This is a genomic window from Brevundimonas sp. (assembly GCF_032017145.1).
Taxonomy (GTDB): domain Bacteria; phylum Pseudomonadota; class Alphaproteobacteria; order Caulobacterales; family Caulobacteraceae; genus Brevundimonas.
In genome coordinates, this window is the sequence record NZ_DALZQC010000013.1 from 1 (window position 1) to 46,985 (window position 46,985).

General features: G+C 66.9%; 52 protein-coding genes and 1 other RNA gene. 35 read left to right on the forward strand and 18 right to left on the reverse strand.

Annotated features, from left to right (window positions below):
• Both RTU05_RS03825 and RTU05_RS03830 read left to right on the forward strand, forming a co-directional pair.
• A partial coding sequence (locus RTU05_RS03825; RefSeq protein WP_312595862.1) for a uracil-DNA glycosylase occupies positions 1-618 on the forward strand: 618 nt, incomplete at its 5' end.
• Between the two features lie 94 nt (positions 619-712).
• Positions 713-2,401, forward strand: a complete 1,689-nt coding sequence (locus RTU05_RS03830; RefSeq protein WP_312595864.1) for a lytic transglycosylase domain-containing protein — start codon at positions 713-715, stop codon at positions 2,399-2,401.
• A gap of 4 nt (positions 2,402-2,405) precedes the next feature.
• Here the strand turns inward: RTU05_RS03830 and RTU05_RS03835 are convergent, their stop codons facing one another.
• Both RTU05_RS03835 and RTU05_RS03840 read right to left on the reverse strand, forming a co-directional pair.
• On the reverse strand, positions 2,406-2,549 hold the full coding sequence (locus RTU05_RS03835; RefSeq protein ID WP_312595866.1) for a hypothetical protein: 144 nt from the start codon (positions 2,547-2,549) through the stop codon (positions 2,406-2,408).
• Between the two features lie 120 nt (positions 2,550-2,669).
• Positions 2,670-2,990, reverse strand: a complete 321-nt coding sequence (locus tag RTU05_RS03840; RefSeq protein WP_312595868.1) for a multidrug efflux SMR transporter — start codon at positions 2,988-2,990, stop codon at positions 2,670-2,672.
• Between the two features lie 163 nt (positions 2,991-3,153).
• On the opposite strand from RTU05_RS03840, the gene purB reads away from it, so the two are divergent.
• The 4 genes from purB (at position 3,154) to RTU05_RS03860 (ending at position 6,555) form a co-directional block, all read left to right on the forward strand.
• On the forward strand, positions 3,154-4,452 hold the full coding sequence (gene purB, locus RTU05_RS03845; protein ID WP_312595870.1) for an adenylosuccinate lyase: 1,299 nt from the start codon (positions 3,154-3,156) through the stop codon (positions 4,450-4,452).
• Positions 4,453-4,965, forward strand: a complete 513-nt coding sequence (locus RTU05_RS03850) for a DNA-deoxyinosine glycosylase (RefSeq protein WP_312595872.1) — start codon at positions 4,453-4,455, stop codon at positions 4,963-4,965.
• Positions 4,965-5,816: a formyltetrahydrofolate deformylase gene (gene purU / locus RTU05_RS03855; RefSeq protein WP_312595874.1), complete on the forward strand. Its 852-nt coding sequence runs from the start codon at positions 4,965-4,967 to the stop codon at positions 5,814-5,816. Before RTU05_RS03850 ends, purU begins: the two co-directional genes overlap by 1 nt.
• A gap of 106 nt (positions 5,817-5,922) precedes the next feature.
• Positions 5,923-6,555, forward strand: a complete 633-nt coding sequence (locus RTU05_RS03860; RefSeq protein WP_312595876.1) for a fasciclin domain-containing protein — start codon at positions 5,923-5,925, stop codon at positions 6,553-6,555.
• Between the two features lie 183 nt (positions 6,556-6,738).
• On the opposite strand, the gene RTU05_RS03865 is transcribed toward RTU05_RS03860, so the two are convergent.
• The gene (locus RTU05_RS03865; protein ID WP_248120365.1) at positions 6,739-7,062 is read right to left on the reverse strand and encodes a DUF1476 domain-containing protein; all 324 of its coding nucleotides are present in this window, start codon (positions 7,060-7,062) and stop codon (positions 6,739-6,741) included.
• A 314-nt stretch (positions 7,063-7,376) separates the two neighbouring features.
• Here RTU05_RS03865 and purC point away from each other — a divergent pair, with 314 nt between their 5' ends.
• Genes purC through RTU05_RS03905 form a run of 8 tightly spaced genes read left to right on the forward strand, consistent with a single transcriptional unit; the run spans position 7,377 to position 12,416 of the window.
• The gene (gene purC / locus RTU05_RS03870) at positions 7,377-8,135 is read left to right on the forward strand and encodes a phosphoribosylaminoimidazolesuccinocarboxamide synthase (protein ID WP_039244425.1); all 759 of its coding nucleotides are present in this window, start codon (positions 7,377-7,379) and stop codon (positions 8,133-8,135) included.
• Entirely contained in the window at positions 8,135-8,386 is a 252-nt protein-coding gene (gene purS, locus RTU05_RS03875; RefSeq protein ID WP_312595879.1) for a phosphoribosylformylglycinamidine synthase subunit PurS, read from the forward strand. The genes purC and purS overlap by 1 nt, the downstream gene beginning before the upstream one ends.
• A gap of 40 nt (positions 8,387-8,426) precedes the next feature.
• Positions 8,427-8,687, forward strand: a complete 261-nt coding sequence (locus tag RTU05_RS03880; protein WP_312595881.1) for an AbrB/MazE/SpoVT family DNA-binding domain-containing protein — start codon at positions 8,427-8,429, stop codon at positions 8,685-8,687.
• On the forward strand, positions 8,684-9,088 hold the full coding sequence (locus tag RTU05_RS03885; protein WP_312595883.1) for a type II toxin-antitoxin system VapC family toxin: 405 nt from the start codon (positions 8,684-8,686) through the stop codon (positions 9,086-9,088). The genes RTU05_RS03880 and RTU05_RS03885 overlap by 4 nt, the downstream gene beginning before the upstream one ends.
• A gap of 29 nt (positions 9,089-9,117) precedes the next feature.
• Positions 9,118-9,597, forward strand: coding sequence for a YbhB/YbcL family Raf kinase inhibitor-like protein (locus RTU05_RS03890; RefSeq protein ID WP_312595885.1), 480 nt, complete (start codon positions 9,118-9,120; stop codon positions 9,595-9,597).
• A 52-nt stretch (positions 9,598-9,649) separates the two neighbouring features.
• A complete protein-coding gene (locus RTU05_RS03895) occupies positions 9,650-10,852 on the forward strand; it encodes an MFS transporter (protein ID WP_312595887.1) in 1,203 nt (400 codons plus the stop codon).
• Between the two features lie 33 nt (positions 10,853-10,885).
• Positions 10,886-11,548 carry a phosphoribosylformylglycinamidine synthase subunit PurQ gene (gene purQ, locus RTU05_RS03900; RefSeq protein WP_248120374.1) on the forward strand — a complete coding sequence of 221 codons (663 nt, stop codon included), beginning with the start codon at positions 10,886-10,888 and terminating at the stop codon, positions 11,546-11,548.
• A 31-nt stretch (positions 11,549-11,579) separates the two neighbouring features.
• Positions 11,580-12,416, forward strand: a complete 837-nt coding sequence (locus RTU05_RS03905) for a hypothetical protein (RefSeq protein ID WP_312595890.1) — start codon at positions 11,580-11,582, stop codon at positions 12,414-12,416.
• A gap of 6 nt (positions 12,417-12,422) precedes the next feature.
• Here RTU05_RS03905 and RTU05_RS03910 read toward each other — a convergent pair whose 3' ends face one another.
• Both RTU05_RS03910 and RTU05_RS03915 read right to left on the reverse strand, forming a co-directional pair.
• Positions 12,423-12,620 (reverse strand): hypothetical protein, encoded by a 198-nt coding sequence (locus RTU05_RS03910; protein ID WP_312595892.1) that lies wholly within the window; start codon positions 12,618-12,620, stop codon positions 12,423-12,425.
• A gap of 56 nt (positions 12,621-12,676) precedes the next feature.
• Positions 12,677-13,051, reverse strand: a complete 375-nt coding sequence (locus RTU05_RS03915; protein WP_312595894.1) for a hypothetical protein — start codon at positions 13,049-13,051, stop codon at positions 12,677-12,679.
• A gap of 140 nt (positions 13,052-13,191) precedes the next feature.
• On the opposite strand from RTU05_RS03915, the gene RTU05_RS03920 reads away from it, so the two are divergent.
• A complete protein-coding gene (locus tag RTU05_RS03920; protein ID WP_312595896.1) occupies positions 13,192-13,989 on the forward strand; it encodes a hypothetical protein in 798 nt (265 codons plus the stop codon).
• Positions 13,990-14,054: 65 nt separating this feature from the next.
• Here the strand turns inward: RTU05_RS03920 and RTU05_RS03925 are convergent, their stop codons facing one another.
• Both RTU05_RS03925 and RTU05_RS03930 read right to left on the reverse strand, forming a co-directional pair.
• The gene (locus RTU05_RS03925; RefSeq protein WP_312595898.1) at positions 14,055-14,297 is read right to left on the reverse strand and encodes a Tat pathway signal protein; all 243 of its coding nucleotides are present in this window, start codon (positions 14,295-14,297) and stop codon (positions 14,055-14,057) included.
• Positions 14,294-14,437, reverse strand: a complete 144-nt coding sequence (locus RTU05_RS03930) for a hypothetical protein (RefSeq protein ID WP_312595900.1) — start codon at positions 14,435-14,437, stop codon at positions 14,294-14,296. Before RTU05_RS03930 ends, RTU05_RS03925 begins: the two co-directional genes overlap by 4 nt.
• A gap of 112 nt (positions 14,438-14,549) precedes the next feature.
• On the opposite strand from RTU05_RS03930, the gene purL reads away from it, so the two are divergent.
• The 5 genes from purL to RTU05_RS03955 all read left to right on the forward strand — a co-directional run bounded on the left by purL (position 14,550) and on the right by RTU05_RS03955 (position 20,394).
• Entirely contained in the window at positions 14,550-16,778 is a 2,229-nt protein-coding gene (gene purL / locus RTU05_RS03935; protein ID WP_312595902.1) for a phosphoribosylformylglycinamidine synthase subunit PurL, read from the forward strand.
• A 61-nt stretch (positions 16,779-16,839) separates the two neighbouring features.
• Entirely contained in the window at positions 16,840-17,187 is a 348-nt protein-coding gene (locus tag RTU05_RS03940; protein WP_312595904.1) for a DUF305 domain-containing protein, read from the forward strand.
• A 65-nt stretch (positions 17,188-17,252) separates the two neighbouring features.
• Complete coding sequence (locus RTU05_RS03945) at positions 17,253-17,510, forward strand: addiction module antitoxin (protein ID WP_312595906.1); 258 nt, start codon at positions 17,253-17,255, stop codon at positions 17,508-17,510.
• 347 nt (positions 17,511-17,857) lie between these two features.
• A complete protein-coding gene (locus RTU05_RS03950; protein ID WP_312595908.1) occupies positions 17,858-19,246 on the forward strand; it encodes a cytochrome P450 in 1,389 nt (462 codons plus the stop codon).
• A gap of 71 nt (positions 19,247-19,317) precedes the next feature.
• Entirely contained in the window at positions 19,318-20,394 is a 1,077-nt protein-coding gene (locus tag RTU05_RS03955) for a glycosyltransferase family 4 protein (protein ID WP_312595910.1), read from the forward strand.
• Between the two features lie 4 nt (positions 20,395-20,398).
• Here RTU05_RS03955 and RTU05_RS03960 read toward each other — a convergent pair whose 3' ends face one another.
• Genes RTU05_RS03960 through RTU05_RS03975 form a run of 4 tightly spaced genes read right to left on the reverse strand, consistent with a single transcriptional unit; the run spans position 20,399 to position 22,657 of the window.
• The gene (locus RTU05_RS03960; protein WP_312595912.1) at positions 20,399-21,220 is read right to left on the reverse strand and encodes a TIGR00282 family metallophosphoesterase; all 822 of its coding nucleotides are present in this window, start codon (positions 21,218-21,220) and stop codon (positions 20,399-20,401) included.
• On the reverse strand, positions 21,217-21,762 hold the full coding sequence (locus RTU05_RS03965) for a 5-formyltetrahydrofolate cyclo-ligase (protein WP_312595914.1): 546 nt from the start codon (positions 21,760-21,762) through the stop codon (positions 21,217-21,219). Before RTU05_RS03965 ends, RTU05_RS03960 begins: the two co-directional genes overlap by 4 nt.
• On the reverse strand, positions 21,759-22,238 hold the full coding sequence (locus RTU05_RS03970) for an RES family NAD+ phosphorylase (RefSeq protein ID WP_312595916.1): 480 nt from the start codon (positions 22,236-22,238) through the stop codon (positions 21,759-21,761). The genes RTU05_RS03965 and RTU05_RS03970 overlap by 4 nt, the downstream gene beginning before the upstream one ends.
• Positions 22,235-22,657: an antitoxin Xre/MbcA/ParS toxin-binding domain-containing protein gene (locus tag RTU05_RS03975; RefSeq protein ID WP_312595918.1), complete on the reverse strand. Its 423-nt coding sequence runs from the start codon at positions 22,655-22,657 to the stop codon at positions 22,235-22,237. Before RTU05_RS03975 ends, RTU05_RS03970 begins: the two co-directional genes overlap by 4 nt.
• On the opposite strand from RTU05_RS03975, the gene RTU05_RS03980 reads away from it, so the two are divergent.
• Complete coding sequence (locus tag RTU05_RS03980; RefSeq protein WP_312595920.1) at positions 22,656-22,787, forward strand: hypothetical protein; 132 nt, start codon at positions 22,656-22,658, stop codon at positions 22,785-22,787. The two genes, RTU05_RS03975 and RTU05_RS03980, sit on opposite strands and share 2 nt — an antisense overlap.
• 20 nt (positions 22,788-22,807) lie before the next feature.
• Here the strand turns inward: RTU05_RS03980 and ssrS are convergent.
• The 3 genes from ssrS to RTU05_RS03995 all read right to left on the reverse strand — a co-directional run bounded on the left by ssrS (position 22,808) and on the right by RTU05_RS03995 (position 23,604).
• Positions 22,808-22,968, reverse strand: a non-coding RNA gene (ssrS, locus tag RTU05_RS03985) — 6S RNA.
• Positions 22,969-23,020: 52 nt separating this feature from the next.
• A complete protein-coding gene (locus RTU05_RS03990; protein ID WP_312595922.1) occupies positions 23,021-23,338 on the reverse strand; it encodes a cell division protein ZapA in 318 nt (105 codons plus the stop codon).
• On the reverse strand, positions 23,338-23,604 hold the full coding sequence (locus RTU05_RS03995; protein ID WP_312595924.1) for a hypothetical protein: 267 nt from the start codon (positions 23,602-23,604) through the stop codon (positions 23,338-23,340). The genes RTU05_RS03990 and RTU05_RS03995 overlap by 1 nt, the downstream gene beginning before the upstream one ends.
• Positions 23,605-23,700: 96 nt before the next feature.
• Between RTU05_RS03995 and tkt the strand changes: the two genes are divergently transcribed.
• The 4 genes from tkt (at position 23,701) to RTU05_RS04015 (ending at position 29,605) form a co-directional block, all read left to right on the forward strand.
• A complete protein-coding gene (gene tkt, locus RTU05_RS04000) occupies positions 23,701-25,692 on the forward strand; it encodes a transketolase (RefSeq protein ID WP_312595926.1) in 1,992 nt (663 codons plus the stop codon).
• 152 nt (positions 25,693-25,844) lie between these two features.
• Positions 25,845-27,044, forward strand: coding sequence for a formate-dependent phosphoribosylglycinamide formyltransferase (purT, locus tag RTU05_RS04005; RefSeq protein ID WP_312595956.1), 1,200 nt, complete (start codon positions 25,845-25,847; stop codon positions 27,042-27,044).
• Positions 27,045-27,291: 247 nt separating this feature from the next.
• Positions 27,292-29,379 carry a carbon starvation CstA family protein gene (locus RTU05_RS04010; protein WP_312595928.1) on the forward strand — a complete coding sequence of 696 codons (2,088 nt, stop codon included), beginning with the start codon at positions 27,292-27,294 and terminating at the stop codon, positions 29,377-29,379.
• On the forward strand, positions 29,372-29,605 hold the full coding sequence (locus RTU05_RS04015; protein ID WP_312595930.1) for a YbdD/YjiX family protein: 234 nt from the start codon (positions 29,372-29,374) through the stop codon (positions 29,603-29,605). The genes RTU05_RS04010 and RTU05_RS04015 overlap by 8 nt, the downstream gene beginning before the upstream one ends.
• A gap of 158 nt (positions 29,606-29,763) precedes the next feature.
• Here RTU05_RS04015 and RTU05_RS04020 read toward each other — a convergent pair whose 3' ends face one another.
• Entirely contained in the window at positions 29,764-31,032 is a 1,269-nt protein-coding gene (locus RTU05_RS04020) for a S41 family peptidase (protein WP_312595932.1), read from the reverse strand.
• A 129-nt stretch (positions 31,033-31,161) separates the two neighbouring features.
• On the opposite strand from RTU05_RS04020, the gene RTU05_RS04025 reads away from it, so the two are divergent.
• Positions 31,162-31,860 carry an HAD family hydrolase gene (locus tag RTU05_RS04025; protein ID WP_312595934.1) on the forward strand — a complete coding sequence of 233 codons (699 nt, stop codon included), beginning with the start codon at positions 31,162-31,164 and terminating at the stop codon, positions 31,858-31,860.
• 53 nt (positions 31,861-31,913) lie between these two features.
• On the opposite strand, the gene RTU05_RS04030 is transcribed toward RTU05_RS04025, so the two are convergent.
• A complete protein-coding gene (locus RTU05_RS04030) occupies positions 31,914-34,826 on the reverse strand; it encodes a TonB-dependent receptor domain-containing protein (protein WP_312595936.1) in 2,913 nt (970 codons plus the stop codon).
• Positions 34,827-35,198: 372 nt separating this feature from the next.
• On the opposite strand from RTU05_RS04030, the gene RTU05_RS04035 reads away from it, so the two are divergent.
• Positions 35,199-35,561 (forward strand): ribonuclease E inhibitor RraB, encoded by a 363-nt coding sequence (locus tag RTU05_RS04035; protein ID WP_312595938.1) that lies wholly within the window; start codon positions 35,199-35,201, stop codon positions 35,559-35,561.
• A 25-nt stretch (positions 35,562-35,586) separates the two neighbouring features.
• Entirely contained in the window at positions 35,587-38,883 is a 3,297-nt protein-coding gene (gene carB / locus RTU05_RS04040; protein ID WP_312595940.1) for a carbamoyl-phosphate synthase large subunit, read from the forward strand.
• Positions 38,884-38,939: 56 nt separating this feature from the next.
• Here the strand turns inward: carB and RTU05_RS04045 are convergent, their stop codons facing one another.
• A complete protein-coding gene (locus RTU05_RS04045; RefSeq protein ID WP_312595942.1) occupies positions 38,940-40,853 on the reverse strand; it encodes a HAMP domain-containing methyl-accepting chemotaxis protein in 1,914 nt (637 codons plus the stop codon).
• 193 nt (positions 40,854-41,046) lie between these two features.
• Positions 41,047-42,351 carry a cation:dicarboxylate symporter family transporter gene (locus RTU05_RS04050; protein ID WP_312595944.1) on the reverse strand — a complete coding sequence of 435 codons (1,305 nt, stop codon included), beginning with the start codon at positions 42,349-42,351 and terminating at the stop codon, positions 41,047-41,049.
• A 128-nt stretch (positions 42,352-42,479) separates the two neighbouring features.
• Here RTU05_RS04050 and RTU05_RS04055 point away from each other — a divergent pair, with 128 nt between their 5' ends.
• The 7 genes from RTU05_RS04055 (at position 42,480) to trxB (ending at position 46,788) form a co-directional block, all read left to right on the forward strand.
• Entirely contained in the window at positions 42,480-42,704 is a 225-nt protein-coding gene (locus RTU05_RS04055) for a cysteine protease (protein ID WP_312595946.1), read from the forward strand.
• Positions 42,705-42,762: 58 nt separating this feature from the next.
• Complete coding sequence (locus RTU05_RS04060; RefSeq protein ID WP_312595948.1) at positions 42,763-43,428, forward strand: glutathione S-transferase; 666 nt, start codon at positions 42,763-42,765, stop codon at positions 43,426-43,428.
• Positions 43,429-43,482: 54 nt separating this feature from the next.
• Entirely contained in the window at positions 43,483-43,683 is a 201-nt protein-coding gene (locus RTU05_RS04065; RefSeq protein WP_312595949.1) for a hypothetical protein, read from the forward strand.
• Between the two features lie 144 nt (positions 43,684-43,827).
• Positions 43,828-44,301, forward strand: coding sequence for a transcription elongation factor GreA (gene greA / locus RTU05_RS04070; RefSeq protein WP_248120429.1), 474 nt, complete (start codon positions 43,828-43,830; stop codon positions 44,299-44,301).
• Positions 44,302-44,305: 4 nt separating this feature from the next.
• Positions 44,306-44,728 (forward strand): VOC family protein, encoded by a 423-nt coding sequence (locus RTU05_RS04075; protein WP_312595950.1) that lies wholly within the window; start codon positions 44,306-44,308, stop codon positions 44,726-44,728.
• Positions 44,725-45,711 carry a mitochondrial fission ELM1 family protein gene (locus RTU05_RS04080; protein ID WP_312595952.1) on the forward strand — a complete coding sequence of 329 codons (987 nt, stop codon included), beginning with the start codon at positions 44,725-44,727 and terminating at the stop codon, positions 45,709-45,711. Before RTU05_RS04075 ends, RTU05_RS04080 begins: the two co-directional genes overlap by 4 nt.
• Before the next feature lie 69 nt (positions 45,712-45,780).
• On the forward strand, positions 45,781-46,788 hold the full coding sequence (gene trxB / locus RTU05_RS04085) for a thioredoxin-disulfide reductase (RefSeq protein WP_312595954.1): 1,008 nt from the start codon (positions 45,781-45,783) through the stop codon (positions 46,786-46,788).
• The last annotated feature ends 197 nt before the right edge of the window (positions 46,789-46,985 follow it).

The following is a 46,985-nucleotide window of genomic DNA, read 5'->3' on the forward strand; positions in this document are numbered from 1 at the left end:
GCATCCGAGGCCCGGCGACTGGCCGCCGGCGCCGCGACCTTGCAGGATCTCGCCGCCGCCGTCGCCGCCTTCGAGGGCTGTCCGCTGCGCGGCATGGGCGCGACCCAGTCGGTGTTCGCACGCGGCAATCCGAACGCCCCGGTTCTGATCGTCGGCGAAGGCCCCGGCGCGGACGAGGACCGGATCGGCCAGCCCTTCGTGGGCAAGGCGGGTCAGTTGCTGGACCGGATGCTGGCGGCGGCGGGCCTGACCGACCGGGTGTTCATCACCAACACCGTCTTCTGGCGCCCGCCCGGTAATCGCACGCCCACGCCCCAGGAGCAGGCGGTCTGCGCCCCCTTCGTTGAGCGGGCCTTCGCCCTGTTGAAGCCGCGCGCGGTGCTGCTGCTGGGCGCGGCTTCTGCGCGAGGGGTGCTTCAGGCCGAGGAAGGGATCATGAAGCTGCGCGGCCGCTGGAAGGAATGGCGGCTGGCGGAGGGCGGCGTTTCCGCCCCTGTCATGCCGACGCTGCACCCCGCGTTCCTGCTGCGTCAGCCCCAGGCCAAACGCCAGGTCTGGGCCGATCTGCTTTCGCTGGCGGTTCGCCTTGAAACGGACTCGGTTGAAGAACAAGGCTAACGGCGGCATTGTGACATGCTGACGACCATCGCCATACACGCGCCGCCTTTGTCCTGTTGACAGGCGGCCGTCGCCAACGAGGGGGCCGCCGCTTATGCACCTGTTCCGCCGCGCGTTTCTCGCGCCGACGCTGGCTGTCGCCGTCTGCGCCGTATCGTGCGCGGCCTGGGCCGAGACGCCCTATGGCGGTTCAACGGCGGATTCGAACGCCGGTTCCGGCCGCCCCGTGGCCCTGAGTTCCGCCGACCGAATTTCCTACACCACCGCCTTCGACGCCCTGAGGCGCGGCGACATCCAGACGGCGCGGGCCTCGGCGCGCCAGGCCCAGGACCGGGTGCTGCTGGGCCAGGTCGAGTTCGAAAGCCTGTTCCACCCCGACCATGTCGCCACCTACGAAGAACTGACGGCGTGGCTTGAGACCTATTCCGACCTGCCCTGCGCCGACCGCGTCTATACGCTGGCCCTGCGTCGCCGCCCGGACGGCGCGCCCGAGCCGACGCGCCCCGGCGGCGTGATCGGCCGGACCTGGAACAGTCTGGTGACGGCCGTGTCCGGCGGCGGGGTCGACGATCCGGCCAAGGCGGCGCGCGTCGCCTATAACAACGACGACCTGACCGGCGCCTCGGCCATCGGGCGCCAGATCGGCGACTGGTGGACGGTCGGCCTGGCGGAATGGCGACTGGGCCAGTTCCACGACGCCTTCGCCGCCTTCGAGCGTGTGGCCAACGACCCGACCGAAGACCCCTGGGTGCGCGCGGGCGCCGCTTATTGGACCGCGCGGGCGGCCTCGCAGTCCGGCCGCCAGGACCGGGTGAACGACTATCTGCATCTGGCCGGACAGTGGCCCGCCACCTTCTATGGCCAGATCGCCCTGCGTCAGCTGGGCGAGGAGCCGACGATAGAGAACATGGGGCCGCGCCCCTATGAGGCCGAGGCCCGCCTGCGTCGCGCGACCTATGTGCCCCAGAGCGCCAGCGTGGAGCCGACCGCGCTGGAAGCCTTCGTTCAGAGCGACACGCGCGCCAAGCGCACCGTCGCCTTCTACGAGGTCGGACGCCGGGCCGACGCCGAGACCGAGCTGCGATCCAATCTGCGCACCGCCGTCGGCGACGCCGCCAAGATGTGGACCGCCCTGGCCCGCGCCATCCTGCCGGTGAACACCGCCGCCGAGGCCAGCCGCATCGACGCGACCCGCTACCCCATGCCGGACCTGACGCCCGAGGGCGGATTCGTCATCGAAAAGGCCCTGGTCTATGCGCTGGCGCGCAAGGAGACCGATTTCAACGCCACGGCCCGTTCCAGCGTCGGCGCCTATGGGCTGATGCAGGTGATGCCGACGACGGCCGCGGAGTTGAGCGGGGACCGAGGCTTCGTCAGCAATCCCACCCGCCTGTTCGATCCGGCGGTGAACCTGCGGCTGGGCCAGGCCTATATCAGTCGGATGCTGGCCCTGCCCGCCTTCCAGGGCGACCTGCTGCGGGCGGTGGCCTCCTACAACGCCGGGCCGGGGCCGATGCTGGCGGCGGTCAGGAAGCTGGGGCCGGACGCCGATCCCCTGCTGCTGATCGAGACCATCGACGTGCCCCAGGCCCGCGACTACGTCGAAAAGGTCGTGGCCAGCTACTGGATCTACCAGCGGATGTTCGGCGGGCCGTTGAAGACGCTGGACGCCCTGGCCTCGGGCGCCCGGTCCGCGCCGATCGCCCTGGATTACGTCGCCCCGCCGCCTCAGGCCGAGCCCGTCCTGATCGCCCAGGCCAGCGCGGTCGGCGGCGAGCGATAGCCGCCTAGAAGATCGCCACCAGCAGGCTGGCCCAGAAGGCGGTTCCGATCAGGGCCGCCAGACCATAGCCCACGACCGGATGCATGGCGCGCGGGGCGACGGCCGCGTCCGTTTGGGGCTGGATGGTCGGCATGGCCGTGCGGGTCATCTGACAGGTCCGAACAAGGGAAACGCCGTCCCTTCAGGTAACGACGTCGGCTTAACGCGGCGTCTGCCGAAATGGTTCGCGGGCGATTAGGATTTCGCCCGCCCCAACCCTGCAAGACCGTCAATGGCTGGACGCCAGTTTCAGCACGATCAGGCCGAACGCCACCAGGGTCACGCCGGCGATTCTGAGCGGGGTCAGCGGCTCGCCCAGAAAGACCGCCCCGACCATGAAGGCGCCGACCGCCCCGATGCCGGTCCAGATGGCGTAGGCCGTGCCCAGCGGCAGGGTTCTCATCGCCATCGACAACAGGCCGAACGACCCGATCATGAAGACGATCATCCCCGCGGTCGGCCACGGCCGTGTGAAACCGACAGACGCCTTCATCAGAAAAGCCCAGACCACTTCGAGCAGGCCGGCGAGAAGAAGGAATACCCAGGCCATGACATATCTCCCTGCATGGCGCCGGGTCGTCCCGGCGTTGATCCCATGTGGGGGAGGTCGTCCTCCTGAAAGCGCGCCTAATCTGGGACAGGGCCGCGCAAAGTCAAGACCGGCGTCCGGCAAACCTTGACTCCGAGGCCCGTCAGACCGACACGGACCGCCCATGATCACGCGCTATTCCCGCCCCGTCGCCGCCGCCATCTGGTCTCAGGAAACCAAGTATAAGATCTGGTTCGAGATCGAGGCTCACGCCGCCACCAAGATGGCGGAACTGGGCGTGTTTCCCAAGGAATCGGCCGAGGCCATCTGGGCCAAGGGCAAGGACGCGACCTTCGACGCCGACCGCATCGACGAGATCGAACGCACCACCAAGCACGACGTCATCGCCTTCCTGACGCACGTCGCCGAGATCGTCGGCGAGGAAGCCCGCTTCCTGCACCAGGGCATGACGTCGTCTGACGTGCTGGACACCTGTTTCGCGGTGCAGTTGGCCCGTTCGTCGGACCTGCTGATCGAGGGCGTCGACCGGGTTCTGGCGGCGCTGGAGACGCGCGCCAAGGAGCATAAATACACCCCGACCGTGGGCCGTTCGCACGGCATCCATGCCGAGCCCGTCACCTTCGGCCTGAAGCTGGCCGGCTATCACGCCGAGTTCCAGCGCGCCAAGCGCCGCCTGATCACCGCCAAGGAAGAGATCGCCACCTGCGCCATCTCGGGCGCCGTCGGCACCTTCGCCAATGTCGATCCGGCGGTCGAACAGTATGTGGCCGACCAGATGGGCCTTCAGGTCGAGCCGGTCTCGACCCAAATCATCCCTCGCGACCGCCACGCCGCCTTCTTCGCCGCGCTTGGCGTCGTCGCGTCGTCGGTCGAACGCCTGGCCGTCGAGATCCGCCACCTGCAGCGCACGGAAGTGCTGGAGGCCGAGGAGTTCTTCGACAAGGGTCAGAAGGGTTCGTCGGCCATGCCGCACAAGCGCAACCCGATCCTGACCGAGAACCTGACCGGCCTGGCCCGTCTGGTCCGTTCGGCCGTGACGCCCGCGATGGAGAACGTCGCCCTGTGGCATGAGCGCGACATCAGCCATTCGTCGGTCGAGCGCGGCATCGGCCCGGACGCCACCATCCACCTGGACTTCGCCCTGCACCGCCTGGCGAACGTGGTCGAGCGGCTGAACGTCTATCCTGAGAACATGCAGAAGAACATCGACCGTCTGGGCGGTCTGGTTCATTCGCAACGGGTCATGCTGGCCCTGACCCAGGCGGGCATTTCGCGCGAAGACGCCTATGCCGCCGTTCAGGAAAACGCCATGAAGGTCTGGCGCGGCGAAGGCGCCTTCATCGACTTCCTGAAGGCCGACGACCGCGTCACCCTGCCCCACGACCAGCTCGAAGCCCTGTTCGACCTGGGCTACCACACCAAGAACGTGGACGTGGTGTTCAAGCGGGTGTTCGGAGACTGAGTGTCTGACCGGCGCCGCATCGGCTTTGGCCCCATTGTCGATGCGGACACACGCCTGCTGATCCTGGGCAGCTTGCCGGGGGACGCATCGCTCAAGGCGGCCCAGTATTACGCCCATCCGCGCAACGGCTTTTGGCCCCTGATTGGCGGGGTGCTGGGCGAGGCCCTGCCCGATCTGCCCTACGAAGAACGCCTCGAACGGTTGACGGCGCGCGGGGTGGGGCTTTGGGACGTGATCGCCTCGGCGGAACGGTCCGGCAGTCTGGACGCGGCCATCCGCTCGCCCGAGGCCGCCGATCTGCGCGGATTGGTCGAAAGCCTGCCGACGCTGCGGGCCGTCGCCTTCAACGGGGGGCTGGCGGCCAGGGTGGGGCGACGGATTCTGGGCGGCGTGGACGGGATCGAATTGGTCGATCTGCCGTCATCCAGCCCCGCCCATGCAATATCCTTGTCGGCAAAAGCGCAAACCTGGGCCATACTGGAGAAGTTTCTCCCGGATACGCCTGCCGACTGATGATCCTGACCCTTTCCTGCCCTGACCGCCACGGCATCGTCGCGGCGGTTTCCTCGTTTCTGCTGGCGCGCGACGCCAACATCTCCGACGCCCAGCAGTTCGGCGACGCCTCCAGCGCGACCTTCTTCATGCGGGTGGTGTTCGAACCCGCCCAGGGCGACGCCGAGGCCGTGATCCGCGACGCCTTCGCCCCTCTGGCCGCGCGGTTCGAGATGGACTGGACCCTGCGTGGAGCCGAACCGCGCAAGGTGATGATCCTGACGTCCAGGTTCGATCATTGCCTGGCGGACCTGCTGTACCGCTGGCGCATCGACGAACTGCCGATGCAGGTGACGGCCGTGGTGTCGAACCATCCGCGAGAGTTGATCGGCCATGTCGATCTGGGCGACCTGCCCTTCCACCACCTGCCGCTGAAGGCGGGCGACGCCGCCGCCAAGGCCGAACAAGAGGAAACCCTGCTGCGCCTGATCGAGGAGACCGGAACGGAGTTGGTGGTGCTGGCGCGCTACATGCAGATCCTGTCGGACGACCTCAGCCGCGCGCTGGCGGGGCGATGCATCAACATCCACCACTCGTTCCTGCCCGGCTTCAAGGGCGCCAAGCCCTATCACCAGGCCCATGCGCGCGGGGTGAAGGTCATCGGCGCCACCGCCCACTATGTCACGCCGGACCTGGACGAAGGGCCGATCATCGAACAGGACGTTGAGCGGATCAGCCACCGCGACACGCCCGCAGACCTGATCCGCAAAGGGCGCGACATAGAACGTCGAGTTCTGGCCCGCGCCGTCCGTCGCCATCTGGAAGACCGCGTTTTGCTGCATGGCGCCAAGACAGTGGTGTTCGAAGACTGAATGGTGAAGCTGCGATTTCTTGTCGCGCGACACGCATCCTTTGGGCCCTCCGAAACGTAACGTTCCCGTTACCGCCTCGTGAGCGGCCAATAGGGAACGAAACACAATGACCAATCTTCGCAATCTCATGCTCGTCGCCGTGTCCGGCGGAGCGCTGATGGCGCTGGGCGCCTGCAACAACAACGAGCCGGCAAAGACCGCGCCGGCGGAATCCACGGCCATGGCGCCGGCCGAGGGCGCCGCCATGGCTCCCGCCGCCGATCCGATGGTCGGCGGCGCCGCGATGAGCCCGAACGAAACCATCGTCGCCAACGCCTCCAAGGCGTCGAACCTGACCACCCTGGTCTCGGCCGTCAGAGCGGCCGGCCTGGTCGACACCCTGCAGGGCGCCGGTCCCTTCACCGTATTCGCGCCCGACAACGCCGCCTTCGACAAAATCCCCGAGGCGACGCGCACCAGCCTGATGCAGCCGGCGATGAAGGCCGATCTGACCAATATCCTGACCTATCATGTCGTCGCCGGTCGTCTGACGGCCGCCGACATCGCCGCCCAGGCCCAGGCCAATGGCGGGACCGCCACGCTGAAGACGGTTCAGGGCGAAGACCTGAAGGTTTCGGCCGGCCCGAACAACACTTGGGTCATCACCGACGCCAAGGGCGGCAAGTCCACCATCACCCAGGCGGACGTGGCGCAATCGAACGGCATGGTCCATGTCGTGGACACAGTTCTGATGCCGTAAAAATAATTGGGTTTCAGCGCCTCAGCGCTGAAACCAAATTCTCGCGCCCGTGTTCTTCAGGGGCGCGAGACGCACAGTACGCCGGGTGAGACATCCCCCAACGTCCCCGGCAACAAAGAAAGGGCCGCACTTTCCCCCGGGTGCGGCCCTTTCGAATTCCGATATCGACCCGAAGGCCGAGGGCTATTCGCCGGCGCGAATCTGCTCGCGGGCGATGGAGGCCAGTTCGTCGATCTTGGAGCGAATCTCGCCTTCGGACACCGACAGGCCCGAGGCTTTGAAGTCGCCGGCGACCTTGCGGAACACGTCCTCGTCGCCCGGCTGTTCGAAATCGGCGCGCACGACGGCGGCGGCGTACTGATCGGCGCTTTCGGCCGACAGGCCCATCTTTTCGGCAGCCCACAGGCCCAGCATCCGGTTGCGCCGGGCGATGGCCTTGAACTCCTGCTCCTGATCGAGGGCGAACTTGGCCTCGAAGGCCTTTTCCCGATCGTCGAAGGTCGTCATTTCGCTCAGCATAGCTCCGTACGCCCCGCTAACGTCGGGGCAACGGCCGTCTATAGACCGCCCGGCCATGAACGCAACCTGACTTCAGTCGGGTGGGACCGTCTGTCCCCATCCGGCGCATCGGTCATCAGGGTTCGACAGGGCGCGCCCGCCATCCTCATTTGTATCCAGGCCCGCCTTCGGCTAAGGAGACGCCGAACGAGATTGACTGCCCGAACGATTCCGAAACGCGCCGCCAGGACCGGGTCTTGCCCTTCCATTCATGGCCGCGCGATTTTTGTTTCTGGAGGGCGCCCGTGAGCCGGGACCGGACGATGAACAGCAAGCGCAAGAAAATCTACGAAGGCAAGGCCAAGATCCTCTACGAAGGACCCGAGCCCGGCACCCTGATCCAGTATTTCAAGGACGACGCCACCGCCTTCAACGCGCAGAAGAAGGCCGTGCTGGAAGGCAAGGGCGTGGTCAACAACCAGATCAGCGAGTTCATCATGTCGCGCCTGAACGGCATCGGCGTGACCAACCACTTCATCAAGCGCCTGAACCTGCGCGAGCAGTTGATCCGCGAAGTCGAGATCATTCCGCTGGAAGTCGTCTGCCGCAACATCGTCGCCGGTTCGATGAGCCAGCGCCTGGGCATCGAGGAAGGCACGCCCCTGCCCCGCTCGATCATCGAATTCTACTACAAGAAGGACGAGCTCAACGACCCGATGGTCACCGAAGAGCATATCACCGCCTTCAACTGGGCCTCGACCCAGGAACTGGACGACATGCTGGCCATGACGGTGCGGGTGAACGACTATCTGTCGGGCCTGTTCAGCGCGGTCGGCATCACCCTGGTCGACTTCAAGATCGAGTTCGGCCGGGTGTGGGAAAACGACTTCAGCCGCGTGCTGCTGGCCGACGAGATCAGCCCCGACAGCTGCCGCCTGTGGGACGCTTCGACCGGCGAGAAGCTGGACAAGGACCGTTTCCGCCGCGACCTGGGCAATGTTATCGAAAGCTATACCGAGGTCGCCCGTCGCCTGGGCATCATGAAGGGCATGCCGACGGTGATCCAGGGAGGACTGCATTGATGGCCCCAACCGCTTCAAGCAAGGTGAAGGTTCACGTCTTCCTCAAGCCCGGCGTCCTGGACGTTCAGGGCAAGGCCGTCGAAGGCGCCCTGCAGGGTCTGGGCTGGCCCGGCGTATCGAACGCCCGTGTCGGCAAGCTGATCGAATTCGATCTGACCGGCGTCGAAGACCCGCAGGGCGAGGCCAGGAAGATGTGCGAGCAACTGCTCGCCAATACAGTGATCGAAAGCTACCGCATCGAGGCGGCATGACACCGTTGAATGTAATGCGAAATCGCATTACATATTCGAGATGACGACGTTGACCGTCACGAGCCGAGGCCAGGTGACATTCCGCAAGGAGGTGTTGCAGCATCTCGGCATCCAGCCTGGGCAGAAAATCCGTCTGGATCTGCTGCCTGACGGTCGCGCCGAACTCAGCGCCGAACAGATGAAGGGGTCGTGGGCCGACCTGTCCGGCTTCCTGAAAGGCCGAACGAGCGGCGCGCGCCTGTCGATCGAACAGATCAACGCCCTGACGGCCCAGGCCGGCGCGGATTCCGAGCAGCCTTGAACATCACCGCCGACACCAATGTCCTCTTGCGGGCCATCGTCGGCGATGACCAGGGTCAGCAACGTCTGGCGGTCGAGGCTTTGGAATCCGCGGAGCGGGTGGCCGTCACCAGCCAATCCCTTTGCGAGTTGGCCTGGGTTCTGGCGCGGGGCTATCGCACTTCGCGCGAAGACATCGCCGCCACCATTCGTCGCCTGCTGGAGATGCGCAACATCTCTGTGGATCGTCGGGCGGCGGAGGTCGGTCTCGCCGTGCTCGAAGCCGGCGGCGATTTTGCCGACGGCGTCATAGCCCACGGCGGCCAATGGCTGGGCGGGGAAACCTTCGTCTCCTTCGACGTTCAGGCGGTAAGGTTGCTGGAGCGCAGCGGTGTGAAAGCCCGCCTCCTGTCCGCCACCTGACGTCTGCATTTCCGAGAAAGCCCCTTCAGATGACCTTCACCCTCACCTCCACCGACATTCAGGACGGCGGCGTGCTGCCGGACGCCCAGGTTCACGCCAAGGGCAACACCTCGCCACAGTTGGCTTGGTCGGGCGCGCCGGAGGGGACCAAGAGCTATGCGATCACCTGCTACGATCCCGACGCCCCCACCGGCTCGGGCTTCTGGCACTGGACGGTGGCCAATATTCCGGCGGATGTGACCGAACTGTCGACCGGCGCCGGATCGGCGGGCGGTCATCTGCCGCACAGCGCGATCCAGGGCCGCACGGACTTCGGTCAGCCCGGCTTCGGCGGCGCCGCCCCGCCGGCGGGTCACGGCCCGCACCGCTACGTCTTCACCGTCTTCGCGGTGGATGTGGAGAGCCTGGACGTCACGGCCGACAACTCCGGCGCCGTGTTCGGCTTCAACCTGCATTTCCACACCCTGGCCAAGGCGTCGATCACCGCGACCTACGAAAACCGGGGCTGAGGGCGGCTTTGCCCTTGTCGGGTCGGCAAGCGGCCCTATGTTGCGCCGCAACATGACAGACGCCGCTCTCGCCTCCTCCTCGCCGACGCTTTCGCGCGGCGCCATCGCCCTGGTGCTGGTCGCCCTGGCCATGGGCGGGTTCGCCATCGGCGTGACCGAGTTCGCGGCCATGAGCATCCTGCCCGACTTCGCCGCCGGTCTGGGCGTCGATGCGCCGACCGCCGGCCATGTCATCAGCGCCTATGCCGCGGGCGTGGTGGTGGGCGCGCCGATCCTGGCGGTGCTGGGCGCGCGCCTGCCGCGCTGGCAGTTGCTGATCGGTTTCATGGCCTTGTTCGCCGTAGGCAATGTCGCCAGCGCGATGGCGCCCACCTATCACTGGATGCTGGCGTTCCGCTTTCTCAGCGGTTTGCCGCACGGCGCCTATTTCGGGGTGGCGGCCCTGGTGGCGGCCTCGGTCGTGCCGCTTCATTTCCGCACCCGCGCCGTCTCGACCATACTGATGGGGCTGACGGTGGGGACGGTGCTGGGCGTGCCGGTGGTCAACATCATCAGCCACGCCCACGGCTGGCGCTGGACCTTCGCCATCGTGGGCGCGCTGGCGGCGCTGACAATGGCGCTTGTCGCCCTGTTCGCACCCCGCGATCAAGCCCATCCCGACGCCAGCCCCTTGCGCGAACTGGGCGCCCTGAAGCGGGGGCAGGTGTGGCTGACCTTGGGCGTCGGCGCCGTCGGCTTCGGCGGCATGTTCGCGGTCTACGCCTATCTGGCCTCCACGCTTGAGGCGGTGACGGGCGTGAGCGCCACGGTCATGCCCTGGATCTTCGCGGTGTTCGGCGTGGGGATGTTCATGGGCAATATCCTGGGCGCCTGGGCGGCGGACCACATCGGGTTCAAGGCGGCGGGCGTGCTGTTGCTGTGGAGCGCGGCGGCCCTGGCGCTCTATCCGATCGCGGCGCCGCATCTTTGGGCGGTGATGATCGTGGTCTTCCTGATCGGAGCCGGCGGGGGCCTGGGATCGATCCTTCAGACCCGGCTGATGGATGTGGCCGGCGACGCCCAGACCCTGGCGGCGGCGCTGAACCACTCGGCCTTCAACACGGCCAACGCCATCGGCCCCCTGCTGGGCGGCATGGCCATCGCGGCCGGCTATGGCTGGGCCTCGACCGGCTGGGTCGGCATGGGGCTGTCGCTGGGCGGCTTCGCCATCTTCCTGGTCGCCTGGCTGACCGGTCGTAGGCACGCGACGGCCTGACAAGCCGAAAGAAGCCTGCTAAAGGCCCGCGCCATGAGCGCCGCCGTCATCGTCTTCCCCGGTTCCAACTGCGACCGCGACTGCAAGGTCGCCGTCGAACGCTCCACCGGCGAGCCCGTCAGCATGGTCTGGCACGCCGAGACCGAACTTCCCCAAGGTCTGGACCTGATCGTCATTCCCGGCGGCTTTTCCTACGGCGACTATCTGCGCTGCGGCGCCATGGCGGCCCAGTCCCCGGTCATGCAGGCGGTCAAGAAGGCGGCGGAAGACGGCGTCGCCGTGGTCGGCATCTGCAACGGCTTCCAGATCCTGTGCGAGGCCGGACTGCTGCCCGGCGCCCTGTTGCGCAATCAGGGTCTGAAATACGTCTGCAAACCCATCGCCCTGACCGTCGCCAACGGCCAGACCCGTTTCACCGCCGGCTATCAGGGCCAGCGAGAGGTCGTCATGACCCAGGGCAATGGCGACGGAAACTTCTTCGCCGACGCCGAAACCCTGGCCCGCATCGAGGGCGAGGGCCAAGTGGTGTTCCGCTATGTCGACAATCCCAACGGCTCGGTCAACGCCATCGCCGGAATCCAGAACGCGCGCGGCAACGTCCTGGGCATGATGCCCCACCCCGACCGCGCCTTCGAGGCCGAACTGGGCTCGGCCGACGGCGCCGTCCTGTTCCAGAGCATCTACGCCGCCGCTTGACGGCAATCTGAAGTTGGTGCGGACTAAGGCGATGCACAATCGTCTTCGATTCACCGCTGCTCTGCTCTCGCTCGCCGCAGCCTCGCCTGTCCTGGCTCAGGAGAGCGCTCCTCAGGCCGAGGACTGGACGCTGACGTCCGTGCCCGAGCGCAAGGCCGTGATGGCGACGATCGACTTCACATCGGGCCTGGCCGTAGCCGCCCGTTGCGTGGATGGGGTCTATGATGTTCTGATCACCGGCCTGCCGGACGCGCCGCGTCGCGACCTGTCGCGCGAACTTGGGATCCAAGCCGGCGACCAGACCGAACCCTACACCTCGGTCTGGACAGTGGGTACGCAAAGGAACACGGCGTTCAGCCGATTGCCCGCCGTCGTCGCGCGCGACTTGGCGAAGGGCGGCAAGCTTCAGGTCATCGTGCCCGCATCGACCCCAGACGGTCGCAGGACCCGCTACGTCATGGACCTGAATCCTTCCAGCACCGCGATCGAACAAACACTGACCGCTTGCGGCCGGCCGATGATCGACCCGCGCGAAGCCAGGGCCAAGGAAATCGACGGCAATGGTCAGGATGGACTGCCGGATACTGTGCTGTGGCAGACTGTTCCCCGTCCGACATTTCCTGAATCGGTGAATGGTCGAAGCCCATTGGAGGGCTATGTCGTGCTGTCCTGCGTCCTGACCGATGCCGGGCAGATGACTGAATGCCAGACGGAGAGCGAACAACCGGCCGGCTACAATCTGTGGCGCTCGGTCGAACGCTCTCTGCCTCGCGCGCGCCTCAAGCTTTCGGACGAAGCGGCCGCCGCAGGTCTGACGCTGGGCGGCCGGATGGTGCGCTTTTCGGTCAACTTCAAGATGGAGCCCTGAGGGCGCTCACACGTCCTTGATCTGGGCGCGTCCGTCCGAAAGATCGGCGGCCGCATCGTCTTCGTCCTGCTCGTCGAACGCCTTTTCTCCCGCTTCGCGCTGGGCCGCCAGTTCCCGGGCGCCGACGCCCAGACCCTGCTCGATGGCCAGATTGGCCTCGACCTCTTCGGTCAGGTTCAGGTCTTCGTTGTCGGGGTCGGCCATGGGGTCATCCTCTATGCGGGTTCAGCCGAAAAACCACCTTCGGGCGTCTTGGGTTCCTAGCGACCGAAGAAGGGCTCCAGACTGGCGCGGGACAGGGGGCGGAACACCAGAAACTGGCCGCCGACCGTGATCGTGACCTCATGCGCCTGGGGCCGTTGCAGCAAGGCCGGATCGTCCAGTGAAACGGCGCGCCCGGAGGCGATGTCGCGCGCGTCCATGGGCGGCGGGGTCGGTCGCCGTTCGTATGCGGCCAGGGCGGAAAGAAAGCCACGCAACGCGTTGGCCTGCTGGGCCGGCGTCAGGGCGGCGCGCACCCGGACCCAGGCGTCCTGAACCGAGGCCGGCAAGGGCGCCGTCTGAGCCGCGGGCTGCACCTGGGCGACAGCAGGCGGCGAGACGCCGACCGCCGAGAGAACGACCAGAATCGACACGACCAGGGGTTTCAGAACTTGCATCAAGGCAGCAGAGGCCGCCGCCGGTGCGAAATGCAAGCTTCACTTTTCCGATGGGCGGATGAACCTTCTTCACGTCCTGCGCGTATGACCCGCACAAGCGTCGCAATGGAAAGCCAATGTCCTCCATCATCCGCCCTACCCCCGGTCAACGCACACGCCGCCTGGTTGTCCTGGCCGCCGCCGTTTTCGCCATCGCCGTGCCCCTGGTCCAGAATCTGGGCGGCCTGGGCCTGAACCAGGCCGAGTTCGCCGAGGACGGGAACAGCACCCTGCGCGTCGCCGGTTACGCCTTCGCCATCTGGGGCCTGATCTATGCGGGCGTGTTGGCCTATGCCATCCGCCAGGCCCTGCCGCAGACGGGAGAAAGCCCGCTGCTGACGCGGATGGGCCTGCCCTCGGCGGTCGCCTTCTTCGGCATCGGCCTATGGATCATCGTCGCCGCCCTGAACCTTAAGGCGGCCAGCGTCGTCGTGATCTTCGCCTCCCTGGTGGCCTTGCTGCTGCCGCTGCTCAGCGTCGCCGGACTTGTGCGCAGCTTGCCGCGTCTGGATCGCGAGCGCCTGCTGCTGGTCTGGCCGCTGGCCGCCCTTGCAGGCTGGTTGACGGTCGCCGCGCCGCTGAATCTGATCACCACCTTGACCGCCTTCGAGGCCCTGCCCGCCGCCCTGTCGCCCGACCTGTGGGCCATCGTCGCCATCGTTGCGGTGACGGTGATCGCGCTGGGCGTGACGGCGGTTCTGCGGACGCTGGCCTATCCGCTGCCGACCGCCTGGGGCCTGCTGGGCGCCTTCGTGGCGGAGCAGGCGGACAAGCCCGCCGTGGCCTTCACGGCCCTGGGCGGCGCGGTTGTGCTTCTGGTGGGCGGCGTGCTGCTAAGCTTCCGCCTGCGCCCCGGCGTCGAACGCGCGCGCTAAGGATGCGAAAGCTTTCCCCCTCATCCCTGTTTTCGTCGGGATGAGGGGAGAGCGATTGATCAGACTTAAGGCTTATCCGTGATGGCGTCATCCTGGGGCTGGTGATCGTCGGCCCCGACGTCGAAGGCGCCGTCTTCATCGAAGCCGACGCTGCCGACGCCGACAGCGGAACCAGTCAGGCGCTGACGGCTGGCCAAGGCGGCCTCTGGCGCGGCGGCGTTCAGTTCGGCCGTCGTCTCCGGGTCGTTCGAACGATCCATCTGTTGGCCCGAGGCGGGAACGATGCGGTCGGTGTGGGGCTTGCTCACTGATCATCCTCCTCGGCGTCGTCTTCCGCCTTCTTCTGAGCGGCTTCGGCAAGGGCGGATGCGCCCGCGTCATCGGCGGCGATCTCGGGCCGGTCGTCGTCCTCGGGCGTGGCGGCGGGGTCGATGGGGGTGTCGGTCATGGTGGGCTCCTTGGGATTGTCGCCGGAATCAACCGCTCGCGATGGTCGATGTTCCCCGTTCTTGCGCCGGGCGGGCTGACATTCGGCGCATCTGCGGCTAGAAGCGCCGCCCATGAGCGCTCCTGAAAAGACCCCCCAGAAGTCGATGGCCGAACTGGCCGCCGAATACGGCCTGGCCCCGAACGAGTATCAGGTCGTCGTGGACCGATTGGGGCGCGAGCCGAACCATGTCGAACTGGGCGTCTTCTCAGTCATGTGGTCCGAGCACTGCTCCTACAAATCCTCCAAGGTCCACCTGGGCAAGTTCCCGACGACCGGCGAGCGCGTCATCTGCGGTCCGGGCGAGAATGCAGGCGTGATCGACATCGACGACGGCGACGCCTGCATCTTCAAGATGGAGAGCCACAACCACCCCAGCTTCATCGAACCCTATCAGGGCGCGGCGACGGGCGTGGGCGGCATCATGCGAGACGTCTTCACCATGGGCGCGCGCCCGGTGGCCCTGTTGAACGCCCTGCGGTTCGGCGATCCCTCGCACGAGAAGTCGAAACGTCTGGTGAAGGGCGTGGTCGCCGGCATCGGCGGCTACGGCAATTGCGTCGGCGTGCCGACGGTCGCGGGCGAGACCAACTTCCACAAGGGCTACAACGGCAACATCCTGGTCAACGCCATGTGCGTCGGCCTGGCCCGCGCCGACGAGATCTACTATTCGGCCGCGCCGGAAGCCGGCCATGACGTGGTCTATTTCGGCTCCAAGACCGGCCGCGACGGCATCCACGGCGCCACCATGTCCTCGACCGAGTTCGACGATGAGTCGGAGGCCAAACGCCCCACCGTCCAGGTCGGCGATCCCTTCGCCGAGAAGCTGTTGATCGAGGCGACGCTGGAGCTGATGGCGTCCGGCGCCGTGGCCGCCATTCAGGACATGGGCGCGGCGGGCCTGACCTCCTCGTCCGTCGAAATGGCGGGCAAGGGCGGCGTCGGGATCGAACTGAACCTCGACAAGGTGCCCCAGCGCGAAACGCGCATGACGGCCTATGAGATGATGCTGTCGGAAAGCCAGGAGCGGATGCTGGCGGTGCTGAAGCCCGGCTACGAAGACGTCGGCTATCGCATCTTCCAGAAATGGGGTCTGGACTTCGCCGTCATCGGCAAGACCACGAACACCGGCCATCTGGTGCTGACGCATCACGGCGAGACCGTCTGCGACGTGCCCCTGGCGCCCCTGTTCGACGACGCGCCCCTGTATGACCGGCCCTGGGTCCAGCCCGAGTTGCAGCCGAAACTGAGCCCCGCCGACGTCCCCGCGCCCGACAACTGGGCCGACGCGGTGATGAAGGTCGTCGCCTGCCCCGACATGGCCTCCAAACGCTGGATCTGGGAACAGTACGACCGTCACGTCATGGCCGATACGCTCCAGGATTCCTCCACCGGCGCCGATGCGGGCGTGGTGCGGGTGCATGGCACGGACAAGGGTCTGGCCGTCACCTCGGACTGCACCCCCCGCTATGTCCAGAACGATCCCTACGAGGGCGGCAAACAGGCGGTGGCCGAGGCATGGCGCAACCTGACCGCCGTGGGCAGCCGCCCCATCGCCATCACCGACAACCTGAACTTCGGCAATCCGCAACGGCCGGAGATCATGGGCCAGATCGTGCGCGCCATCGACGGCATGGCCGAGGCCTGCCGCGACCTGGTCTTCCCGGTCGTTTCGGGGAATGTGTCGCTGTATAACGAGACCAACGGCGTCGCCATTCCGCCGACCCCGACCGTGGGCGCGGTGGGCCTGTTGCCCAACTACGACGTCGTCACCGGCTTCTCCGGCATGGCCGAGGGCGATACGCTGGTCCTGATCGGCCAGACCCACGGCGAACTGGGCGCTTCGATCTATCTGCGCGAGGTCCTGGGCCGCGAGGACGGCGCCCCGCCGCCCGTCGATCTGAAGCTGGAAAAGCAGACCGGCGACTTCGTGCGCGGCCTGATCGAGGGCGGCGAACTGACCGTGGTTCACGACCTGTCCGACGGCGGGCTGATCGGCGCCGCCGTCGATCTGGTGCTGGCGTCGGACGTCGGCGTGACGCTGGACGCCTCCAGCGCCGCCCACGCCCACATCTTCCTGTTCGGGGAGGATCAGGCCCGTTATCTGGTCGCCGTGACCGACGCCGAGGCCCTGATCGCCAAGGCCCAGGCCGCCGGCCTGCACGCCTCGGTCGTCGGCCATGCGGGCGGCGACGCCTTCGCCTCCAGGGGCGACAAGGGCGAACTGTTCAGCATCCCCGTCGCCCATCTGCGCGAATGGCACGAAGGCTGGATGCCCGGCTGGATGGGCGACGCCGCATGATCCGCGTCGCCCTGCCCGTCGCCCTGGTCCTGATGCTGGGGGCGACGGCGGCGGCGATCCGGTGCAGCAGGCGCTGCGCGACGCCTCGGCCGCCAATCATGCGGCGGCGGCCCGCACCACGGCCGAAGTCGAGACGTCCCATAGCCCGGCGTCGGACGTCACGCCGGGCGACCGCGCCTTCGCGGCGTCCGAGGCCGAAATGCACCACAGGATGGCCGCTGCGTCTGGCCAGACGATCGACCAGGCCTATGTCGCCAAGATGATCGCCCACCACGAAGGCGCCGTCGCCATGGCCAAGGTCGCCCTGCGCGACAGCCGCGACCCGGCCATCCGCCGCATGGTCCAGACCGTGATCGACACCCAGACGCGTGAGATCGCCGAGATGAAGGCTTGGGCTCCGACCGACTGACGCGACGAAATCACCCCATTGCTTCGTCCTCGACACTCCTCATATTGAGGGCACAGGAGAGCGCCATGTCGACTTCCATGACCCTCAATGTTCGGGTCACCGGCCCGTTGAGTGAGTTTGTCGCGGCCAATGTGGGCGAGAACGGTGCTTATGAGAACGTCAGCGAATATGTCCGTGATCTGATCCGACGCGATCAGGAACGGGTGGAGACGGAACGGTTCGAACGACTGAAGGCCGAGCTGACGGCGGCGTTTGCAGCGCCGGAAACTCGGTATGGCCCTCTGGACGCCGAAGCCGTTTTCGCGCGTAACGCCAGACGCTGATCGTCGTGCCGGCCTTTCGCATGCAGGACGCGGCCGGCCGTCGCCTCGACGACATCTATACCTATAGACGAGACGCCTGGAGGGAGGCCCAGGCGCAGACCTACGTCCGTCGCCTGTTCGCGTGCTTCGAGGACATCGCGGCGCGCCGTGTGGCGCGGCGGCGATCCCTGCAGAGTTCGGCGTCGACGGCTTCTATGTCCGATGCCAGCATCACTACGTTTACTGGCGTCTGTCGTCCGATGGGACGGTCGGGATCGTGACGATCCTGCATGAACGGATGCATCAGATCGAGCGTTTCAGAGACGATGCGCCCGGTTGAGAGCCAGCGATTTCAAGGAGGAGCGTCCATGGACGCGACGGCCGCCGAAATCTTTCGTCCCGCGATACCGCCTCGACGGGCGGGCAAGCCCCTGTCGTTGCTGCCCTTCCTATGGGTCAGTTGGCGCGATCCGATCCGGATGTGGTCGCAGCGGCATTTCACCGAGCCGCAGATCTACGGTCACTCGGCCTTTGGCGAGGTTCTGGTGGTCAGCCATCCCGAGGGCGTGCGGCATGTCCTGACCGAAAACGCCGCCAACTATGAGAAGGGCGAACTGCAGAAGCGGGTGCTGGGTCCAATGCTGGCCGAGGGCTTGCTGCTGACCGAGGGCGACAAATGGCGCCGCGCCCGGCGCATCCTGGCGCCCCTGTTCACCCCGGCGAAGATGGCCACGCTGAACGCGCGCATGGCCGAGGTCTGCCATGCCCGCGTCGCCGCCTGGTCGCTGTCGGCGCGAGGACGGGTGCTGGATATCGACAGTGAGATGTCGGGCCTGACCTTCGACATCCTGTCGGCCACCATGTTTTCGGACGAACTGGGCGGAGAGGCGCGTGGGTTCGAGCGGGCGCTGAACCAGTTCCTGGCCAATGGCGCGCGCATCGACCCGCTGGATGTTCTGGGCGCCCCGGACTGGGCGCCGCGTCTGGGGCGGGTGGCCAGCTTCCGCTCGGCCCGGTTCTTCGAACAGCGGGTGACGCGGCTGGTCGAGGCGCGCCGGACGCACATCCAGGCGGGCGACGCCCCGCCCGCCGACCTGCTCAGCGCCCTTCTGCTGGCCACGGACGAAAACGGCGGGGCGGGTCTGTCGGACGCGGAGGTGGCCTCCAACATCCTGACCTTCATCCTGGCGGGGCATGAAACGACGGCGCGCGCCCTGGGGTGGGTGCTGCATCTTCTGTCGCGTCAGCCGGAGTATCTGGTCCGGGTGCAGGCCGAGGCGGACCAGTTCGACGTCGCCGATCCCAAATGGGCCGAGGCCCTGCCCTGGACCCGCGCGGTTCTGGAAGAGACGATGCGCCTGTTCCCGCCCGCCCCGACCATGGCGCGCAAGGCGCTGGCGAACGACGAGATCGGGGGCCAGAAGATCAAGGCCGGCGCGACGGTGATCGTCTCCCCGTGGATCCTGCAACGCCACACCCTGCTGTGGGACGATCCGGACGCCTTCAAACCCGAACGCTTCCTGCCCGAACATCGCAAGGCCGTCGACCGCTACGCCTACATCCCCTTCAGCGCCGGGCCGCGCGTCTGCATCGGCGCGGCCTTCGCCCTGCAGGAGGCGATGATCGCCTTGGCCGCCATCCTGCGCGTGGCCGATGTGGAGCCCCTGACGACCGCCGAACCCCGCCCCGTCCACCAGATCACCCTGCGCAGCCGCGAACCGATGCGACTGCGGCTAAGGGCGCGGCGCAAGGGCTGAGCGACGCCCGTCGCCGTTCCGCCACGGATGAGCGATAGAGGATCATCGCCCTTCAACGGACCCGTTTCCCTTTGCGCGTCGCCATCCTCCTGCCGCCCGGATGCCGGTTCTCGGAAGCCCAGCCGAACTCGATGGAGACGGTGGTGCGCACCCTGGCAGGCGCGGATCTAGGAGCTGAGACGCGCATCTTCTGCTGCGCCGGGGCGAACGATCACAATGCCGAAGGCGTTGACGTCCTGCCAGTCGGCCACCGGCGGATGGAGACCCTGATCGCGCGGCTGCGCGCCTTTGGCCCCGACGCGATCGAACATCATCAGCAGGTCAAACAGGCGCTGGCGGTGCAGACCGCCCTGCCCGCGGCCGTGCATCTGCTCTATCGCCACAACGCCCTTCGAACACCGCGCCATGCGCTGGACGTTTGGCGCTATCGGGCGCGTTATCGGAGAGTGGACGGCCTGGTCTTCGTCAGCCAGGCCGAACGCGACGCCTTCGTCGGCGCCTTCCCGGAGATGGGGGCCAGCGCCTTCGCCGTGCCCAACCCCATCGACGCCGGCCAATGGCTGGCGTCACCCGAGGATCGACAGCCGGTCATCGCTTTCGCCGGGCGCGCCATGGTCGAAAAGGGCGTCGATGCGCTGTGCGCCGCCCTGCCCGCCGTGCTGGACGCCCATCCCGATTGGCGCGCCGTCCTGATGCTGAACGATTGGGACGATCACGCCCCGTGGGCCGCCCGCCACGTCGCGCCGCTGGCGCGATATGGCGACCGGGTGGAGGTTCTGAAGTCCGCCCCCTTGGCCGAGGTTCGGCGGCGGATGCAGTCGGCGGCCATCGCCTTGACGCCTTCGGTGTGGGACGAGCCGTTCGGCCTGACAGCCATCGAGGCCCATGCGGCGGGCGCGGCCCTGATCTCGTCTGGTCGCGGGGGTCTGCGCGAGGCCAGCGGGCCGCACGCCCTGTATGTCGATGCGGTGACGCCTGGGACGCTGTCGACGGCGATGGATCGGCTGATCCGAAATCCCGCCGAACGGCTGGCCCTGGCGCGCGGCGGCCAAGCCTATGTGCTGGAGGCCCACACGCCCCAGCGGCGCGCGGCCGAGCTGAACGCGGTCAGGCGCAGCCTGGTCGAGCGTCGCCGGATCGCCGCCTGAGCGGTCAGACCACCGGCACGGCCTGGGACAGCCGCCCGCCGACCCGGATTGGCTCGACGCGCGTCGCCAATCCCGTCCGGTCGTCCGTCTCGACGAAGACGCCGCAGATGGTCGCCGGACCCGAGGCCGGGGTGTAGCGCCCGCCCGAGATGCGCGTGGTGAAGCGCCGCAGCGGCTCTTCCTTCTCGTTGCCGATGACGCTGTCGTAGTCGCAGCAGCCCCCGGCGTCGGTCTGATAGGCCGTGCCGCCCGGCAGGATCTGGCAGTCGGCGGTCGGGACGTGAGTGTGGGTGCCCACGACCAGTGACGCGCGCCCGTCGCAGAAGTGGCCCATGGCCATCTTCTCAGAGGTCGCCTCGCAATGCATGTCCACGATGACGGCGTCGGCGACGGCCCCCAGAGGGGCGGCGGCCAGTTCCCGCTCGACCGCGCCGAACGGATCATCCATCGGGTCCATATGCACCCGACCCAGCACGTTCATGACCAGAACGGTGCGGCCCGAATGGGTTTCGAACAGATTGGCGCCCGCACCCGGCGCATCCATCAGGCGCGGATAGTTGGCGGGGCGGATCAGGCGCGGCTCGCGCACGATATAGGTCAGGGCCTCGCGCTGGTCCCACGAATGGTTGCCCAGCGTCAGGCAGTCGGCGCCCGCCATGAACAGTTCGCGCGCCGTGTTCTCGGTGATGCCGAAACCGCCCGCGGCGTTCTCGGCATTGATGACCACGAAGTCGAGCTTCAGGTCGCGCTTCAGGCCCGGAAGATAGTCGCTGACGCCGTCACGGCCGGACTTGCCGATGACGTCGCCGAAAAATGCCAGTCTCATTCGAAAGCCGTATAGCCGGTCTCGGTCAGAACGCCATGCAGTCGGATGTCGTGATCTTCCAGCACCAGCCGTTCGACCGCCTGTCCGGCGTAGGCGTAGCCGATGCGGATGGCGTCCGGGCGCGCGGCGAAGGTGCGGTCATAATAGCCCCCGCCCTGGCCCAGCCGCCCGCCGAAAGGGTCAAAGGCCAGAAGCGGCGTCAGGATCAGATCGGGATCGACCTTCTGGGCCAACGGCAGGGGCGCGGGGCATCCGGCGGCGTCCAGCTCCAGCGGCTCGCCCGGCGACCAGGCGCGAAAGATCATCGGGGCATCCCGTTCCAGGACCACCGGCAGGCACAGACGACGCCCCGCCGCCTCCAGCGCCACGGCCAAGGCGTCGGTGTCCAGCTCCGACCCCATCGCGCGGTAGAGGGCCACAACCTCACCCTCCGGCAGCCGGTCCGCATGGTCGGCGGCGCGGGCCGCCGCCTCTGGGTCCAGCCCGGCCAGGTGCTTGCGGCGCGCGCGCATGTCCGCACGCTGTTGGGACTTGTCGCTCATGGAAACAGTCTCGCGTCCCAATAGACGGGGATGTTCAGCCCGGTCGTGATCCGCGCGAACTCGGCGTGGGCGGGATTGATCAGGATATTGCTGTCCAGCCGCGCCACGACGGAGGGCACGATCAGGATCAACGACCGCGCCGATCCGTGCCATTCGCAGCCGAAAGCGCGGCTGACCGCGCCATTCGCCAGATCCCAGCCCGGATGGGCAGCGGGCTGAAACACCTCGTAACTGACGCCTGCGGGGATGGCGATCTCGACGTAGTGCTGGTTCGGCGGCAGGGCGCCGGAGCCGTGGACCAGCTTCTCCAGCAGGGTGGTGGAATAGTGTTGCGCCGCATAGATCAGCGGATGGGTCGGGTCATTCCAGCGGCCTGGATTGATAGTCGATCCTGTGGCGTCGAAGATCGGATAGGCCCCCGCCGGATCGCCGATCCGATAGGCGGTCAGCCCCTTGTCCAGCCGCTGGGCCGTCAAGCCGCCGAGCCGTAGCGCAGCCGACCCAGAATATCGCACACCAGTTCGGCGCCCAGCTCGCTGCCGATGGCCACCGTCATCGGGGCTTGATTTTCCAGCATGGCGTGAGGGCGGAACAGGAAGCCGCGCGCCGCGACATCGCTGCCCCAGACCGCCACCGCCTCAGCCCAGACGCGGGCGACACGGGCGACACGCTCGCTGGCGGAGGGAGAAAGGACGCCGGACTTGTTCCGGGCCGCCGTGGCGCGCGGCACGACCTTGTGACGGAAGCCGTTGTCGTCGGGGCTGACGGCGTCGGCCACCAGCGTCAGGGCGCGGGTCGGCAGACCGGCGCTGACGGATCGGGCCAGATCCATGGGCGAAATGCTGGCGGCGTCCTTGACCCCCAGTACATAGGCGACAGTGGAATAGTCAGACATGACCGACCTCGCTCAACATAGACACGATGTCGTCTCGCATGAGACGTTTGTCAATGACGGCAAGCCGATGTGGCTGAGCGGGATCACGCACACGCGCTCAAGCAGCGCGCCGCCGCGCGGCGAGCGTTAGCGCCAAAAAGAATGAGAGGTGGCGGCGCCGCGCGAACCGTGAAGAACGTTTAAATCCTCTCGACCTGGGTAGCCAGGTGGGCTCCATATGCCCAGGCCCTCGAGCCCGGACAGGGACAGATCCCGTAGAGTGAATTAAGGTCAGAAGGATATGTTGTCTTCGACGTGAGCCGCAGCATGACCCGCCGCCGGACAAGATAGGCCCTTGCGGCGAGACACGCCAGCGGCCCGGCCTCAGATATTTTGAGCGATCTTCTCGATCCGGGCGGCGACGGCATTCAGGGCCTCGGCGACCCCATCGGTCGCGGCGGGCGCGGGCGCAGCGGCGCCGGGCGTCTTTCCCCCGCCCAGGCGGGCTTCGTGCAACTCGTCGGCCAGGATCAGGGCCGACATCAGAAACAGGCGCAGGTCGCCGACCTGACCGACGTCCTGGGCCACGGCGCGAACCTGATTGTCGAACTGTTTGGCCAGGATGCGGACCCGTTCCTCCTGACCATCCGCGCAGCCCACCGCATAGGGGCGGCCGTTCACCTCAACCGTCACCGTCGCCATCAGCGGTCCTCGCCTTCGGTCATGTCCTGGGCCTCTTCCAGAACCTCGCGCACGGCCTCGGCCGCGCGACCCAGGGCCTCGGACGCCTCGCGGCCCGCGGCCTCCAACTCGGCGACGCGCGCATCCGCGGGGCGGGGCGCGAACAGGTCGTCATCCGCCACGGCGGGCGCCGAGGCGGGGCGCGCCTTCAGATCCAGGATCTTGCGTTCGAGGTCGGCCAGGGCGCGGTCGATGCGCGCCCGTGCGGCCGTGGTGGCGTCTGCCATCGGTCGCTCCTTGCAAATTGCGTATAGAACCCGAGGACGCGCCGGGGTAAAGCGGCGCCGCCTCTTAAATTCCGCATCGTTCGAAAGGTCTCCGCCGTGACCGACGCCAAATCCGCACCCAAGGCCACCCCCGAACAGATGGCCAACGCCATCCGCGTCCTCGCGATGGACGGCGTGGAAAAGGCCAAGTCGGGACACCCCGGCATGCCGATGGGGATGGCCGACGTCGCGACGGTGCTGTTTTCCAAGTTCCTGAAGTTCGACGCTTCGCGCCCCGACTGGGCCGACCGCGACCGCTTCATCCTGTCGGCGGGCCACGGCTCGATGCTGATCTACGCCCTGCTGCACCTGACCGGCTACAAGGCCGCGACCAAGGAAGAGCTGTCCAACTTCCGTCAGTGGGGCTCCAAGACCGCCGGCCACCCTGAGTATGGCCATATGCCGGGCGTCGAGGTCACCACCGGCCCGCTGGGTCAGGGTCTGGCCACCTCGGTCGGTTTCGCCATGGCCGAGCGTCATCTGGCCGCCAAATACGGCGACGACCTGGTCGACCACCGCACCTGGGTCATCGCCGGCGACGGCTGCCTGATGGAGGGCGTGTCGCAGGAAGCCATCGCCTTAGCCGGCCGCTACAAGCTGAACAAGCTGACCGTGCTTTGGGACGACAACGAGATCACCATCGACGGCAAGGTCTCGCTGTCGGACGCCGTCGACCAGAAGGCGCGCTTCAAGGCCGCGGGCTGGGCGGTCAAGGCCGTGGACGGCCACGACATGAAGGCGATCAAGTCGGCGATGCAGTGGGCGATCCGCCAGGACAAGCCCGTCCTGCTGGCCTGCAAGACCAAGATCGGCAAGGGCGCCGCCACCATGGAAGGCAGCCACAAGACCCATGGCGCGGCCCTGGGCGCCGCCGAGATCGCCGCCACCCGCCTTGGCCTAGCCTGGGATCACGACCCGTTCGAAATGCCCGAAACCATCCTGTCGGCCTGGCATAAGGTCGGCCGTCGCGGATCCAAGGACCGCAAGAAGTGGGAGGCCCGCCTCGCCGCCTCGCCCCAGGCCGCCGACTTCACCCGCGCCATGAAGGGCGACCTGCCCGAGGCCGCCTTCGACGCCCTGAACGCCAAGATCGCCGAACTGATCGAGACCAAGCCCGCACAGGCCACGCGACAGTCGTCGGGCGCCGCGCTGGACGAACTGTTCGCCGCCATTCCCGAGTTGGTCGGCGGTTCGGCCGACCTGACCGGATCGAACAACACCTTCGTCAAGGGCACGCCGATCCTGGATGCGCCGACCTATGAGGGGCGCTACGTCAACTGGGGCATCCGCGAGTTCGGCATGGCGGCGGCCATGAACGGCCTGGCGCTGCACGGCGGGGTCATCCCCTATGGCGGCACCTTCATGGTGTTTTCGGATTACAGCCGTCCGGCCATTCGCCTCGGCGCCCTGATGGGGGTCCGCGCCATCCACGTTCTGACGCACGACAGCATCGGTCTGGGCGAAGACGGCCCGACCCACCAGCCGGTCGAACATCTGGCGGCCCTGCGCGCCATTCCGAACCTGCTGGTCTTCCGACCCGCCGACACGGTCGAGGCGATGGAGTGCTGGCAGATCGCGCTTCAGACCAAGACCGCGCCCTCGGCCCTGGCCCTGTCGCGCCAGAAGACCCCGGCCGTCCGCACCGTCGCCGCGTCGGAAAACCTGTCCGCCAAGGGCGCCTATGAGATCAAGGCCGCGAACGGCGAGGCCAAGGTCACCCTGTTCGGCACCGGCACGGAACTGGCCCTGGCGCTGGATGCTGCGGCAAGCCTGGAAGCCGAAGGCACGCCCACCCGCGTCGTCTCGGTCCCCTCGTTCGAACTGTTCGAGCAACAGGACGCCGCCTATCAGGCCGCCATCATCGGCCGCGGCACCGTGCGCGTGGCGGTGGAAGCCGCCATCAAACAGGGCTGGGAACGGTTCATCGGCGAAGACGGCGCCTTCATCGGCATGTCCAGCTTCGGCGCCTCGGCCCCGGCCGGAGTCCTGTACGAGAAGTTCGGCATCACCTCGGATGCCGTGGTCGCGGCGGTCAAGGCCCGGCTGTAATTCTCCGTCTCCTCCCTGTTCGCGCAGCGAATGGGGAGGTGGCTCGCAGCGAAGCGGAGAGACGGAGGGGCTCTTTCGGCGCCCAGAACCCCTCCACCGCTTCGCGGTCCCCCTCCCCGCTGGCGCGGGGGGGACACAGGCGCCGGAGACTGATCACCATGAAACTCGGCACCCCGCTTTCCGACACCGCCGTGCGCGTCATGCTGCTGGGCGCGGGCGAACTGGGCAAGGAGGTCGCTATCGAGTTGCAGCGGCTGGGCTGCGAGGTGATCGCGGTGGACCGCTATCCCAACGCCCCGGCCATGCAGGTGGCGCATCGCAGCCACGTCATCCCCATGACCGACGCCCAGGTGCTGAACGGCGTCATCCTGGCCGAGGCCCCGCACATCATCGTGCCCGAGATCGAGGCCATCGCCACCGAGGTTCTGGCCGATATCGAGGCGGCGGGCATGGCGCGGGTCGTGCCCACCGCCCGCGCGGTGCAGCTGACCATGAACCGCGAGGGCATCCGCAAGCTGGCGGCGGAAACCCTGGGCCTGCCCACCAGCCCCTACGCCTTCGCAGGCTCTGCCGAAGAACTGGCGGCAGGGGCCGAGACGGTCGGCTATCCCAATTTCGTCAAGCCGGTCATGTCGTCGTCCGGCAAGGGGCAGTCGTTCGTCGAGAACCCCGACGAAATCGCCGACGCCTGGACCTATGCCCAGGAAGGCGGCCGTGTCTCTGGGGCCCGCGTCATCGTCGAGGGGCGGATCGACTTCGACTTCGAGATCACCCTGCTGACCGTGCGTTCGCTGCGCGACGGCGTGGTCGTCACCGACTTCTGCGCCCCCATCGGCCACCGTCAGGTCAAGGGCGACTATGTCGAGAGCTGGCAGCCCCAGGCCATGAGCGCGGGCGCCCTGGCCGCCTCGCAGGACATCGCCGCCAAGGTGACGGAGGCGCTGGGCGGTCTTGGCGTCTTCGGCGTCGAACTGTTCGTCAAGGGCGATCAGGTCTGGTTCTCCGAGGTCTCGCCCCGTCCGCACGACACCGGCCTGGTCACCCTGGCCAGCCAGACCATGAGCGAGTTCGCCCTGCACGCCCGCGCCATCCTGGGCCTGCCTGTCGATGTGACCCAACGCGAGCCCGCCGCCAGCGCGGTCATCTATGGCGGCATGGAGGCGCAAGGCGTGGCCTTCGAGGGCATGGCCGAGGCCCTGTCGGTCGCCACCGCCGACCTGCGCCTGTTCGGCAAGCCCGAAGCCTTCGAGCGCCGCCGCATGGGCGTGGCGACGGCGCGCGGCGCCGACACCGACCAGGCACGCGAACGCGCGCGCGAAGCCGCGGGGCGCGTGAAGGTCGTTCGGGGCTGACGCCTACCGTCTCCTCCCCATGAAATGGGGAGGGGGACCGCGAAGCGGTGGAGGGGCTCCTGAAGTCCCACAGGCGCCGGTGATGCGGTGAAGAACCCCTCCGTCACGGCGCTAAGATGCGCCGCGCCACCTCCCCGCTCCGCAGGGAGGAGACGTCTTTCTACGACTTTGGTCGATTGGCCTTGTCCCGCATTGTGGTGCAAACCATGGGCGAGGGCCGCGATCAGTCGGCCGGGAGGGATCTGTCGTGGGCAAGCTAAGCACACCCATAATCTTCGGCGCCATCGCCATCCTGGGGGCCGTGTCCCTGGGCATCATCGCCCTGCATCAGGGCGAGAGCATCAGCGCGGTCTGGATGGTGGTCGCCGCCGTCTGCACCTATGCGATCGCCTATCGGTTCTACAGCCGGTATCTGGCCAACAAGGTCATGGGATTGAACCCCGCGCGCCTCACCCCGGCCATGCGTCGCAACGACGGGCTGGACTATGTGCCGACGCCCCGGAACGTCCTGTTCGGCCACCACTTCGCCGCCATCGCCGGCGCCGGGCCGCTGGTCGGGCCGGTGCTGGCCGCCCAGATGGGCTATCTGCCCGGCGTGTTGTGGATCCTGGTCGGGGCGGTGCTGGCGGGGGCGGTTCAGGACATGATGGTCTTGTTCATGTCCACGCGCCGCGACGGCAAGTCGCTGGGCGACATGATCCGCACCGAAATGGGCAATATCCCCGGCATCATCGCCCAGGTCGGCGTCCTGATGATCATGGTCATCATCCTGGCCGTTCTGGCCCTGGTGGTGGTCAAGGCCCTGGCTGAAAGCCCGTGGGGAACCTTTACCGTCGCCGCCACCATCCCCATCGCCATCTTCATGGGCCTCTATACCCGCTTCCTGCGCCCCGGCCGCGTGGGCGAAGTGTCTGTGATCGGCGTCGTCCTGCTGATCCTGGCCATCATCGGCGGCGGCCATGTCGCGGCTGATCCCTATTGGGGCCCGGCCTTCACCCTGACCGGCCGGACCCTGGCCATCCTGATGATGGTCTATGGCTTCATCGCCTCGGTCATTCCGGTCTGGCTGCTCTTGGCGCCGCGCGACTATCTGTCGACCTTCCTGAAGATCGGCGCCATCGTGGCCCTGGCCGTCGGCATCCTGATCGTGCGTCCGCACCTGCAGATGCCCGCCATCACCCCCTTCATCGACGGCACCGGCCCGGTCTTCGCCGGCGCCCTGTTCCCCTTCCTGTTCATCACCATCGCCTGTGGCGCCGTGTCGGGCTTCCACGCCCTGATCTCGTCGGGCACCACGCCCAAGCTGCTGGAGAACGAAGCCCAGATCCCGATGATCGGCTATGGCGCCATGCTGTGCGAAAGCTTCGTCGCCGTCATGGCCCTGATCGCCGCCACCGTTCTGGACCCGGCGGTCTATTTCGCCATGAACAGCCCAGTCGCCGTGATCGGCAAGGATGCGGCCTCGGCCGCCGCCGCCGTGGCCCAGTGGGGCTTCCACATCACGCCCGGCGAGCTTGAGCAACTGGCCCGCGACGTGGGCGAGCATTCGATCCTGTCGCGCGCGGGCGGCGCCCCGACCCTGGCGGTCGGCATGGCCCACATCCTGTCCAGCGTGATCGGCGGCAAGGCCATGATGGCCTTCTGGTATCACTTCGCCATCCTGTTCGAGGCCCTGTTCATCCTGACCACCGTGGACGCCGGCACCCGCGTCTGCCGCTTCATGATCCAGGATCTGCTGGGCGTCGCCGTGCCCAAGATGCGCGAGACCAAGTCCTGGGCCGCCAACGTCGTGGCTACGGCCCTGACGGTCGGTCTGTGGGGCTATTTCCTCTATACCGGCGTGGTCGATCCGCTGGGCGGCATCAACAGCCTGTGGCCCCTGTTCGGCATCGCCAACCAGATGCTGGCGGCCGTCGCCCTGATCCTGGGGACCGTGGTCCTGTTCAAGATGAAGCGCGAGACGTTCGCCTGGGTCATGGTGGTCCCGGCCACCTGGCTGCTGATCTGCACCCTGACGGCGGGCTTCCAGAAGCTGTTCCACCCCGAGGTCCGCATCGGCTTCCTGGCCCATGCCCGCAAGTACCAGGAGGCGCTGGGCGCGGGCGAGTTGATCGCCCCGGCCAAGTCGGCGGCGGACATGCACCGGATCGTGGTCAACGACTACGTCAACTCGGCGCTGACGGCGGGCTTCCTGTTCGTGGTCATCACCATGGTCGTCTATGGCGTCCTGGCCTGCCGCAAGGCCTATCGCAACAACCGTCCGACCGTGCGCGAATATCCCGAAAGCCACGAACTGACCCCGGCCGACGAGGCCGCGGACGTGGCCCGTGCCTGACCCCGCGAACGCCGACCTGCTGTGCCTGTGCCGCGACACCGCCCTGCGGTGGGGTCGCGGCGTCAGGCGCACGGCCGGGGCCATGATCGGCCAGCCGGACTATCAGGCCTATGTCGACCACGCGGCGGCGACCCACCCGGACCAAGCGCCGCTGGACAAGACCGCCTTCTTCCGCCTGCACGAACAGCGCAGGTTCGGCGGGGCGGGCGGGTTCAAATGCTGCTGATCGCTCTTTGATCTTCCGCTCATCCCGGCGAAAGCCGGGACCCAGCGCTTTGGGCGGTCAACCCGGAGTCAGAGCGCCAGCCGCCCATCCAACGCACCCATCTTGAAAAGAACTGGGTCCCCGCTTCCGCCAGGATGACCGGGTGGAAGAGAATGATTTTAAAGCGGGCCGGGTCGGTCAGCGGCGCCGGCCCGGTCCTGGCCGCGAAGCGCGGCGATGGCGGCCTCCAGCGTCGGATCGTCGCCGGCGCGCCGCTGCGCCACGGTGCGGGGGGCGGCGATGTCCGGCGTCACCCCGCGCTTCTCCAGCCGCGTCCCGCCGGCGGTGACGAAATCCGCCCGGCTGAGCGTCAGCCGCCCGCCGTCGGGCAGATTGGTCTCCTGCGCGATCAGGACCGAGCCGCCGGTCCGTTCCCCCACCACAATGCCGCGTCGCGCCTCCTGCAGGGCCGCCGGCGTCAGCTCCGCCGCGCTGCGGCTGCCCTGATCGACCAGCACCGCGACCGGATTGGCCAGCGGATCGCGCCGGTCGCCGCAGTCGCCCGCCGCCCTCAGCACCACCGCCCGCCCGGTGCGGCCGGTCCGCGTGGCCCAGGCCTGGTTGCGCGGCAGGAAACAGGTCAGGACCGATTCCGCCTCCCACAGCCGCCCGCCCGGATTGCCGCGCAGATCAAGCACCACGTCCACATCGGGCGGCAGTCCCTCCAGCGCGCTGCCCATCCACGGCCCCAGGCCCTTGTCGAACTGTTCGACCCGCAGCACCAGGACGCCGGGCCGCGACGTATCGGCGACGAAGGGCTGGACCGCATCCATGATGCGCGGCGTCAGGATCGTCTCGCGCCGCTGGCCCGTCTCGTCGGTCAGGACCAGATGCACGGGCCGGCCGTCGAACGCCTCCACGTCCGCCCCCCACGGCTGGCCATCCACGGTGTTCAGCGCCCAACCCAGTTGTATGCCCGCCTCCTCGGCCGGCGAGCCGGGGCGAATGCGTTCGACGGTCCAGTCGTCCGGCGTCTGCCCCCGCATCAGGGTCATCCCCATCACGGCCCGACGCGCGAACTGCATGTCCTGACGCCGGACGGCCGCCGGCGGGCTGGCGGCGGCATGGCCGTCGTCCAGCAGGTCCAGCATGGCGTTCAGCACCCGGTACAGCGCCCGCTCGTCCGGCGCCGCCAGGGCCTGAGGTCGGAACTGGGTCCGCGCCGCGCGCCAGTCCACGCCATGCAATGACGGGTCGTAATAGCCGCGCCGCACCTCGTCCCACACCCGGTCGAAGACGCGCTGGTTCAACCGTTCCTGCGCACGGCTCGGCGCCACGCCTGATGCGCTGATGGCGGCCTGGGGCGCAGCGACCGCCGCAGCCGCAGACCCCAGGGGCAGACCCAGCAACACGACGCCGAACAGGCGAGACGAAAGAGACAGACGCATGGGTCGCATCTGACCTCGCCGTCCCGGTCCTCTCAAATCACGAATGCGCGTCATTGGCGCGGGCGCGCCGCGACGCCGAACCCTCCATCCCGTCTCCCTTCGCGCCGCATGCCGTGATAGGGGCGCGGAATGAGCATCACAACGGTCGGCCTGGATGCCGACGACACCCTTTGGCACAACGAGACGATCTTCCGCCTGACCCATGCGCGGTTCGTCGATCTGTTGGCCGACCATGGCGACGAGGCGACCATAGAGGCGCGTTTGGCCGAGACCGAACAGCGCAACCTGCGTCTCTATGGCTACGGCGTGAAGGGCTTCACCCTGTCGATGATCGAGACGGCGATGGAGCTGACGGACGGGGCCGCCCCGCCCCACGTCGTGCGCGAAATCCTGGCCGCCGGTCGTGAAATGCTGGCCCACCCGGTCGAAACCCTGCCCGGCGTGGATGAGGTCATCGCCGACCTGTCGGAGAAATATCGCCTCGTCCTGATCACCAAGGGCGACCTGCTGGATCAGGAGCGCAAACTGGCCGCATCCGGCCTGGGCGAACGATTCAGCGCGGTCGAAATAGTGTCCGAGAAGGACCGCACCACCTACGACCGCATCTTCGCCCGCCATGGTACAGGCGCCGCCGAGGCCGTCATGGCCGGAAACTCCATGAAGTCCGACGTCCTGCCCGCCATCGCCGCCGGCGCCTTCGGCGTCCACATCCCCTACGCCGTCACCTGGGCCCACGAACTGGCCGACGCCCCTGTGGACGAGCCGCGGTACGTCTCCCTGGCCCGCATCGGTGAACTGCCCGACTGGATCGCGGCGATCGAGACATAGAAAAAGGGCGGCTCTTTCGAGCCGCCCTTTCCATTTCAGTCTTCGCCGCGCGCTTAGAAGCGGGCGCGGATGCCGCCGAAGAACTGACGACCATAGAGGTCGTAGATCGACGACGTGCCGTTGCCGCTCAGGCCCATCGGCAAGGTATTGTTGAAGGCGTTCTTCACGCCGCCGAACAGTTCCAGACCGCGCGCATAGGGCACGTTCTCGATGGCGTAGCGGACGGTGAAGTCGTGGTAGAACTGGGCCTGAACATAGGCTGGCGCAGTGTTCTCTTCCGGGTTGATCCCAGCCTTCGGCGTCACGTCGAAGCGGGCAACCTCATCCTGGAACCGCGCTTCCCAACCCAAGGTCAGCGGTCCGTTGGTGTAGTTGACGCGCGATTGGAACGACCACTCGGGCGAGCCGATTTCGCCCTTGTTGACGTTGACCTGGTCCGGCCGATCCTGGAACTCGAAGAAGTTCAGCTTCGTCAGGTGGTTGGCTGTCAGGCTTGCAGACAGCCGCCCCTTGATGCCGCCGAACATGGTTGGGTGATCAAGAGCCAGTTCTTCCAGGTTCTTGCTATAGGCGACCTGGAAATCCCAGCCCGTCGTCTCGAGCGCGGCCGCGTTGATATAGGTCGTCTCGACGAAGTTGATGTTTCCATCTGCGCCGCGCGTGAACAGCGAGCAGTATCCGGCGTCCAATCCGCCGTTCGCATCATAACAGTTATTGATGATGTTCTGGGCGCTGATCGACGCGATCGCGTCGTCGATGCGGATGTCATAGTAGTCCGCCGTGAAGCTGAAACCCGGCATCCAGCGCGGTTGCAGAACCACACCGGCGGTCCAGCTCTTGGCTTCTTCGGCTTTCAGGTTGGGGTTGCCGCTAGACGTGCCGTCGATCGAGGCGTTTGTGTTCGCCCGGAACCCAGCGGGGACGCCCGCCGCCGCACAGTTGGCGACGCGGTTCGGATCCTGCTGAATATTGTTCACGTCACAGGGATCAGTGATGGTGAAGAACGTCGAAGTCGCAGGAAGGAAGGCTTCGGTGATGTTCGGCGCACGCACCGCGCGCGAGTAGGTGCCCCGGAAGGTGACGTCGCGAACCGGCGCATAAATGCCGCCGACCTTCCACGCTTCGGCGCCGCCGACCGTCGAATAGTCGGCATAACGATAGGCGCCGTCGATCGACAGGCGATAGGCGAATGGCATGTCGGCCAACAGTGGCGCGTTGAACTCCAGGAAGCCTTCTGTGACGTCGAACTCGCCATAGGCGTCAGGCTGCGGCGCTGTTTCCGACAGGCCCGACTTCACGAAGGCATCGTTGATGTTCTCGCTGGTTTCCTTGCGATATTCGAAGCCGCCTGCGAACGCCAGCGGGCCGCCCGGCAGGTTGAAGAACTTCGACGTGTCGAAGTTGAACAGGCCCGAGACCACTTCTTGCGTGATGGTGTGGGTGCGGGTCGACTCATGGCTGACGTAGTCGATCGCCGCTGCCGTGTTCTGGCGACCGAAGACGTTGAACGGCACGCAGGTCTCGTTGGTCATACCCGCCGGCGCGACATAACCCGGGAACTGAGCGGACGGCACATTTACGCGGCACTGAATCGAGCCGTCGGGCGCTCGCACGGCGTCAATGGCGGCGGCGTAGTTGCCAGGTATGGTGTTCCCCGCTCCCTTGAAGGTGTTTTGCGTCTCACCGTAGTTGTAGGATAGGTCCCACCCGAAATCGGCGATGCTGGTGTCGAACTTGCCCTTCAGACCGGCCACGATGCGATAGGTTTCGCGCGTGATGTCGTTGGTGCGGACACCGATGTCCTCGTTGAATCGACCGAAGGTGATGTCGCGTCCCGCGATGACCGTGGCGATTTCCGGCGTGATGAACGCATTGTCCGGTTCGATGATGTGATCACCGAACGTGAACGACGGCTGGACGAAGTCCTTGATCTCCGAGCGCACGTATTTGGCGTCAATATAGGCCGTTACGCTGTCAGTGATGTCGAAGCGACCACGAACATTCGCGCCGTAACGATCAGTCTTGGGCACCAGAACCACATAGTCGTCGAGCGAGGCGCAGGTCTCGCAATCGGCGAACTGACCGAAGGCGAAGCTGTTGTCACCTAACCGCGGCTGCTGCGGAACAGGGCGGCCATCGCGCGTGAAGGCCGAAATGATTTCAAACGTGCCAGCGTCGAAGATGACGCCGTTCTCGTCCAGGAAGTCCGTCAGAACATTGGGAACGATGAAGCGGTTCGGGATACCGTCGTTGGGGCCGGTGTCGGCGGGATTGAGGATGGTGCCCCAGTTCTTGATCGCCTTGATGTCGCTGGCGAGAACCTGATCAGAGTGGTCATAGAACAGCGTCGCGGTCAGATTGGCGCGACCGTCCAGGAAGTTCTTGCCGTAGACGCCGTTGACCGACCAGTTCTTGCCCGCGCCAGATTCGGCGCCGCCATATTGGGCGGTCATCTCGCCGCCCTCGTAGTCGTTCTTAAGGATGATGTTCACAACGCCGGAAACAGCGTCGGATCCATAGACGGCCGAGGCGCCGCCTGTGATGACTTCAACGCGGTCCACAAGTGCGGCCGGCACGGAATTGAGGTCGACAGCAGCGTTGCCTGCATCCCCGCCGACGTGGCGCTTGCCGTCGATCAGCGTCAGGGTGCGCGACGCACCGAGATTACGCAAGTTGGCGAAGTTCAGGCCGCCATCGTCGCCGAAGCTGTCGGAGTTGCCGCGAACCGTGGCGTTCGCGCTGAGCGCCGGGAGCTGGGCCAAAATGTCACCCAAATTCTGAGTGCCTGCATTGTCGATCGCTTCGCGCGGAACAGTCGAAACGGGCGTCGGCTGCTCCAGGTTCGGGCGGGGAATGCGCGAACCTGTTACGACGATCTCGTCCAGCGTCGTGGCCTGTTGGCCTGCAGCAGGCGTTTCCTGAGCAATCGCGGGAAGCGCTGCCATTAGACCGAATGCCGACCACATGCTGCCAGCTAGCAATCGAGAACGACGATACGTCAAAGCTAGACCTCTCAAAGTCATAAAGCGGCAACCTTGAGAAGGCTGCGGCATTTATACTCACGCGGGGGAACGTGAGTTTGATGCGGCACCCTAGAGCCATTGGCACGCCCCATCCAAGCCCCAAATGTGACCGATCAGCAACATAACAGTCACAACGATTCAATCTAGCCGCAGATGTTTTGAGGTCCATGGGGATTTGCGGCGTCTTTATGTCCATTCACTGCGACGGACGGGCGCATACCGCTTCGGGTGATGTTTCCAGTTGCCCCACCGCCCCTCCCTCTCTAAACGGGCCGCTTAACCGACAACCCGACGCGAACACCGGATGGCTAGGCCTTGCGGCGGCTTCTCGCGCGCGAAAAGAACGAAGGACGACGCAGCCTCTTGGACGCCTCGGACATCCGTCATGACGAACGCGACGCCATGGTGCGCGCGGCGCTGGCCGAGCAGGGCGACAGCGGCGTGACCCCACGTCACACGCGGTTCTACTTCTATGGCGAAGGCGACCATGGCGACCTGAACGAGGTGGCCCGCCGCGCGGGCTTCCTGACCAGCGGCGCCGACGATTCCACCATTCTAGAGACCACCATGGCGGTGGACGAGGCGTCGTTCTCGGCCACCTCGGCCATGATGCAGACCTGGGCCGCGGCCTTCCAGCTGGACTATGACGGCTGGGATTGCGCGGTCGTGACCTATTAGCGTTCAATAAGAAGAAGAGCTGGCGATGCCCAAGCGCACAGACATCAAGTCCATCCTCATCATCGGCGCCGGCCCGATCGTCATCGGCCAGGCGTGCGAGTTCGACTATTCGGGCGTTCAGGCCTGCAAGGCGCTGAAGGCGGAAGGCTATCGGGTCATCCTGGTCAACTCTAACCCCGCCACCATCATGACCGACCCGGAGGTGGCCGACGCCACCTATATCGAGCCGATCACGCCCGAGATGGTCGAGAAGATCATCATCAAGGAAAAGCCCGACGCCCTGCTTCCGACCATGGGCGGCCAGACCGCGCTGAACACCGCCCTGGCCCTGCATGAATCCGGCGCGCTGGCCAGGCACGGGGTCGAGATGATCGGGGCCAAGGCCGAGGTGATCGACAAGGCCGAGGATCGCCAGAAGTTCCGCGACGCGATGGACAAGCTGGGTCTTGAATCGCCCCGCTCCAAGGCCGCCCATTCGATGGAAGAGGCGCTGGAGGGGCTGGAGTTCGTCGGCCTGCCCGCCGTGATCCGCCCGTCCTTCACCCTGGCCGGCACCGGCGGCGGCATCGCCTATAACCGCGAAGAGTTCGACGAGATCGTCGCGCGCGGTCTGGACCTGTCGCCGACCACCGAGGTCCTGATCGAAGAGTCCGTCCTAGGCTGGAAGGAATACGAGATGGAGGTCGTCCGCGACACGGCGGACAACTGCATCATCATCTGCTCCATCGAGAACGTCGATCCGATGGGCGTGCACACGGGCGATAGCATCACCGTGGCCCCTGCGCTTACGCTGACCGACAAGGAATATCAGCGGATGCGGACCGGCTCGATCAATGTGCTGCGCGAGATCGGCGTCGAGACGGGCGGGTCGAACGTGCAGTGGGCGATCAACCCCGCCGACGGCCGCATGGTCGTGATCGAGATGAACCCGCGCGTGTCGCGTTCGTCCGCGCTGGCGTCCAAGGCCACCGGCTTCCCCATCGCCAAGGTCGCGGCGCGTCTGGCCGTCGGCTATACGCTGGACGAACTGCAGAACGACATCACCCAGGTCACGCCCGCCTCGTTCGAGCCGTCGATCGACTATGTCGTCACCAAGATCCCGCGCTTCGCCTTCGAGAAATATCCGGGCTCCGAGCCCCTGCTCGGCACCTCGATGAAGTCGGTGGGCGAGGTCATGGCCATCGGCCGCACCTTCCAGGAATCGATGCAGAAGGCCCTGCGCGGGCTGGAAACCGGCCTGTCCGGCTTTGACGAGATCGAGATCGAAGGCGTCGCCGGGGCCGCCGACGATGCGACGGCGCGCGCCGCCGTCGTCCGCGCGCTGGGCGTGCCCACGCCCGACCGCATCCGCGTCATCGCCCAGGCCTTCCGCCACGGCCTGTCGGTCGAAGAGGTCAACGCGGCCTGCGCCTATGAGCCGTGGTTCCTGCGCCAGATCGCCGACATCGTGCGCGAGGAAGGCCATGTGCGGGTCAAGGGCCTGCCCACCGACTCGACCGAGTTCCGCCGCCTGAAGGCCAAGGGCTTCTCCGACGCCCGCCTCGCCCAACTGACGGGCGCGACCGAGAAGGCCGTGCGTTCGGCCCGTCGCGGCCTGAACGTGCGCCCGGTGTTCAAGCGGATCGACACCTGCGCGGCCGAGTTCGCCTCGGCCACCGCCTATATGTATTCGACCTATGAGACCGGCGCGCTCGGCCAGATCCCCGAGTGCGAGGCCGAGCCGTCGGACAAGAAGAAGGCCATCATCCTGGGCGGCGGTCCGAACCGCATCGGCCAGGGGATCGAGTTCGACTACTGCTGCTGCCACGCGGCCTTCGCCTTCGACCAGATCGGCGTCGAGTCGATCATGGTCAACTGCAACCCCGAGACGGTCTCGACCGACTACGACACCTCCGACCGCCTGTATTTCGAGCCGCTGACGGCCGAGGACGTGCTGGAGTTGATCGAGGTCGAGCGCTCCAAGGGCGAACTGATCGGCTGCGTCGTGCAGTTCGGCGGCCAGACGCCGCTGAAGCTGGCCCACGCGCTGCAGGACGACAACATCCCGGTGCTGGGCACATCCGTCGATTCCATCGACCTTGCCGAAGACCGCGAGCGCTTCCAGCAGATGCTGGAAGGCATCGGCCTGCGCCAGCCGCCGAACGGCCTGGCCCGCAGCGCCGAAGAGGCTGCGCAGAAGGCGGAGGAGGTCGGCTATCCCGTCGTCCTGCGCCCCTCCTACGTTCTGGGCGGACGCGGCATGATGATCGTCCACGACCGCGAGCAGCTGGACCGCTACGTCCATGAGGCCATGCGCGTTTCGGGCGATGATCCCGTCCTGATCGACCACTATCTGAACCGCGCCACCGAGGTCGACGTGGACGCCCTGTGCGACGATGAGACGGTCTTCGTCGCCGGCGTGCTGGAACATATCGAGGAAGCCGGGGTCCACTCGGGCGACAGCGCCTGCTCGATGCCGCCCTACTCCCTGTCCGCCGAGACGGTCGCCGAGCTGAAGCGTCAGACCACCGAAATGGCCAAGGCCCTGAAGGTGCGCGGCCTGATGAACGTGCAGTTCGCCATCGAGGAGCCGCACAGCGCCGAACCCCGCATTTTCGTGCTGGAGGTGAACCCCCGCGCCTCGCGCACGGCGCCGTTCGTCGCCAAGACCATCGGCCAGCCCATCGCCGCCATCGCCGCCAAGGTCATGGCGGGCGTGCCCCTGAAGTCCTTCGGCCTGACCGACAAGCCCTACGACCATATCGCGGTCAAGGAGGCGGTCTTCCCGTTCGCCCGCTTCGCCGGGGTCGACACCATCCTGGGCCCGGAAATGCGTTCGACGGGCGAGGTCATGGGTCTGGACTGGAAACGCGACGGCGAGGCCGACATGGCCCCCGCCTTCGCCCGCGCCTTCGCCAAGTCCCAGATCGGCGGCGGAACCACCCTGCCGACCTCGGGCTGCGCCTTCATCTCGGTCAAGGACGAGGACAAGCCTTTCATCGTCGATGCGGCCAGGACCCTGCTGGCCGAGGGCTTCAGCCTGATCGCCACCGGCGGCACCCACGCCTATCTGGTCGAACAGGGGCTGGAGGTGAAGCGGGTCAAGAAGGTGCTGGAAGGCCGCCCGCACATCGTGGACGCCATGAAGAACGGCGAGGTCCAGCTGGTCTTCAACACCACCTCGGGCAAGCAGTCGCTGCAGGACAGCTTCAGCCTGCGCCGCACGGCCCTGATGATGAAGATGCCCTATTACACCACCACCGCAGGCGCGCTTGCGGCGGCCCAGGCCATCGGCGCCATCAAGGCCGGCGATCTGGATGTGAAGGCGATCCAGGAATATTGAGCGATCGACGAGCGGAGGTTTCGGCCTCCGCCCGTCGGCTTTTCGGGCTCAGCGGGTCAGAACTCTTCCCAGCCCGCATCCTCGGCGACCGACGCCGGGCGCCGGACGGCGGCGGCGCCAGACCCGATGTTGCGCATCTGAACGACGGGCCGCAGGGCCTGGCGGGCGGGAGGCGGGACCGGGGCCTTGCGCGCGACCGAAGCGGGCGCGCCGAGGTTGAACCGTGCGACCGAGTCCGCCAGTCCCAGGGCTTCTTGCGACAGAGAATGGCTGGCCGCCGTCGATTCCTCGACCATGGCGGCGTTCTGCTGGGTCACCTGGTCCATCTGATTCACGGCGGTGTTGACCTGGGCCAGGCCGACCGCCTGCTCCTGGGCCGAGGCGGCGATTTCCGACACCAGGCCGTCGATTTCCGCAACGCGGCCGACGATACGTTGCAGGGCCTCGCCCGTCTGGCCCACCAGATTGACGCCAGTGTTCACCTGGCGCGTGGACGCCGAGATCAGGGTCTTGATCTCCTTTGCGGCCTCGGCCGAACGCTGGGCCAGGGCGCGGACCTCGGAGGCCACGACCGCGAACCCTCGACCGGCGTCGCCCGCGCGGGCGGCTTCCACACCGGCGTTCAGGGCCAGCAGGTTCGTCTGGAAGGCGATCTCGTCGATCACGCCGATGATCTGGCTGATCTCCTGCGCCGATTTTTCGATATCCCCCATCGCCTGCACGGCGTCGCGAACGATGACGCCCGAGGTTTCGGCGTCGTTCTTGGCCGCCTGAACCGTGTCGGAGGCTTGGCGCGCGCCGGCTGCGGTGCGGTTGACGGTGGCGGTGATCTGGTCCAGCGCAGCGGCGGTTTCCTCCAGGCTGGCGGCCTGTTGCTCGGTGCGTCGCGACAGGTCGTCGGCGGCATGGCTGATCTCACCCGAACCCGAGCGGATGGCCGACACATTGGTCACGACGACCGACATCGTATCCTTCAACGCGGCCATGGCGGCGTTGAAATCGGAACGCAGTTTTTCGTACTCCACCGGCAGGCTGTCGTTGACGTGATAGGTCAGGTCGCCCTGCGCCAGCCTGTCCAGCGCGACCCCGAACGATTGCACGACCAGGGCCTGCTGTTCGGCGATGGCCGTCTCGCTGGCGACGCGTTGATCGTGGTCGGCCTTGGCCTTGGCCTCGACCATGGCCGCATCCGCCTTGATCTTGGCGATGGCGGCGTCGCGGAACACCACCACGGCGTCGGCCATCTGCCCCAGTTCATCGCGCTGCCCCACGGCCGGCACGACGATACCGTGGTCGCCGTCGGCAAGGCGCAACATGGCGCGCGTCATGCTCTGCAGCGGCGTGGAGACCCGTCTGACGATCACATGGGTGGCGAAGCCCAGCAGGCCGACAGCCGCCAGGGCGATCAGGGCCATGACGATCATGGCGATCTTGAAGACTGCGGCGGCCTTCACGCCATCTTCGCGAGCGACGCGAACCTGAAGATCGACAAGCTTGGCCATGTTGGCGCTGACCGGATCGATCGCGGGATAAAGGTCGTTTCGGACGAACCGGTCCAGCCCCACCGTGTCGCCCGCCCGCAGCAAACGCTCCAACTCGTCTACAGCCGCATTGGCGGCGGGCAGGGCCGCAGACGTGCTCTCGACCAAAGCATGCTCATCCGTTGTCATGCGCGTGACGCGATAGGCGTTCCAGTTGCTGGCGATCGTAGACTTGGCGGCCGTGATGACCTGGATGGCCTGGTCGGACGTCATCGCGCCGTCGCGCGCCTTATGAGCGGTATCGACGATGTTGACGGCGTACATGTCGACGGCCGCCTTCAACTGCTGCATGGGCACCACGCGATTGGCGAGCACCGACTGCATCCGCTGGTTCATGACCGATGCGGAGACCCAGCCGCTGAGACCGATGGCCGCCATGCCGACGGCCAGGGCGGCCAGACACAGCAGAAGCCGCGCTTTGATGCTCATAATCGCACTTTACCTCGAAAGGGGATCGCGCGTGCCGATGCCGCGCCTGTCCTTATTCACGGGGCGATTACAGAACGCGCATTAAGCAAGTCTCAATTGTTGCTTTTGAAGTAAAGCATCGTCGCAATTCTGAAAACACGCGCCAGTTGCGCCGCCGTTTCCGAAAAGGAGAGAATAGTTTCGCATCGGCGTCTTATGACGTCATGGACTGCTCGGGTTCGATCGGCCTCGCATCCCGGCCCTGCACGATCCGTGTCGCGGCCAGGTCTGCGGTGACGTTGCCGACGGTGCGGAAGATGTCGGGAATGACCTCGACCGCCAGCAACAGCGGCAGGACGCCCAGCGGCAGGCCCATGGCCAAACATATGGGGCCGATGGCGGCGAAGAAGCTGACCTGACCCGGCAGGCCGACCGAGGCGATGGACACGGCGATGGCCGTCAGCCCGCCCGCGATCAGCACCCCTATACTGAGATCGACGCCGTTCAACTGCGCCACATACAGACAGACCGCCAGGTTGGCGACCGGGCTGGTGATGCGAAACACCGCCACCGCCAGCGGCAGAATCAGACCGGCCGAGGTCTGGGGCACGCCCAGCCAGTCGCGCGCCCGTTCGATCATGACCGGCAGGCTGGCCAGCGACGACTGGGTCGAGACGGCGACGACCTGGGCCGGGGCCACCGCACGGGCGAACCGGGCCAAGGATATCCGCCCCCAGACCACCGCCACGACATAGGTGATCACGATCAGGCCGATCTGGCTGAGGCAGACGATGGCGACATAGTGGGCCAGCGTCCCCGCCACCCCCAGGCCCGCGCGCAAGCCCACGCCCAGCGCCAGGGCGAAGACGCCGAACGGCGCGGCCAGCAGCACCCAGTGGACGATCACCACCATGGTTTCGGCCACGGCCTCGAAGAAGCCGGCCAGGGGCCGACGCAGTTCGGTCTTGATCCGGGTGGCGGCGAAACCGAAGGCCACGGCGAAGACGACCACGGCCAGCACCCCGTCGTCGGCGGCCGCCTTGACCACATTGGCCGGCGCCAGACTGGACAGGAAGGCGCGAAGGCCGTCCGTTCGCGCCGCCTCGCCCACCACGGCGGCCGAATTCGCCGGGGTTCCCGCCAGCAGGGCCCGACCGGCCTCCGGGTCGATGGGCCACAGGGCCAGCAGCCCCAGACCCGCCAGGATCGCATAGACGGTCGCCCCGACCAGAAGGACGCCGAAGACCATCAGCGACCGCGCCGCGATCCGTCCGGTGGCGGCCGCGTCGGCGATGGAGACGATGCCGGTGACCAACAGGCTGAAGACCAGCGGGATGACGGTCATGCGCAGCGCGTTCAGCCAGACCTGCCCCAGGCTTTCGACCACGCCCAGCCCGCCCGTCAGCCATGGCGCGTCCGCGCCCTGGGCCATCGTCCCGACCACCACGCCCGCGACCAGGGCGGCGACGACGAAGAAGCTGAGCGAGGTGAAGAAGGCGGCGAGACGAGAAGAGCGCATCGGCCAGAGCTAGCACCCCTTTTCCCGAAGCGCGCGCCAAACCTTCTGACGGTCGCCGACAGATCAGGTCGTCGCAGCACGAAACGCGAACCTGACCGGCGCGTTGAGACCAGAACAAGGAGATCACTATGTCCCGTCTGCACAAATTGGTTCCCATGCTGGGCGGCCTCTTGCTGTCCAAGGGCGGACGCCGCCTGGCGGGCCGTCACGCCGGCAAGCTGGCCCTGGCCACCCTGGCCTATGAGGTCTGGCGCAGCCGTCGCGACGGCGCCCGGCCCGCGGACGCCGCCCAGAACCAGGCCCAGACCCGGCCGCGCGCGCGCGCCCGCTGGAGCGGCCGCAAGCCGCATTAGGCCTCGACTTCACATCCTGGGGCGCGAATAGTCGCCGTTCGCCGCCCGGAGCCGACCGATGATCAAAGTCCATCACCTGAACGACAGCCGCTCGCAACGCGTCCTGTGGCTGCTCGAGGAGTTGGGGCTGGACTATGAGGTGATCCGTTATGAGCGGAACGCCGGCAACCGGCTGGCGCCGCCCGAACTGCTGAAGGTCCATCCGCTGGGCAAGTCGCCGGTGATCGAGGACGGCTCCATCACGGTGGCGGAGACCGGCGCCGTGGTCGAGTATCTGCTGGACGCCTATGGCAAGGGTCGGCTTCGCCCAACGGCGGGCACGGAGGAGGCGCGGCGTTTCACCTATTGGCTGCACTACGCCGAAGGTTCGGCCATGCCGCCGCTGTTGCTGAAACTGGTCTTCTCCATCTTGCCGCAGCGCGCGCCGGGCCTGATGAAGCCGCTGGTCAAGGGCGTGGCGAACAAGGCGCTGGCCAGTTTCGTCGAACCGCAGCTTCGCACCCATGTCGCCTTCTGGGAGAGCGAGTTGGACCGTTCGGAATGGTTCGCGGGAGATCAGTTCACCGCCGCCGACATCATGATGAGCTTCCCCGTTGAGGCCGGGGCCGACCGCGCCTTCGACGCCTCGACCAAGCCGCGCCTGAAGGCCTTCCTCGACCGCATCCACGCCAGGCCGGCCTATCGCCGCGCCCTGGAGCGCGGCGGCGAATACAGCTATGCGTGATCGGATCGTGATCGGCTGATCGCAACCCGACGGGGCGCAACGCGTTAACGGATCATGCGCCTTCAAACCATCCAGATCATCGCCGGGCTGGCCGCCGCCGTCGCCTTCGTTCTGGCCTTCATGGCCGCCGGGGCCGCGCTGGTTTCCGGCCTGTTCATGTTCGCAGGCCTGGCCGCCGTTGGCTGGCTGGCCTACAGCCTGATCAAGGGCGTGCTGCGCCGCGATCACAAGTCTGAACCGCCCGCGCGGGCCTGAAATATGGCCCGTCTGGGGCGGCGCACTTGATTTTCGACGCGATTACCCCTAGCTTTGATGCCCGGCCGCGCCCGCCCCGCGGCCTTTTATGTGCCTACTTCCGCGTCTTTCCAGTCTCCGGGCGAACAAGAAAATCACGACACAATGGAAAAAGTGCCGATGACGGCCGAGGGCTATCGCGTCCTCGACGATCAACTGAAGCAATTGAAGTCGGTCGAGAGGCCCAGCGTGATCGCGGCCATCTCCGAGGCCCGTGAACACGGCGACCTGTCCGAGAACGCCGAATACCATGCCGCCAAGGAGCGGCAGGGCTGGATCGAGGGCCAGATCGCCGAGATCGAGGACAAGATCAGCCGCGCCCAGGTCATCGACGTGTCCAAACTGTCGGGCGACCAGGTCAAGTTCGGCGCCACCGTCACCGTGGTGGACGAGGACACCGAGGAAGAGAGCCGATACCAGATCGTCGGCGAGCATGAGGCCGACGTGAAACAGGGCCGCATCTCAATCGCCTCGCCCATCGCGCGCGCCATGATCTCCAAGGAAGTCGGCGATGTCGTCGAGGTGAACACCCCCGGCGGGGTGAAGGCCTACGAGATCCTCAAGGTCGAGTGGAAATAAGGCCATGACCGACGCCGCCGAAACACGCCCGCCCCTGGTGTCGCATGTTTCGGTAGGCGTCACCGATTTGGCCAGGGCAGGCGCGTTCTACGATGCCGTCTTCAGCGCTCTGGGCGTCGGCCGGGTGATGGAACACCCGACGGGCCTGGCCTATGGCCGCGCCTTTCCCGAATTCTGGGCCTCGCTCCCTCAGGATCATAAGTCGGCTACGGCCGGCAACGGCGCGCATGTCTGTTTCGCCGCGCCGGATCGGGATGTGGTGGATCGCTTCCACGCCCAGGGTCTGAGTGCGGGCGGCGATGATGCAGGCGCGCCAGGCTTCCGTCCCGACTATGCGCCCGGCTACTACGCCGCCTTCCTGCGCGACCCTGACGGCAACAAGGTCGAGGCCATGACCTGGGTGCGGGCCGACGCGACCGGGGCGTGACCCCCATTCCCCCCTCCAGCCCTCTCAGCATCTGGGTCGTTTCGGACGGCCGCGCCGGGATCGAGAATCAGGCCCTGGGTCTGGCCGAGGCCGTTCAACGCCTGACCCCCGCCGAAATCACGACCAAACATATCCGGTGGCGCCGCCTGTTTGACCGCCTGCCCTCCGCCATGAAGACGGCGGCGATGCTGGCCCCCGCGTCCGACCCGATCGCCGCGCCCTGGCCCGATTTGTGGATCGCGACGGGCCGCGCAACCCTGCCCCTATCGACGCGGGTCAAGACTTGGAGCGGGGGCAAGACCTTCGTCGTCCAGACCCAGGACCCGCGCTGGGCGAACGACCGCTATGACATGATCGTCGCGCCCGCCCATGACGGCCTGTCGGGCGACAATGTCTTCGAGATCACCGGCTCGCCCCACCGCATTACGCCCCGGCGCATCGCCGAAGCCGCGCCCGCCTTCGCCGACCGCATCGCCCCCCTGCCCCATCCGCGCGTCGCGGTCCTGATCGGCGGCAAGTCCAAGGCGTTCGACCTGCCTCCCGAACACGCCGCCGATCTGGCCGACCGGATCGCGGCGGCCGTTCTGGCGTCGGGCGGCTCGCTGATGCTGACCTTCTCGCGCCGCACGCCCGAGGCGGCCAAGGCGGCCATGACGGCGCGCCTGTCGGCCCTGCCCGGCTGGATCTGGGAGGGTGCGGGCGACAATCCCCTGTTCGGCTTCCTGCATTTCGCCGACCACATCCTGGTCACCGAGGACAGCGCCAACATGGCCGCCGAGGCCGCCTCGACCCGCAAGCCTGTTCATGTCCTGCCTATGATCCCGCTGAAATCCGGCGACAAGTTCGCCCGCCTGCACGACGACCTTCAGTCACACGGCGCGACCCGCCCGTTCGACGGCACGCTGGATAGCTGGACCTATGAGCCGCTGGCCGAAACCGACCGCGCGGCGCGGGCGGTTCTGGAGGCGATGCGGGCGCGATAAGGCGACGCTTCGTCGTCATCCGTCATGACCGCCATCGCGCAAACGGGAATCACCGCCTAAATAGGCGTCATGACCCAAGCTCGTACCGTTCGCGTCGCCATCATCGGTTCCGGCCCCGCAGGCTGGACCGCCGCCATCTACGCCGCCCGCGCGTCGTTGAACCCCGTCGTCATCGCAGGCATCCAACCCGGCGGCCAGCTGACCATCACCACCGACGTCGAGAACTATCCCGGCTTCGCCGAGACCATTCAGGGCCCGTGGCTGATGGAGCAGATGCAGGCCCAGGCCCTGCATGTCGGGACCGAGGTCATCCACGACATCGTCACCTCGGCGGACCTGTCCCAGCGCCCGTTCCGCCTGACGCTGGACAGCGGCGAGGAGCTTCTGGCCGAGACCGTCATCATCTCCACCGGCGCCCAGGCCAAATGGCTGGGCCTGGAGAGCGAGGCCGCCTATCAGGGCTTCGGCGTTTCCGCCTGCGCCACCTGCGACGGCTTCTTCTATCGCGGCAAGGAAGTGGTCGTGGTCGGCGGCGGCAACACGGCTGTCGAAGAGGCGTTGTTCCTGACCAACTTCGCTTCCAGGGTCACGGTCGTTCACCGCCGCGACGAGTTCCGCGCCGAGAAGATCCTGCAGGACCGCCTGTTCGCCAACCCCAAGGTCGAGGTGATCTGGAACGTGGCCATCCAGGAGATCGTCGGCGTCGTCGACGGCATGGCCAGGAACGTCACCGGCGTGCGCCTGAAGAACGTCAAGGACGGCGCGACCCGGGAAATCCCGGCGGACGGCGTCTTCATCGCCATCGGCCACGCCCCCTCGTCGGAACTGTTCAAGGGCCAGCTCGAGACCAACGCGGGCGGATACCTGCGGGTGAAGCCCGGCACGGCCTCCACCGCCATCGAGGGCGTCTGGGCCGCCGGAGACGTCACCGACGACGTCTATCGCCAGGCCGTCACCGCCGCCGGCATGGGCTGTATGGCCGCCCTGGAGGCCGCCCGCTTCCTGGCCGAGGAAGACCACGCCAAGGCCAACCACCCCATCAGCCACGCCGAGGCCGAGAAGATCGGCGTCTGGTGATGCGCTTTACACCCAAGTCGTCATCCTGGGCCTTGTGCCCAGGATCCATAGACCCCGTCGAGGACGGTGAGCACCGGCGAAACCGGGAGTATGTATCCTCGGGACAAGCCCGAGGATGACGGGTTGTTGGGGTTAGAAGCGCCTTAGGATCTGTGGACTCTAGGGATTCCGGATTAGGCTGAAGCGTGATTCAAGGC

Bases quoted from the DNA above. Each gene is read 5' to 3' on its own strand.
- RTU05_RS04050 (WP_312595944.1), bottom strand. From the start codon at position 42,351: ATGCGCTCTTCTCGTCTCGCCGCCTTCTTCACCTCGCTCAGCTTCTTC.
- RTU05_RS04060 (WP_312595948.1), top strand. From the start codon at position 42,763: ATGATCAAAGTCCATCACCTGAACGACAGCCGCTCGCAACGCGTCCTG.
- RTU05_RS03840 (WP_312595868.1), bottom strand. From the start codon at position 2,990: ATGGCCTGGGTATTCCTTCTTCTCGCCGGCCTGCTCGAAGTGGTCTGG.
- purQ (WP_248120374.1), top strand. From the start codon at position 10,886: ATGAGCGCCGCCGTCATCGTCTTCCCCGGTTCCAACTGCGACCGCGAC.
- RTU05_RS03895 (WP_312595887.1), top strand. From the start codon at position 9,650: ATGACAGACGCCGCTCTCGCCTCCTCCTCGCCGACGCTTTCGCGCGGC.
- RTU05_RS03945 (WP_312595906.1), top strand. From the start codon at position 17,253: ATGTCGACTTCCATGACCCTCAATGTTCGGGTCACCGGCCCGTTGAGT.
- RTU05_RS04065 (WP_312595949.1), top strand. From the start codon at position 43,483: ATGCGCCTTCAAACCATCCAGATCATCGCCGGGCTGGCCGCCGCCGTC.
- RTU05_RS03860 (WP_312595876.1), top strand. From the start codon at position 5,923: ATGACCAATCTTCGCAATCTCATGCTCGTCGCCGTGTCCGGCGGAGCG.
- RTU05_RS04045 (WP_312595942.1), bottom strand. From the start codon at position 40,853: ATGAGCATCAAAGCGCGGCTTCTGCTGTGTCTGGCCGCCCTGGCCGTC.
- RTU05_RS04025 (WP_312595934.1), top strand. From the start codon at position 31,162: ATGAGCATCACAACGGTCGGCCTGGATGCCGACGACACCCTTTGGCAC.
- purL (WP_312595902.1), top strand. From the start codon at position 14,550: ATGAGCGCTCCTGAAAAGACCCCCCAGAAGTCGATGGCCGAACTGGCC.
- RTU05_RS03990 (WP_312595922.1), bottom strand. From the start codon at position 23,338: ATGGCGACGGTGACGGTTGAGGTGAACGGCCGCCCCTATGCGGTGGGC.
- purU (WP_312595874.1), top strand. From the start codon at position 4,965: ATGATCCTGACCCTTTCCTGCCCTGACCGCCACGGCATCGTCGCGGCG.
- RTU05_RS04020 (WP_312595932.1), bottom strand. From the start codon at position 31,032: ATGCGTCTGTCTCTTTCGTCTCGCCTGTTCGGCGTCGTGTTGCTGGGT.
- RTU05_RS03980 (WP_312595920.1), top strand. From the start codon at position 22,656: ATGACCGACCTCGCTCAACATAGACACGATGTCGTCTCGCATGAGACG.
- purS (WP_312595879.1), top strand. From the start codon at position 8,135: ATGGCCCCAACCGCTTCAAGCAAGGTGAAGGTTCACGTCTTCCTCAAG.
- RTU05_RS04075 (WP_312595950.1), top strand. From the start codon at position 44,306: ATGACCGACGCCGCCGAAACACGCCCGCCCCTGGTGTCGCATGTTTCG.
- trxB (WP_312595954.1), top strand. From the start codon at position 45,781: ATGACCCAAGCTCGTACCGTTCGCGTCGCCATCATCGGTTCCGGCCCC.
- RTU05_RS03910 (WP_312595892.1), bottom strand. From the start codon at position 12,620: ATGGCCGACCCCGACAACGAAGACCTGAACCTGACCGAAGAGGTCGAG.
- RTU05_RS03995 (WP_312595924.1), bottom strand. From the start codon at position 23,604: ATGGCAGACGCCACCACGGCCGCACGGGCGCGCATCGACCGCGCCCTG.
- RTU05_RS03835 (WP_312595866.1), bottom strand. From the start codon at position 2,549: ATGACCCGCACGGCCATGCCGACCATCCAGCCCCAAACGGACGCGGCC.
- RTU05_RS04030 (WP_312595936.1), bottom strand. From the start codon at position 34,826: ATGTGGTCGGCATTCGGTCTAATGGCAGCGCTTCCCGCGATTGCTCAG.
- RTU05_RS03930 (WP_312595900.1), bottom strand. From the start codon at position 14,437: ATGACCGACACCCCCATCGACCCCGCCGCCACGCCCGAGGACGACGAC.
- RTU05_RS03905 (WP_312595890.1), top strand. From the start codon at position 11,580: ATGCACAATCGTCTTCGATTCACCGCTGCTCTGCTCTCGCTCGCCGCA.
- RTU05_RS03890 (WP_312595885.1), top strand. From the start codon at position 9,118: ATGACCTTCACCCTCACCTCCACCGACATTCAGGACGGCGGCGTGCTG.
- RTU05_RS03950 (WP_312595908.1), top strand. From the start codon at position 17,858: ATGGACGCGACGGCCGCCGAAATCTTTCGTCCCGCGATACCGCCTCGA.
- purB (WP_312595870.1), top strand. From the start codon at position 3,154: ATGATCACGCGCTATTCCCGCCCCGTCGCCGCCGCCATCTGGTCTCAG.
- greA (WP_248120429.1), top strand. From the start codon at position 43,828: ATGGAAAAAGTGCCGATGACGGCCGAGGGCTATCGCGTCCTCGACGAT.
- purC (WP_039244425.1), top strand. From the start codon at position 7,377: ATGAACAGCAAGCGCAAGAAAATCTACGAAGGCAAGGCCAAGATCCTC.
- RTU05_RS03830 (WP_312595864.1), top strand. From the start codon at position 713: ATGCACCTGTTCCGCCGCGCGTTTCTCGCGCCGACGCTGGCTGTCGCC.
- RTU05_RS04055 (WP_312595946.1), top strand. From the start codon at position 42,480: ATGTCCCGTCTGCACAAATTGGTTCCCATGCTGGGCGGCCTCTTGCTG.
- RTU05_RS03880 (WP_312595881.1), top strand. From the start codon at position 8,427: ATGACGACGTTGACCGTCACGAGCCGAGGCCAGGTGACATTCCGCAAG.
- RTU05_RS03865 (WP_248120365.1), bottom strand. From the start codon at position 7,062: ATGACGACCTTCGACGATCGGGAAAAGGCCTTCGAGGCCAAGTTCGCC.
- carB (WP_312595940.1), top strand. From the start codon at position 35,587: ATGCCCAAGCGCACAGACATCAAGTCCATCCTCATCATCGGCGCCGGC.
- RTU05_RS03965 (WP_312595914.1), bottom strand. From the start codon at position 21,762: ATGAGCGACAAGTCCCAACAGCGTGCGGACATGCGCGCGCGCCGCAAG.
- RTU05_RS03920 (WP_312595896.1), top strand. From the start codon at position 13,192: ATGTCCTCCATCATCCGCCCTACCCCCGGTCAACGCACACGCCGCCTG.
- RTU05_RS03960 (WP_312595912.1), bottom strand. From the start codon at position 21,220: ATGAGACTGGCATTTTTCGGCGACGTCATCGGCAAGTCCGGCCGTGAC.
- RTU05_RS03975 (WP_312595918.1), bottom strand. From the start codon at position 22,657: ATGTCTGACTATTCCACTGTCGCCTATGTACTGGGGGTCAAGGACGCC.